52 protein-coding genes and 1 pseudogene (1 of these 53 cut by a window edge) are annotated in these 56,002 nt (G+C 73.2%); 27 read left to right on the top strand and 26 right to left on the bottom strand.

The features are described from left to right. Positions 1-334 precede the first annotated feature (334 nt). Complete coding sequence (locus tag ACZ4TR_RS43430) at positions 335-1,804, bottom strand: serine hydrolase (protein WP_465294206.1); 1,470 nt, start codon at positions 1,802-1,804, stop codon at positions 335-337. A 41-nt stretch (positions 1,805-1,845) separates the two neighbouring features. Next, complete coding sequence (locus ACZ4TR_RS43435; RefSeq protein WP_465294208.1) at positions 1,846-2,532, bottom strand: glycosyltransferase family protein; 687 nt, start codon at positions 2,530-2,532, stop codon at positions 1,846-1,848. A gap of 135 nt (positions 2,533-2,667) precedes the next feature. Here ACZ4TR_RS43435 and ACZ4TR_RS43440 point away from each other — a divergent pair, with 135 nt between their 5' ends. From ACZ4TR_RS43440 to ACZ4TR_RS43455, 4 genes are all read left to right on the top strand, one after another. Continuing rightward, positions 2,668-3,873 carry a glycosyltransferase gene (locus tag ACZ4TR_RS43440; RefSeq protein WP_465294210.1) on the top strand — a complete coding sequence of 402 codons (1,206 nt, stop codon included), beginning with the start codon at positions 2,668-2,670 and terminating at the stop codon, positions 3,871-3,873. A 106-nt stretch (positions 3,874-3,979) separates the two neighbouring features. Then, entirely contained in the window at positions 3,980-4,354 is a 375-nt protein-coding gene (locus ACZ4TR_RS43445) for a YciI family protein (protein ID WP_465294212.1), read from the top strand. Continuing rightward, on the top strand, positions 4,354-5,571 hold the full coding sequence (locus ACZ4TR_RS43450) for an RNA polymerase sigma factor (RefSeq protein ID WP_465294214.1): 1,218 nt from the start codon (positions 4,354-4,356) through the stop codon (positions 5,569-5,571). The genes ACZ4TR_RS43445 and ACZ4TR_RS43450 overlap by 1 nt, the downstream gene beginning before the upstream one ends. 151 nt (positions 5,572-5,722) lie before the next feature. Continuing rightward, a complete protein-coding gene (locus ACZ4TR_RS43455; protein WP_465294215.1) occupies positions 5,723-7,972 on the top strand; it encodes a hypothetical protein in 2,250 nt (749 codons plus the stop codon). A gap of 1 nt (position 7,973) precedes the next feature. Here ACZ4TR_RS43455 and ACZ4TR_RS43460 read toward each other — a convergent pair whose 3' ends face one another. The 4 genes and pseudogenes from ACZ4TR_RS43460 to ACZ4TR_RS43475 all read right to left on the bottom strand — a co-directional run. After that, complete coding sequence (locus ACZ4TR_RS43460; protein WP_465294217.1) at positions 7,974-9,038, bottom strand: hypothetical protein; 1,065 nt, start codon at positions 9,036-9,038, stop codon at positions 7,974-7,976. A 97-nt stretch (positions 9,039-9,135) separates the two neighbouring features. Then, a complete protein-coding gene (locus ACZ4TR_RS43465; protein ID WP_465294219.1) occupies positions 9,136-9,351 on the bottom strand; it encodes a hypothetical protein in 216 nt (71 codons plus the stop codon). A 71-nt stretch (positions 9,352-9,422) separates the two neighbouring features. Then, a complete protein-coding gene (locus ACZ4TR_RS43470) occupies positions 9,423-9,989 on the bottom strand; it encodes an FAS1-like dehydratase domain-containing protein (protein ID WP_465294220.1) in 567 nt (188 codons plus the stop codon). Next, positions 9,986-10,573 (bottom strand): annotated as a pseudogene (locus ACZ4TR_RS43475) (acyl-CoA dehydrogenase family protein); the annotation flags it as partial. The pseudogene ACZ4TR_RS43475 and the gene ACZ4TR_RS43470, both read right to left, overlap by 4 nt. Before the next feature lie 181 nt (positions 10,574-10,754). On the opposite strand from ACZ4TR_RS43475, the gene ACZ4TR_RS43480 reads away from it, so the two are divergent. From ACZ4TR_RS43480 to ACZ4TR_RS43490, 3 genes are read left to right on the top strand one after another with little or no spacing between them, the layout of a single operon-like run. Further along, positions 10,755-11,594, top strand: a complete 840-nt coding sequence (locus ACZ4TR_RS43480) for an ABC transporter ATP-binding protein (RefSeq protein ID WP_465294222.1) — start codon at positions 10,755-10,757, stop codon at positions 11,592-11,594. Between the two features lie 33 nt (positions 11,595-11,627). Beyond that, the gene (locus ACZ4TR_RS43485) at positions 11,628-12,605 is read left to right on the top strand and encodes an ABC transporter substrate-binding protein (protein ID WP_465294223.1); all 978 of its coding nucleotides are present in this window, start codon (positions 11,628-11,630) and stop codon (positions 12,603-12,605) included. A 7-nt stretch (positions 12,606-12,612) separates the two neighbouring features. Then, complete coding sequence (locus ACZ4TR_RS43490) at positions 12,613-14,736, top strand: iron ABC transporter permease (RefSeq protein WP_465294225.1); 2,124 nt, start codon at positions 12,613-12,615, stop codon at positions 14,734-14,736. Here ACZ4TR_RS43490 and ACZ4TR_RS43495 read toward each other — a convergent pair. Beyond that, entirely contained in the window at positions 14,696-15,469 is a 774-nt protein-coding gene (locus ACZ4TR_RS43495) for a maleylpyruvate isomerase family mycothiol-dependent enzyme (protein ID WP_465294227.1), read from the bottom strand. The genes ACZ4TR_RS43490 and ACZ4TR_RS43495 overlap by 41 nt on opposite strands. A gap of 88 nt (positions 15,470-15,557) precedes the next feature. On the opposite strand from ACZ4TR_RS43495, the gene ACZ4TR_RS43500 reads away from it, so the two are divergent. From ACZ4TR_RS43500 to ACZ4TR_RS43510, 3 genes are all read left to right on the top strand, one after another. Beyond that, positions 15,558-15,998 (top strand): hypothetical protein, encoded by a 441-nt coding sequence (locus ACZ4TR_RS43500; RefSeq protein WP_465294229.1) that lies wholly within the window; start codon positions 15,558-15,560, stop codon positions 15,996-15,998. Between the two features lie 93 nt (positions 15,999-16,091). Further along, positions 16,092-17,678, top strand: a complete 1,587-nt coding sequence (locus ACZ4TR_RS43505) for a long-chain-fatty-acid--CoA ligase (protein ID WP_465294230.1) — start codon at positions 16,092-16,094, stop codon at positions 17,676-17,678. Between the two features lie 120 nt (positions 17,679-17,798). Next, positions 17,799-19,130, top strand: a complete 1,332-nt coding sequence (locus tag ACZ4TR_RS43510; protein WP_465294564.1) for a glycoside hydrolase family 6 protein — start codon at positions 17,799-17,801, stop codon at positions 19,128-19,130. A gap of 234 nt (positions 19,131-19,364) precedes the next feature. On the opposite strand, the gene ACZ4TR_RS43515 is transcribed toward ACZ4TR_RS43510, so the two are convergent. Both ACZ4TR_RS43515 and ACZ4TR_RS43520 read right to left on the bottom strand, forming a co-directional pair. Beyond that, positions 19,365-20,198 carry a hypothetical protein gene (locus ACZ4TR_RS43515; protein ID WP_465294232.1) on the bottom strand — a complete coding sequence of 278 codons (834 nt, stop codon included), beginning with the start codon at positions 20,196-20,198 and terminating at the stop codon, positions 19,365-19,367. Between the two features lie 108 nt (positions 20,199-20,306). Continuing rightward, complete coding sequence (locus ACZ4TR_RS43520; protein WP_465294234.1) at positions 20,307-22,562, bottom strand: serine/threonine-protein kinase; 2,256 nt, start codon at positions 22,560-22,562, stop codon at positions 20,307-20,309. Positions 22,563-22,762: 200 nt separating this feature from the next. On the opposite strand from ACZ4TR_RS43520, the gene ACZ4TR_RS43525 reads away from it, so the two are divergent. Beyond that, positions 22,763-23,308: a hypothetical protein gene (locus ACZ4TR_RS43525; protein WP_465294236.1), complete on the top strand. Its 546-nt coding sequence runs from the start codon at positions 22,763-22,765 to the stop codon at positions 23,306-23,308. A 6-nt stretch (positions 23,309-23,314) separates the two neighbouring features. Here ACZ4TR_RS43525 and ACZ4TR_RS43530 read toward each other — a convergent pair whose 3' ends face one another. Beyond that, positions 23,315-26,707 (bottom strand): TM0106 family RecB-like putative nuclease, encoded by a 3,393-nt coding sequence (locus ACZ4TR_RS43530; protein ID WP_465294238.1) that lies wholly within the window; start codon positions 26,705-26,707, stop codon positions 23,315-23,317. A 436-nt stretch (positions 26,708-27,143) separates the two neighbouring features. Between ACZ4TR_RS43530 and ACZ4TR_RS43535 the strand changes: the two genes are divergently transcribed. Further along, positions 27,144-28,118 (top strand): helix-turn-helix domain-containing protein, encoded by a 975-nt coding sequence (locus ACZ4TR_RS43535; RefSeq protein WP_465294239.1) that lies wholly within the window; start codon positions 27,144-27,146, stop codon positions 28,116-28,118. A 145-nt stretch (positions 28,119-28,263) separates the two neighbouring features. Here ACZ4TR_RS43535 and ACZ4TR_RS43540 read toward each other — a convergent pair whose 3' ends face one another. The 8 genes from ACZ4TR_RS43540 to ACZ4TR_RS43575 form a co-directional block, all read right to left on the bottom strand. Further along, on the bottom strand, positions 28,264-28,992 hold the full coding sequence (locus tag ACZ4TR_RS43540; RefSeq protein ID WP_364524519.1) for a D-Ala-D-Ala carboxypeptidase family metallohydrolase: 729 nt from the start codon (positions 28,990-28,992) through the stop codon (positions 28,264-28,266). A gap of 35 nt (positions 28,993-29,027) precedes the next feature. Beyond that, positions 29,028-30,389: a GH25 family lysozyme gene (locus ACZ4TR_RS43545; protein WP_465294241.1), complete on the bottom strand. Its 1,362-nt coding sequence runs from the start codon at positions 30,387-30,389 to the stop codon at positions 29,028-29,030. A gap of 124 nt (positions 30,390-30,513) precedes the next feature. Beyond that, on the bottom strand, positions 30,514-31,362 hold the full coding sequence (locus tag ACZ4TR_RS43550) for an SCO6745 family protein (RefSeq protein WP_465294243.1): 849 nt from the start codon (positions 31,360-31,362) through the stop codon (positions 30,514-30,516). A gap of 250 nt (positions 31,363-31,612) precedes the next feature. Further along, the gene (locus ACZ4TR_RS43555) at positions 31,613-32,269 is read right to left on the bottom strand and encodes a phosphoribosyltransferase (protein WP_465294245.1); all 657 of its coding nucleotides are present in this window, start codon (positions 32,267-32,269) and stop codon (positions 31,613-31,615) included. Between the two features lie 233 nt (positions 32,270-32,502). Next, positions 32,503-33,234 (bottom strand): GAF and ANTAR domain-containing protein, encoded by a 732-nt coding sequence (locus tag ACZ4TR_RS43560; protein WP_465294247.1) that lies wholly within the window; start codon positions 33,232-33,234, stop codon positions 32,503-32,505. 30 nt (positions 33,235-33,264) lie between these two features. Further along, positions 33,265-34,002, bottom strand: coding sequence for a GAF domain-containing protein (locus ACZ4TR_RS43565; protein WP_465294248.1), 738 nt, complete (start codon positions 34,000-34,002; stop codon positions 33,265-33,267). Positions 34,003-34,222: 220 nt separating this feature from the next. Continuing rightward, a complete protein-coding gene (locus ACZ4TR_RS43570; protein WP_465294250.1) occupies positions 34,223-34,597 on the bottom strand; it encodes a sigma factor in 375 nt (124 codons plus the stop codon). Between the two features lie 63 nt (positions 34,598-34,660). Further along, positions 34,661-34,891 (bottom strand): hypothetical protein, encoded by a 231-nt coding sequence (locus ACZ4TR_RS43575; RefSeq protein ID WP_465294251.1) that lies wholly within the window; start codon positions 34,889-34,891, stop codon positions 34,661-34,663. A gap of 252 nt (positions 34,892-35,143) precedes the next feature. Here ACZ4TR_RS43575 and ACZ4TR_RS43580 point away from each other — a divergent pair, with 252 nt between their 5' ends. Then, complete coding sequence (locus ACZ4TR_RS43580; RefSeq protein ID WP_465294253.1) at positions 35,144-35,596, top strand: DUF6292 family protein; 453 nt, start codon at positions 35,144-35,146, stop codon at positions 35,594-35,596. Between the two features lie 8 nt (positions 35,597-35,604). Here the strand turns inward: ACZ4TR_RS43580 and ACZ4TR_RS43585 are convergent, their stop codons facing one another. Continuing rightward, positions 35,605-36,753: a N(5)-(carboxyethyl)ornithine synthase gene (locus tag ACZ4TR_RS43585; protein WP_465294255.1), complete on the bottom strand. Its 1,149-nt coding sequence runs from the start codon at positions 36,751-36,753 to the stop codon at positions 35,605-35,607. A gap of 89 nt (positions 36,754-36,842) precedes the next feature. On the opposite strand from ACZ4TR_RS43585, the gene ACZ4TR_RS43590 reads away from it, so the two are divergent. Beyond that, positions 36,843-37,376, top strand: a complete 534-nt coding sequence (locus ACZ4TR_RS43590; RefSeq protein ID WP_465294257.1) for a DUF5994 family protein — start codon at positions 36,843-36,845, stop codon at positions 37,374-37,376. Between the two features lie 305 nt (positions 37,377-37,681). On the opposite strand, the gene ACZ4TR_RS43595 is transcribed toward ACZ4TR_RS43590, so the two are convergent. Next, on the bottom strand, positions 37,682-38,431 hold the full coding sequence (locus ACZ4TR_RS43595) for an SDR family NAD(P)-dependent oxidoreductase (protein ID WP_465294259.1): 750 nt from the start codon (positions 38,429-38,431) through the stop codon (positions 37,682-37,684). Between the two features lie 94 nt (positions 38,432-38,525). On the opposite strand from ACZ4TR_RS43595, the gene ACZ4TR_RS43600 reads away from it, so the two are divergent. Next, a complete protein-coding gene (locus tag ACZ4TR_RS43600) occupies positions 38,526-39,134 on the top strand; it encodes a TetR/AcrR family transcriptional regulator (RefSeq protein ID WP_465294261.1) in 609 nt (202 codons plus the stop codon). Between the two features lie 179 nt (positions 39,135-39,313). On the opposite strand, the gene ACZ4TR_RS43605 is transcribed toward ACZ4TR_RS43600, so the two are convergent. Next, on the bottom strand, positions 39,314-39,955 hold the full coding sequence (locus ACZ4TR_RS43605; RefSeq protein ID WP_465294263.1) for a class I SAM-dependent methyltransferase: 642 nt from the start codon (positions 39,953-39,955) through the stop codon (positions 39,314-39,316). 134 nt (positions 39,956-40,089) lie between these two features. Here ACZ4TR_RS43605 and ACZ4TR_RS43610 point away from each other — a divergent pair, with 134 nt between their 5' ends. Both ACZ4TR_RS43610 and ACZ4TR_RS43615 read left to right on the top strand, forming a co-directional pair. Further along, on the top strand, positions 40,090-41,124 hold the full coding sequence (locus tag ACZ4TR_RS43610) for an alpha/beta fold hydrolase (protein WP_465294265.1): 1,035 nt from the start codon (positions 40,090-40,092) through the stop codon (positions 41,122-41,124). A 67-nt stretch (positions 41,125-41,191) separates the two neighbouring features. Beyond that, positions 41,192-41,587: an HPF/RaiA family ribosome-associated protein gene (locus ACZ4TR_RS43615; protein WP_465294267.1), complete on the top strand. Its 396-nt coding sequence runs from the start codon at positions 41,192-41,194 to the stop codon at positions 41,585-41,587. 77 nt (positions 41,588-41,664) lie between these two features. Here the strand turns inward: ACZ4TR_RS43615 and ACZ4TR_RS43620 are convergent, their stop codons facing one another. Further along, the gene (locus tag ACZ4TR_RS43620) at positions 41,665-42,096 is read right to left on the bottom strand and encodes a nitroreductase family deazaflavin-dependent oxidoreductase (RefSeq protein ID WP_364523590.1); all 432 of its coding nucleotides are present in this window, start codon (positions 42,094-42,096) and stop codon (positions 41,665-41,667) included. Between the two features lie 136 nt (positions 42,097-42,232). Between ACZ4TR_RS43620 and yczE the strand changes: the two genes are divergently transcribed. After that, positions 42,233-42,865, top strand: a complete 633-nt coding sequence (gene yczE, locus ACZ4TR_RS43625) for a membrane protein YczE (RefSeq protein ID WP_465294269.1) — start codon at positions 42,233-42,235, stop codon at positions 42,863-42,865. On the opposite strand, the gene ACZ4TR_RS43630 is transcribed toward yczE, so the two are convergent. From ACZ4TR_RS43630 to ACZ4TR_RS43645, 4 genes are read right to left on the bottom strand one after another with little or no spacing between them, the layout of a single operon-like run. After that, positions 42,862-43,605, bottom strand: coding sequence for a gamma-glutamyl-gamma-aminobutyrate hydrolase family protein (locus ACZ4TR_RS43630; protein ID WP_465294271.1), 744 nt, complete (start codon positions 43,603-43,605; stop codon positions 42,862-42,864). The genes yczE and ACZ4TR_RS43630 overlap by 4 nt on opposite strands. After that, complete coding sequence (locus ACZ4TR_RS43635) at positions 43,602-44,939, bottom strand: O-acetylhomoserine aminocarboxypropyltransferase/cysteine synthase family protein (RefSeq protein WP_465294273.1); 1,338 nt, start codon at positions 44,937-44,939, stop codon at positions 43,602-43,604. Before ACZ4TR_RS43635 ends, ACZ4TR_RS43630 begins: the two co-directional genes overlap by 4 nt. Then, positions 44,926-45,981 carry a fatty acid desaturase gene (locus tag ACZ4TR_RS43640; RefSeq protein ID WP_465294274.1) on the bottom strand — a complete coding sequence of 352 codons (1,056 nt, stop codon included), beginning with the start codon at positions 45,979-45,981 and terminating at the stop codon, positions 44,926-44,928. Before ACZ4TR_RS43640 ends, ACZ4TR_RS43635 begins: the two co-directional genes overlap by 14 nt. Positions 45,982-46,019: 38 nt before the next feature. Next, positions 46,020-47,021, bottom strand: a complete 1,002-nt coding sequence (locus tag ACZ4TR_RS43645) for an aldo/keto reductase family protein (RefSeq protein WP_465294276.1) — start codon at positions 47,019-47,021, stop codon at positions 46,020-46,022. 224 nt (positions 47,022-47,245) lie between these two features. Between ACZ4TR_RS43645 and ACZ4TR_RS43650 the strand changes: the two genes are divergently transcribed. The 9 genes in view from ACZ4TR_RS43650 to ACZ4TR_RS43690 are tightly spaced (at most 11 nt apart) and all read left to right on the top strand, a layout consistent with a single transcriptional unit that may run on beyond the window. Then, positions 47,246-48,511, top strand: coding sequence for a glutamate-5-semialdehyde dehydrogenase (locus ACZ4TR_RS43650; protein ID WP_465294278.1), 1,266 nt, complete (start codon positions 47,246-47,248; stop codon positions 48,509-48,511). After that, positions 48,511-49,251: an alpha/beta fold hydrolase gene (locus ACZ4TR_RS43655; RefSeq protein WP_465294280.1), complete on the top strand. Its 741-nt coding sequence runs from the start codon at positions 48,511-48,513 to the stop codon at positions 49,249-49,251. Before ACZ4TR_RS43650 ends, ACZ4TR_RS43655 begins: the two co-directional genes overlap by 1 nt. Next, entirely contained in the window at positions 49,248-49,532 is a 285-nt protein-coding gene (locus ACZ4TR_RS43660; protein ID WP_364523572.1) for an acyl carrier protein, read from the top strand. The genes ACZ4TR_RS43655 and ACZ4TR_RS43660 overlap by 4 nt, the downstream gene beginning before the upstream one ends. Beyond that, complete coding sequence (locus tag ACZ4TR_RS43665; protein ID WP_465294282.1) at positions 49,532-50,884, top strand: TrpB-like pyridoxal phosphate-dependent enzyme; 1,353 nt, start codon at positions 49,532-49,534, stop codon at positions 50,882-50,884. The genes ACZ4TR_RS43660 and ACZ4TR_RS43665 overlap by 1 nt, the downstream gene beginning before the upstream one ends. Then, a complete protein-coding gene (locus tag ACZ4TR_RS43670; RefSeq protein WP_465294284.1) occupies positions 50,874-51,980 on the top strand; it encodes an acyl carrier protein in 1,107 nt (368 codons plus the stop codon). The genes ACZ4TR_RS43665 and ACZ4TR_RS43670 overlap by 11 nt, the downstream gene beginning before the upstream one ends. Beyond that, on the top strand, positions 51,977-53,479 hold the full coding sequence (locus tag ACZ4TR_RS43675) for a class I adenylate-forming enzyme family protein (RefSeq protein ID WP_465294286.1): 1,503 nt from the start codon (positions 51,977-51,979) through the stop codon (positions 53,477-53,479). Before ACZ4TR_RS43670 ends, ACZ4TR_RS43675 begins: the two co-directional genes overlap by 4 nt. Continuing rightward, the gene (locus ACZ4TR_RS43680) at positions 53,463-54,746 is read left to right on the top strand and encodes a type III PLP-dependent enzyme domain-containing protein (protein ID WP_465294288.1); all 1,284 of its coding nucleotides are present in this window, start codon (positions 53,463-53,465) and stop codon (positions 54,744-54,746) included. Before ACZ4TR_RS43675 ends, ACZ4TR_RS43680 begins: the two co-directional genes overlap by 17 nt. 11 nt (positions 54,747-54,757) lie before the next feature. After that, positions 54,758-55,009 carry an acyl carrier protein gene (locus ACZ4TR_RS43685; protein WP_364523563.1) on the top strand — a complete coding sequence of 84 codons (252 nt, stop codon included), beginning with the start codon at positions 54,758-54,760 and terminating at the stop codon, positions 55,007-55,009. Next, a protein-coding gene (locus ACZ4TR_RS43690) for an acyl-CoA dehydrogenase family protein (RefSeq protein ID WP_465294290.1) crosses the window boundary here: on the top strand, positions 55,006-56,002 show its 5' portion. It continues 155 nt past the right edge of the window; 997 of the gene's 1,152 nt are visible here — the first part of the coding sequence; the start codon lies at positions 55,006-55,008; its stop codon lies off the right edge, out of view. Before ACZ4TR_RS43685 ends, ACZ4TR_RS43690 begins: the two co-directional genes overlap by 4 nt.

A 56,002-nucleotide genomic window follows, 5' to 3' on the forward strand; every position in this document is an offset into this window, starting at 1 on the left:
CTCCCCCCTTTGTTGTCTTGTTTCTTCTCCACCTCTTTGGGGTTTTTTTTTTTCCCCCTCCCCCCCCCCCCGCCACATTGGGGCGCTGGCGACCCGCCAACAGACCGGCGCAGAGATACGGCTCCGCCGAGCCAAAGCCCCGAGCGATCCGCCTGCGCCGAGCCACCGCGCCGGGCAATGGCGTCTCGAGCCGCTCTGGCCCCGAGCGCCCCAAGGTGGCCTTGGTTGCGTTCAACGCACCGAAGGCCGCCTTGGTTGCGTCTGACGCACCGAAGGCCACATTGGGGCGCTGGCGGCTCGCCAACAGCACGGAGCGGAGGGGCGAAACCTTCGCTTACCGCGGTGCGCGGGCGTAGAACCCGACCGGCATCGTCAAATCCGCGCTCGACGCGCCGCACTCCAGCATCCACAACGCCGCCGCCGGACCGAGTTCGCGGCCCAGCACCTCGAGCGCGGCCGGGTCCGGGGCGACCGCGCGGGCCTGCTCCACTCCGCGCGCGAATGCCTCCGGGTCCCAGCCGCCCGGGTCGGCGTCGCCGAGGGAACGCGCGCCTTCGGTCAGCGATGTGACCGGCAGGGGTTCGGCCACCGCGAGCAGGCCGTGGGTGCGTTCCCCCGTCAGCACTCCCATCCAGCGTGAGCTCTCCGGGGTGGGCCGGGGCCCGGTCCAGCGGGGCCGGCCGTCCATGTCCGGCAGCTTCGCCGGTGCGCCGGACGCCGCCCAGCGGCCGGCCCACTCGACGGCCAGGCCCGGCGCGCTGCGGGTGGCCGGGTTGTGGAAGCGGGCCATGTCCCAGCGGTTGCCCACCGCCACCGCGGCCAGGTCGCGGTGCGGCCAGACCCTTGCCTCCCACCAGAATCCCCACGGGAACGCCGCGGTGTGCCCCCACCACCAGTCCTCGCCCAGGTCCGGGTCGGCGAGCTCGAGCGTCAGGCCGGAAAACGAGCGGACGCCGTGCGGGCTCGGACGCGGCGCGCGCGGGGCCACCATCGCCGCGAGCGAGTCCGGTCCGATCAGGCCGCGGTCGCCCCGGGCGGTGCGCAGCAAGGATTGCAGCAGCCGCGCGAAGTCCGCGGCGCTCGTGTACATCCCGACCCCCGGGTACGCCGAGGTGCGCAGCGGCGGGCTCGGCAGGCACCAGTCGCCGAACGCCATGTACCCGGTCGCGCTCGAAGACCCGGGCGCCCGGGTGCCGTCGTCGATGCTCGTGTCGTTCATGCCGGTCGCGGCGAACACGTCCCGGTGGACGCGGGCGCCGTACGGCTCGCCGGTCAAGTGCTCGACCACCCCGCCCAGCACCCCGACGCCGAAGCTCGAGTAGGAATACGACCCCGGTGCCGTCGCGAGCGGCAGCACCCCGCCGTACTCCACCGCGCGGCCGGCCTCGTGCCGGCGCCGGACGTAGTCGAGGATCGGCTCGGCCGGCGCCGTGGACGCCGCGGCGGTGACGATGTCGCTGTAGTAGCCGCCCTGGTGCGCGGCCAGCATGGCCGTGGTGACGGGCGCCGGGTCCGCACCCCGCAGTCCCGCCGGCAGCACCTGGTCGACCGGCGTGTCCAGGCCGACCAAGCCCGCTTCGGTCAGCTGCATGAAGGCCAGCCCCGTGACGGGCTTGGTGAGCGAGCCCGCCGGCGCGGGCGTCTCGGCGGTCATCGGCGTGCGCGTGGCCAGGTTCGCGAACCCGGTCGCCGCTGTCCGCAGCTCGTCGCTCGTCGCCACCGCGACGGCGACCCCGGGGGTGCCGGTGACGGCGGCCAGCCGCGGCAGGACGGTGCCGAGCGCCGTCATCACATCGTCGAGCATGCTTCTCCTTCACCCGGATCGACGGTCCACAAAGGACCGAGTCAGCCCTCGGCGGTGTTGTAGTTGACGATCCGGTCCACCATGAGGGCAACCGCGCCGGCCAGCGGGCTGTCCGCGTCCCTCCTCGCCACGTCCGGCAACCGGTGGGCCTCCTCCTCGGCAACCGCCACCATGCCCCACAGCGCGTTGAAGCCCGCAGGATCCGCCGGCTTCTCCGCGGCCGCCGCCACGGTCACGACGCCGTCCTCGGCGGCCACCGTCAGCGCGCCCATCTGCCGCAGCGTGCCGGGATCCCGTTCTTCGGCGGCCACCACGCTCCAGCCCGCGACCTCGGTCTGCCGCACGGCGGCGAGCAGGCTCCCCACGCCGCTGACAACGATGTCAGGCAATACGAGGGCCACCGGTCCCCCCGTCATCGGCAAGGCACACCGGATCGCGCCGTCCAGCCCCGGTCCGGCCTCGTCGTCCTGGTAGACGAAGACCAGCTGGAAGATCCCCGCGTAGCGCGCCAGATACTTGACCGTGTCCAGCTTGTGCGTCCCGAACACCACGACCACGCGCACGGTGAGCCCGCTCTTCACCAGCTCGACGACGGCTTCCAGGCTGCGGTCGAGGATGGTGACCCCGGGTTCCAGGCAGTGCAGTTCCTTCGCGTACGGCGCTCCGAAGCGCGTTCCCAGTCCGGCACAGGGCAGGATGATCGAAACATCAGGGGACGAAGCAGGCATCGAGTGGCCCTCAAGTTCTGTTGACGGTCAGGAGCCCTTATGCGCCACAGTAGTCACCGGAGGCAGCTCCGCGCGAGAGCATGTCGATCACCGTAGACTGGCCGGAACGTACGAGAGAAAGCGAAGAGGACGCGCATGCGAGTGCTGCTCTCCACGTACGGGACACGCGGTGACGTCGAACCGCTGGTGGCACTCGCGGTGGAGCTGAGAAAGCTCGGCGCGGAGGTCCGGATGTGCGTCCCGCCGGACGAAGAGTTCGCGGAGCGGCTGGGCGGGCTCCGGATCGACGCGGTGCCGGTCGGGCCGCCGGTGCGGGCGTTGATGAGCGGGACGGCTCCCCCGTCGGCGGCGGAGCTGTCCCGGTACCGGACCGAACTGGTCGACACGCAGTTCGACGTCTTCCCGGCCGCGGCCGGCGGGTGCGACGCGCTGGTGGTCGCCGGCCTGGCCCAGGTCGGCGCGCGGTCCGTGGCCGAAGCCGCGGGCATCCGCTACGTGTACACGACTTACGCGGCGGTCAACCTGCCGTCGCCGCACCACGCGCCGCCACCGCGGCCGGGCTGGCCGGAGCCGGAAGGGGCCGACAACGCGACGCTGTGGGAGCTGGACGCAGAGAGGGTGAACGCGCAGTTCCGTGCGCCGCTCAACCGGCACCGGACCGCCCTCGGCCTGCCCCCGGTGGACGACGTGCGCGGCCACGTCTACTCGGAGCGGCCGTGGCTGGCGGCCGACCCGGCCCTGGGGCCGTGGCCGGCGACCCCGGGCCTCGAAGTGGTCCAGACCGGGGCGTGGACGCAGGCGGACGAGCGGCCGCTGCCGGCCGAGCTGGTGGCGTTCCTGAACGCGGGCGCGCCGCCGGTCTACGTGGGCTTCGGCAGCATCGGCCCGGCGCCGGACATCGCCCGCTGGGCCGTCGAGGTGAGCCGCGCCCGGGGTCACCGCGTCCTCGTTTCCCGCGGCTGGGCGGAGCTGGACCTGGTCGACGGCCAGGACGACTGCTTCGCCCTCGGCGAGGTCAACCACCAGCGCCTGTTCGGCGAGCTGGCCGCGGTGATCCACCACGGCGGCGCGGGCACGACGCAGACGGCCGCCCGCGCGGGCGTCCCGCAGGTGGTCGTCCCCCTCCCGGTGGCGGACAACCCGTACTGGGCCGGGCGGGTGGCGGCCCGGAAGGTCGGCGCGGCCCTCGACGGTCCGACGGCGACCTTCGAGTCCTTGAGCGCGGCCTTCGACACGGCGTTGGCGCCCGGGACCCGGGCGCGGGCGGCGGCTTTGGCCGCCGAGGTCCGCGCCGACGGAGCGGCGGTGGCCGCGCGCCTGCTGCTCGACGCTCTCCGGTGAGCCGGGCGCGCGAAGATATTTTCCGGGCCGTGTTGATCCGCGGGCCACTCGTTCGACAAGAGGGGGCGAGGGCCGAGAGGCGGCCCCGCCGGACGAGGAGCACACGATGCCGAAGTACATGCTGATCATGCGGGGCACCGACGAGTCGAACGCGGCCATGATGGCCGACATCGAGGCGTCGATGGCCTCGACCCGCCAGTACATCGAAGACATGCTCAAGGCCGGCGTCCTCCTCGCGGCCGAAGGGCTCGACGACCCGAGCCGCGGTGTCGTGGTCGACTTCGGCGCCGAGGCCCCGGTGGTCACCGACGGGCCGTACGGGGAGACCAAGGAACTCTTCGGGGGCTACTTCCTGCTCGACGTCGCCTCGAAGGAGGAAGCGGTCGAGTGGGCCAAGCGGATGCCGGCGACCCGCGGGACGAAGATCGAGGTTCGCCGGGTGGCCGGCGACGACGAGGTCCCGGCCGGGACCGAGAGCTGATGCACCCGGCCGACGTCGAGGCCGTCTGGCGGATCGAGTCGGCGCGGATCGTCGCCGCGCTGACCCGGTTCACCGGCGACTTCGGGCTCGCCGAGGACGCGGCCCAGGAGGCGGTGGCCGAGGCGCTGGTGTCGTGGCCGCTCGACCCGCCGGCCAACCCGGCCGGCTGGCTGCGGGCCACGGCCCGGCGGCGGGCGATCGACGCGATCCGCCGCCGGACCGCCCTCCAGGACCGGTACGCCCTGCTGGCCGCCGATGGAGAACCCGATTCCGTGGACGTCGACCCCGACCGGATCGACGACGACGTCCTGGCGCTGATGTTCGTCAGCTGCCACCCGGTGCTCTCCCCCGAGGCCCGGGTGGCGCTGACCCTGCGCGTGGTCGGCGGCCTGACCAGTGAGGAGATCGCCCGCGCGTTCCTCGTCCCGGTGCCCACCGTGCAGGCCCGCATCACCCGGGGCAAGAAGACGATCGCGGCGGCCGGCGTGCCGTTCGAGCTGCCGGCGGCCGGTGAACGGCGGGACCGGCTGGGCGGCGTGCTCAGCGTCCTCTACGTGATCTTCACCGAGGGGTCGACGGCCACGTCGGGAGACGCGCTGCTGCGCCCCGACGTCGCGTACGAGGCCATCCGGCTGGCCCGCACGCTGGCCGCGCTGCAGCCGGACGAGCCGGAGGTGCACGGCCTGCTCGCGTTGTGCGAGCTGACCGCCGCGCGCTTCCCGGCCCGGACCGGCCCGGACGGTGCGCCGATCCTGCTCGAGGACCAGGATCGGCGGCGGTGGGACTTCTCCGCGATCCACCGGGGGCTGGCCGCGCTGGCCAAGGCGTCGGCTCGCGGCCTCGGCCCGTACGGCCTGCAGGCGGCGATCGCGGCCACCCACGCGGCGGCGCCCTCGGTCGGCGAGACCGACTGGGACCGGATCGTGGTGCTCTACGAGGCATTGGGCCGGGTCGCGCCGTCGCCGGTGGTCGAGCTCAACCGGGCCGTCGCCGTGGGGATGGCGTCGGGGCCGGCGCACGGCCTGGCCATCGTGGACGAGCTGGTCGCCGCGGACCGGCTCCCCGGTTCGCACCTGGTCCCGACCGTGCGCGGCGAGCTGCTGGCCCGCCTCGGCCGGCGCCCGGAGGCCCGGGCCGAGCTGGAGCTGGCGGCCCGGCTGTGCGCCAACCAGCGCGAACGTTCGGTGCTGCTGCGCAAGGCGGCCGCACTGGCCTGAAACGTCCGAAGTGGACATTTCCGCCCGGCCCGGGCCGGGCGGCTGCGCCGATCGGGTGGCATCCGGGCCGGGCGTCAACCGGTCGGCGACGTCCGGAGTGGTCCGTGCGCACACCTACCGGAAGTTCCGCTCCACCTGGGGGAATCCGCTCATGCGCGCTCTTGCCCGGACTTCCGCCCTCGCGCTCACGACGGTGGCGTTGACCGCCGCGGTGACGGCTCCGGCGGAGGGCGTCGAGCCACCGTCGCCCGGGCAACCGCACGTGAGCCTGCCCGCGGGGCGTATTTTCTACACCAACCCCGGCACGGACCCCGCCGCACCGAACGCGGGTTTCCCCTCGCTGTTCAACGCGAGCGTGACGAACCCGGACGGCAGCCGCACTTCGCGGCTGTTCACCACCTACGGCGTCGGCACCGACTCGCCGGGCACGAACGCCACCGTGATGCGGACCTCCGCCGACGACGGCGCCACCTGGAGCCCGGTCGCCCTGCCGAGCCGGTGGGCCGGGATCACCAACGCCGTCCGGCTCGCCGACGCCGCCGGGACGGTGGTGGCGGTCGACTTCGAACCGATCACGCTGTCGCGTTCGGCCGCGGATCCGGACCCGTCCACGCCGTACAACGAGAACGACCGGGTCTTCGGCCGCTGGACCCTCACCGGGACCACGATGACGCCCGCCGGGACGGCGACCACGAGCTATCCGGGCTCGCCGCCGACCCTCTGGGCCCGTTTCCAGCGGGGGATCCTGCTGCTGCCGGACAGCCGGACGTTGCTGGCCACGGTGTACGGCGCGACCGCGAGCGGCCCGTTCACCGCGCTCATGCGCAGCACCGACCAGGGAGCGAACTGGGTCCAGGTCACCCGGCTGGCGGAGGGCGCGGGCTGGTCGGAGGCGAACGTCGCGCCGACCTCCGACGGCAAGCTGATGGCCTGGCTGCGGCGGGACACCACCGTCGCGGGGGAAGACCGGTTCCTGCCCGACCTCCACTACACGCAGTCGTCCACTGTGGACGGATCGGGCAACTGGACGGCACCGGTGAAGATGGCCTCGGACACCGGGAACTCGCCGGGGTCGGTGCTGCTGGGCAACGGCGCGGCGCTGCAGGCATCGGGCCGGCCCGGCAACGTGGTGCGGTACAAGTACTCCGGGACGTCGGGCTGGCAGGACTGGACCGGCCGCACGACGATCTACACCAACCAGCCCACCACCGGGACGGGCACGGGCGGGCGCTCGCTCGCGGCGTCCGGCTCCAGCAACACCCTCGCGGTGACGCCCCTCTCGGCGAACACCGCGCTCGCGGTCGGGGACAACTGCGCGAGCTGGGGCTGCCCGGCCACGGCGTCGGGCTACCCGCACGGCACCTCGCAGTCGCTGTGGAAATCGGTGCTCGAGGTGAACACCGCCCAGTGGGGGACGATCGACCTGCAGACCAAGTTCCGGCGCGGGGAGATCTCCTTCGTCGACCCGGCGTTCACCACCTATGGCGACGGCCGGACGTCGATCGGTGCGTACGCCTTCGACGGTGATGTGCGCGCCGATTCCTCCGTGGTGACGGCGAACCGCAGTGTCACGCTCCGGCTGGACCGCGCCTACGCGCTGACCGGCATCGGCGCGCACGCCCACCTCACCGGGCCCGCCGGCCTGGCCATCGAGACCTCGCTCGACGGCGTGACCTGGTCCACGCCCGCGCAAGGCACCCGGTCCGGCATCCTGTATCCCCTGGCCGCGCCGACGACCGCCCGGTACGTCCGGCTCAGCGATCCCCATCCTCCGACCGGCGACGGCTCGTCGTTCCTCGACGAACTCCAGCTCTACAGCACGCTGGACGGCTTCGAAGCGAACGTCCCGGGAGCGGCCCCCGCCGGAAACGGCCTGACCACGGCGACGGGCGCGGTGGTCGTCGCCGGGGCCCCGGCGGTCGAGCCGATCTCCTCGCGGTTCCTGCGGATCACCGACACCAGCGACACCGCCCTGTCCCGCATCGCCTGGAACCACGGCGCTTCGGCCGGCGCGGACTACGAGTTCAAGGTGCGGGCGAGCGGCACGAGCACGCACGGCCTGCTGTTCAGCGTCCTCGGCACGGACTCGGCGGGCGCCCCGGTGACCCCGTACCACTTCCTGCTGGACGCGGTCAGCGGCAAGTTCTACCGCTACGACTTCGCGAACGCGACCTGGGGCGCGCCGCTGGGCACCGTGGCCGTCGGGTCGTGGACCTGGAACTCGGTGCGGATCGCCGCCGGGCCTTCGTCGGCGACCTTGACCGTCAACGGCCAGGCGGTCGCCACCGTCGCGCCGTCCCAGCCGTTCAGCGGCTTGACGGGCAACCAGCTGTCCTCGACGGGCACCGCCGCGGTCGGCGACGACTGGTTCGTCGACGACGTCGGCTACACCCGGCCCTGACTCAGCGGCCCGGCGGCCAAGCGCACCCCTCGGCCGCCGGTGATCCGCCGCACGGGGTGCTGGCCGAGCTGCCCTCCGGGCCGGTCACCGTGACCCGGACGCTGAACGGGTCCACGACGACCTGCCAGGTCCGCGGCGACCCGGCGTCCGAGGTGCGTACGGCCTTCCCGACCAGGTCCGGGATCTGTTCGATGGGCACGGCGCGAAGGTCGAACCGCGGGACGGCCGCGGCGGTGGGCGCGAACACCACCGACAGCCGCCGCTCCTCGACGACCGCGGTGAGCACCTGGGACACGTCCGCGTTGCCCGCCAGGGAGCCGACGACCCGGCGCAGCTCCCCCGCGTCCAGCAGGGTCTGGCCGGGTCCCACCGTCACCGTGGCGGAACCCGCGGACGACGTGACCGACGTGGCCGGCGGCTCGATCGGCGGCTCGGGGCTTTCCGGACCGAACAGGTCGGCACGGAACAGCACCAGGACGGCGGCCGCCGCGAGCAGCAACCCCGTCAAGGTGACCGCCCCGTCCGCACAGCCCTCCGGCGGGGTGCGCACCAAAGCGGACTCGGGAGCGGATTCGACGGTCGCGCCCGCCCTCCGGCGCTCCCACGCCGGTGCCGGGCGCGGCACGATCCGGACCTGCCACGGCCGGTCCGGCGGGTACTCGACCACGACGACGTCACCCCGCCGGAAGCCCGGGAGGTCGACCAGGTTGACCTGGTGGGTCACCTCGGCCCGGTACGACGGCGCGTCGTCCGGCGCGACCGTGAGGACGAGGTCGACCGGCACGTCTCCGGTCTCGGTACCGCCGGCGCGCAGGCTCTCGACCTTCGCGAGCGCCACGCGGGGCACGACCGCCGCCTCCCGCGCACGCCGTGGCATGCCGGCGACGAAGACGAGCACGCCGTAGGCGAGCGGAAGCCCGAGCGCGGCGAGGATCAGGGGCACCCGCTCGAGGATGACGCCGACGACGAAGGCGCTCAGCGTCGCGCCGATGACGCCGCCGGTCAGGAACCCGCGGGCGAGGGCGACCAGACGGCGGTGGACCGGCGCGACGGGCACGGTGGACATGGCGGAGCTCCGGACTGTCGAAGGTCTCCCGCGGGCTCGTCCGCGGAAGTACCCCCAGGCTGGACCGGGCCGGGCGCTACCGAACCCAGGTTTCACGTCACTGCGCGAAAGTCACATGGCCGGTGATCGCCGTGGCTCCGCCTTCGGCCATGCCGGACAGCGCGAGCCCCGTGTCCTCCCGCCGGCCGTGGGTCAGGACGGTCGCGCCGGAGAAGACCGGACTGGACAGGCGGTACCCGAACGACGTCACCGGCCGGTCCGCGTGGCGGCGCGGGATCTCCAGCAGCAGCAACGCGAGCAGCGGCCCGTGCACGACCAGACCGGGACAGCCCTCGACATCGGTCGCGTACGGCCGGTCGTAGTGGATGCGGTGGGTGTTGTAGGTCAGCGCGCTGAACCGGAACAGCAGCCGCGGCCCGGTCGGCGTGGCGATCTTCCAGCCGTGGGGTGGCTCGCCGGCGGGGACCGGCGTGGCCGCCCGACGGCGTTCACCCGCGGGCTGGAGCGGTAGACGACGGCCTGGTGCTCGGTCAGCAGCAGCTCGTCACCGCGCCGGTATTCGTGCCGGACAGTCACGAACGCCAGCTGCCCGCTCCGCCCGTCCTTCACCACCACGTCGGCCAGTTCGCTACGGCGCTCGATCCGGTCACCGATGAAGATCGGCGCCCGCACCTCCACCCGGCCACCCGCGATCATCCGGCGGCGGTCCGGGACCGGCGGCAGGAACCGGCCGTCCGCCGGGTGGCCGTCTTCGCCGAGCGCGGCCTGCGGCACCGGCTCCGGGAAGTGGAACCAGTGCCACAGCACCGGAAGCGGTTCGCCGAGCCGGGCGGCCGGTGCGGGGAGGTCGAGCAGCCCGGAGAACGCCGCGGCCGGCCAGGGACCGATCACGTCGGACGTCTCGAGCGCCTCGGGCCGCCAACCGGCGATGGCATCGCGCAGGTCGGTCACCGCAGACCTCCCCGGGCGACGAGCTGATTGCCGATGACGTTCTGCTGGATCTCGTTGGTCCCCTCGCCGACGATCATCAGCGGCGCGTCGCGGAAGTACCGCTCGACGTCGAACTCGGTCGAGCAGCCGTAACCGCCGTGGGCGCGGATCGCGTCGAGCGCGACTTCCATCGCGGTCTCCGAACAGAACAGCTTCGCCATCCCCGCTTCCGGATCGGAGATGGGCTTACCGAACGATTTCCGTTCCTGGGCGTACTTCAGGGCGTCGTCGAAGGCGGCCCGCGCGACGCCGGTCGCGCGGGCGGCGACCTGGATGCGGCCGACTTCGAGGCCCCGCATCATCTGCGCGAACCCGTGCCCCTCGGTCTCCCCGAGCAGCGCGTCCGAAGGCACCCGGCAATCCGCGAAGGTGATCTCACAGCTTTCGACGCCCTTGTACCCCAGCTTCGGCAGGTCCTGGGAGACGGTGAACCCGGGCACCTTCTCGACCAGCAGGATGCTGATGCCCCGGTGCGGGGGCCGGGCGTCCGGGTCGGTCTTGCACAGCAGCGCGACCAGACCGGACCGGCGGGCGTTGCTGATCCAGTCCATGGTCCTCCTCGGGCGGTGGCGTTCCGGTCACCCCACCTTGTCACCGGGCGGCCGGCGGGCAAGGTCCGTGAATGTCGCATCGAGAGACTTGAAGTCCCTCAATGCGACATTCACGGCACTGTGCCGACCGCCACTGACCCTTGCCGTTAGGTTAGCCTGACCTTATTGTCCTCGCGTGTCCCTCATTCCCCACCGCGCCGGCACCGGCGTCCACGCACGTGCGGTCGACGTCGCCTACGGCAGCGACGTCGTCGTGCGCGCCGCGTCCCTCTCCCTGCACGCGGGCACGGTGACCGCGCTGATCGGCCCGAACGGCAGCGGGAAGTCGACGCTGCTGCGTGCGCTGGCGCGGCTGCACCCGCCGGTCGCCGGCTCGGTCACCTTCGCCGACGGCGCGGACCTGCGCGCACTGTCCGGAAAGGACATCGCCAAGCGGATCACGTTGCTGTCGCAGCAGCGGACCGCGCCGGGCGGCGTGAGCGTCCGGGAGCTGGTCGAGTTCGGCCGGCACCCGCACCGGTCCCGCTGGGGCGGCCGCGACCCCGAAGGTCCCGCGGCGGTCGAGCGCGCCCTGGAGCTGACCGGGCTGTCCGCCCTCGCCGACCGACCCGTGCAGGCCCTCTCCGGCGGGCAGGCGCAGCGGGTGTGGCTCGCCGGCTGCCTGGCGCAGGACACCGCGCTCCTGCTGCTCGACGAACCCACGACCTTCCTCGACCTGAGGTACCAGGTGGAGATCCTCGACGTCGTCCGCGACCTCGCCGACCGGCACGGCGTCGGGGTCGGCGTGGTGCTGCACGACCTCGACCAGGCCGCGGCCGTCGCCGACCGGGTGCTCCTGCTGGAGGACGGCGTGGTCACGGCGGAAGGCGCGCCCGCCGACGTGCTGACCGAAGCGAACCTCACCCGTGCGTACGGCATCCGCGTGGACGTCCGGCTCGACCCGGCCGACGGCCGGATCCACACCCGCGCCGTCGGCCGCTTCAACGACTCGAAAGCGCGCACCGCGTCGGTCTGACCGGTACGCCGTCATTCAGAAAACAGGAGAAACATGCGCAGCACCAGGACCTTCCTCGGCCTGGCCGCGGCCGCCACGTTCTTCGTGGCCGCCTGCGGCACCACCGAGGAAGCGGCGAGCACCACCGCCACCACCACGAGTTCCGGCCCGGTCACGGTCGTCGACTCGCGCGGCAAGGAGGTGAAGCTGCCCGGCCCGGCCAAGCGCGTCGCCGCGACCGAATGGAACGGCGTCGAGCACCTCGTGTCGCTCGGCGTCATGCCGGTCGGCGTGTCCGACATCAAGGGCTACGGCCAATGGGTGAGCGCCGCGCCGCTCGACACGACCCCGAAGGACATCGGCACCCGCGGCGAGCCGAGCCTCGACACGCTCGGCTCGCTGGGGCTGGACCTGGTGATCGTCACCGACAGCGTGACCGAAGGCGCGCTCCAGCAGATCGAGGCGAAGGTGCCGGTGATCGTCCTCAACGGCGGCAACGCCCAGGACCCGATCGCCGGGATGTACGCCAACCTGGACACCGTCGCGAAGGCCACCGGCACCGAGGCCAAGGCCGCGCAGCTGAAGTCCGAGTTCGAGCAGAAGCTCACCGCCGGCAAGGCCGAGGCGGCGAAGCTCGGTGCCGCGGGCCAGAAGGTCGCGTTCTCCGACGCCTACGTCACGTCCGGCTCGGTCAGCATCCGCCCCTACACCAAGGGCGCACTGGTGTCCGCGGTGTTCGGCCGGCTCGGCCTCGAGACCGCCTGGCCGATGACGGGCGACGCGTCCTACGGGCTCGCCCAGGCCGACGTCGAGGGCCTGACCCAGCTGCCCGACGTGCGGTTCTGGTACATCGCCAACAACGCCGACGGCGACCCGTACCAGCAGGAGCTGGCCGGCAACGCGATCTGGAAGAACCTGCCGTTCGTCAAGAGCGGCAGGGTGCACCGCTTCCCGGACGCGCTGTGGATGTTCGGCGGCCCGAAGTCCATGGAGCAGTTCGTCGACGCCGCCCTCGTCGCGCTCAAGGGATAGCGCCCGAGTGAAGACCCTGACCGAGCCGCCGCCGGCCGCGCCCACCGTCCGGCGGCGCGGCCGGCTGACCCTGCTGGGCATCGGGCTCGCCGCCCTGATCGCGGCGGGTTCGGCGGTGCACCTGACGCAGGGCACCGCGAACGTGGACGCGCTGGACGTGCTGCGGCTGGTGTTCGGCGGCGGGACCGGCGACACGGCCGCGGTGGTCGTCGAGTCGCGGTTGCCGCGGCTGCTCGCGGCACTCGTCGTCGGCGGCGCGCTCGGCGTGGCCGGCGCGGTGCTGCAGTCGGTGTCCCGCAACGCCCTGGCGTCGCCGGACACCCTGGCCGTCAACGCGGGTGCGCACCTGGCCGTCGTCGCGGTCGCGGCGTTCGGCGTCTCGCTGCCGCTGCTCGGCGCGACCGGTGTCGCGTTCGCGGGCGGGCTCGCCGCGGCGGTGTTCGTGCTCGCGCTGTCGGGCACCGGCGGCACCGGGATCGTGCGGCTGGTGCTGGCGGGCACCGCCATCGCGCTGGCCCTGATCTCGGTGACCCAGGTCCTGCTGCTGCTCTACGCCCAGGAGACCCGCGGCCTGTTCGCGTGGGGCGAGGGATCGCTGGAGCAGAACGGGCTCGGCGGCATCCGGACGCTCGGCCCGCTCGCCGGCGTGGCGCTGGCCGCGTTGCTCGGGATGTCCCGGCGGCTCGACCTGATCCACGTCGGCGACGACCACGCCCGGACGCTGGGCATCCACGTCGGACGCGTCCGCTTCGCCGCGATCACGCTGGCCGTGCTGCTGGCCGCGGCGGCGGTGACCCTGGCCGGTCCCATCGGTTTCGTCGGCCTCGCCGCGCCGGCCCTGGCCCGGCTGCTCGCGTCCGTGGTGCCGGGGCTGCACCGGCACGCCGCCCTGCTCCCGTTCTCCGCGGCGCTGGGCGCGGCTCTCCTGCTGGGCGCCGACGTGCTGCTTCGCACCATCATCAGCCCGCAGCGCGCCCTGGAGGTGCCGACGGGCGTCGTGACGACGATCCTCGGCGCGCTCTTCCTCGTGGTGCTGGCCCGCACGGCCCGGCTCACCTCCGCGCCGGCCGATCCCCCCACGGCGGGCGCGCGGGGCGGGGTGAGCACGGCCCGGTACTCGGTGGTGCTGGGCGTGCTGGCGCTCGTGACGGTCGGTGCCGCCGTCGGCGCGGTCCTGCTGGGAGACGCGAAACTGCTGCTGGGCGACGTCTTCAACTGGGTGACCGGCCAGGCCGGCCCGATCGTCACCGGCGTACTGGACACCCGCGTACCCCGCGTGGTGGCCGCGCTGCTGGCGGGCGCGGCGCTGGCGCTGGGCGGAGCCCTCACCCAGGCGGTCGCCCGCAACCCGCTGGCCGAACCGGGCATGATCGGCGTCGTCGGCGGGGCGGGCCTCGGCGCGGTCGCCGTGATCACCCTCGTGTCCGGGGTGGGGTTCTGGACCCTGACCGGGTCCGCGGGCCTGGGTGCCGCCCTGGCGATGGCCGTGGTCTTCGCCGTGGCGGCCCGGGGTGGCTTCAGCAGCGAACGCCTGGTGCTGATCGGTTTCGGCGTGTACGCGGCGTCGCAGGCATTGGTGACGCTGCTGATCACCCTGTCCGACCCGTGGAACGAGACCAAGGCGCTGACCTGGCTGGGCGGCTCGACCTACGGCCGGACCTTCACGCACCTCGTGCCGATGGCACTGGCGCTGCTGCTGGTGGCGCCCGTGCTGATCCGCATGCGCCGCGAGCTCGATCTGCTCTCGCTGGACGACGAGACGCCCCGGGTGCTGGGCGTGCCCGTCGCCCTCTCGCGCCTGCTCCTGCTTTCGTGCGCCGTCCTGCTGACCGGCGCGGCGGTCGCCGGGATCGGCGTGCTCACGTTCGTCGGCCTGGTCGCCCCGCACGCGGCCCGCGCGATCGTGGGCAGCAGGCACTCCCGCCTGCTGCCCACCGCCGCGCTGCTCGGGGCGACCCTGGTCTGCGCCGCCGACACCGTCGGCCGCACGGTGATCGCCCCGGGTCAGCTGCCCGCCGGCTTGATGACCGCGATCATCGGCGCGCCCTACTTCGTGTGGCTCCTGTACCGGCACCGCACGAAGACATCGGTCAGAAGCCGGGGAACACGCGGCGCAGGTCGTCGAGCGTGACGCTGCCCTCGACCGTGACGCCCTGGTCGTACGGCGCCTTCAGCCGGCCGCTGACCAGCCGGACGAACGCTTCGGGCGATCCGGTGAACGTCGCGGACGGCGCTTCGAGGTGGTCCGCCACGGTGACCGCGTCGTCGATCACGAGACCACCGCCGGGCACCGCGACGGAAACCGGGGCCGCCAGCTCCGCCGGCTTCGCCAGGAAGCCCAGCATGAAGCCCAGCGGCCCGGTCAGGAGGTCGACGAGCACCTCGGCCGACCCGGCGTCGACGCCGGCGTCCGGGTCGAAGGCCACCCGCACGTCCCACGAGTGGTTGGCCACCTCGCTGAGCCGCATGCCCAGGGCGGTCACCAGCGGGACCGGCTCCGGCAGGAAGCCGAGGTCGACGGTCAGCGACGAGCGCTGCTCCGGCGTGAGCGCCTCGACCAGCTCGAGCCAGCGGCCGTTGTGCTCCAGGAAGCCTTCGGCCTGCGCTCGCGGCGCCGACGCGTCCCAGCGGGCCCAGATCGTCGGGTTGTCTTCGGCCTCCACCGTCTCTCCGGCGGCCCGGGCGATCGGTGCGCGGCCGATCTCGGCACCACTGCCGAGGTGGGAAAGGGCCTGGGCGACCGTCCAGTCCGCGGCGCCGCTGGTGGTGGCCAGCTGGTCGTCGGTGAGGGTGCGGACGAGGCCGGCGAGCACGTCGTGCTCGGCGCGGAGGGCGGCGATCGTGCGGTCCACGAGTTGGTTCATGCCCCCCTCAACTCCCGGCGGGCCGCGGGTGTTCCGCCGATCACCGTGCGGTGCGCGGCCCCGCGGCCGGGCAGGCTAGTTTGCTCGGATGAGCCTCCTCGATGACGTCGCCGAGCGCGACGGCTGGCGGTGCTGGGTGTGCGACGAACCGGTCGACCCCGGCATGTCGGTGAACGACCCGCGAGGGCCCAGCGTCGACAGCCGCACCGCCGACCGGAAGGCCAAGGTCGCCGAGCGGCTCGCCCACCGCGGGTGCAACACCCGCAAGGGCGCGGTCAAGGTGGTCATCGCCTGGCCGGACCGCCTGCACGTCGCCGACCCCGCGCCGCTGATCACCGTGGCCGGCCGGCTGGAGCGCAAAGGTGGCCGTGAGCTGGTGGCCCGGTGCCCGACCGAGCAGGACGCACAAGAGGCAGCCGACTGGCTGGTGGACCGGTTCTCCCGGCTCGTCCCGGGGTTGCCGGTGACCGCCGGCGTCGAGCCGGGCGGCGGCCAGTTCCTCGTCATCCTGGCCACCGGCCGCCGCTGACCGGAGCGCCGCCACGCGGTGGACCCGGCGGCGGGCACCGTGGTAGAAGTAGAACGTGTTCCACTTCTGACCGCCGGTGTTTGGGGTGCACGGATGAGCGTTCCGACCGTGACCGAGCTGCTGCTGGCCCGCGCCGGGGACGAGCGCCCGGGTCTGCTCTTCGAGGACGAGACGTATTCGTGGGCCGAGCACGTCCGGGCGTCCGCACGCCGAGCGGCCGACCTCCGGGCGACGCTGGACCGGGACAAGCCGCCGCACGTAGGCATTCTCGCCGACAACGTACCGGCTTTCTCCGTCCTGCTGGGTGCCTGCGCGTTCGCCGGGGCGGTGCTGGTCGGGCTCAACCCCACCCGGCGCGGAGCAGCCCTGGCACGGGACATCCGGCTCGCCGACTGCCAGTTCGTGCTCGCCGAGGAGAAGTACCAGCCGCTCCTGGACGGGCTGGACCTCGGCGGGATTCCCGTGCGGGACCTGGAATCGTGGCCGTCGGCGAACACGCCACTCGATCCCGTCCCCGCGTCGGCGGACGACCTGCTCATGCTGATCTTCACCTCCGGCACCAGCGGCGACCCGAAGGCGGTGCGCTGCACCCACGGCAAGATCGCGTTTCCCGGCGCGATGCTCGCCCAGCGCTTCGCACTGTCCACAGCGGACAGGGTCTACGTCACGATGCCGATGTTCCACTCCAACGCCATCATGGCGGGCTGGGCGGTCGGGCTCGCGGCCGGCGCGGGCATCGCCCTGCGCCGCCGGTTCTCCGCGTCCGGTTTCCTGCCCGACGTGCGGAAGTTCGGCGCGACCTACGCCAACTACGTCGGCAAACCACTGTCCTATGTGGTCGCCACTCCCCCGCGTCCCGACGACGCGGACAACCCCCTGCGCCTCGTCTACGGAAACGAAGGAGCGAGTGCCGACCTGGCCGCGTTCGGGGAACGCTTCGGCTGCAAGGTCGTCGACGCGTTCGGCTCCACCGAGGGCGGCGTGGGATTCGCCCGCACCGACGACACCCCGCCCGGCTCGCTCGGCAGGCCCACCGAGGACGTGACCATCCTGCACCCGCACACCGGCCGCCCGTGTCCCCCGGCCGAGTTCGCTGCCGACGGCCGGCTGGTCAACGCCGGGGAAGCCGTCGGCGAACTGGTCAACACCACCGGCGCCGGCTGGTTCGCCGGCTACTACCGCGACCCCGAAGCCGACGCGGCGCGGCTGCGCGACGGCCGGTTCCACACCGGCGACCTCGCCTACGCCGACGCCGCCGGGTTCTGCTACTTCGCCGGGCGGCTCGGCGACTGGCTCCGCGTCGACGGCGAGAACCTCGGCACCGCGCCGATCGAGCGCATCCTGCTGCGGCACCCCGCGATCACCGACACCGCCGTCTACGCGGTGCCCGACCCGGTGACCGGGGACCAGGTGATGGCGGCCGTCGTCACCGACGGCACGCCCCTGGACCCCGCGGAGTTCGGCCGCTTCCTCGCCGGCCAGCCGGACCTCGGGCCCAAGCAGGTGCCGGAGTACGTGCGCACGGTCCGCGAGCTGCCGCGGACGTCGACGTTCAAGGTCGTCAAGCGCCGGCTCGCCGCCGAAGGCCCGAACTGCCCCGACGTACTCCGGCGGCGTTCGGGGCAGGAGATCGCCTACACCGAGTACTCCTCGTCTTCTTCGGACGGCACGTTCGCCTGAGGGCTTTTCCGATGACCCCGCACCGGCTACAGTCACTCACTGGGAGCGCTCCCAGGCAGGCGGGCGGACAGGTAGTCCGCCCCGTCGTCCAAGGGAGAGAAGTGCATGCGAAACAGGACACTGGCGGCCGGCCTGATCGCCGCCTGCGCCGCGACCGGCGTCGTCGTCACCACCTGGACCAGCGCGCAGGCCGCCGTCTCGGCGTACTACGTCGACCCGGGCACCAACGCGGCCAAGTGGGTCGCGGCGAACCCCGGTGACTCGCGGACCGCAGTCATCCGCGACCGCGTCGCCGCGGTACCGCAGGCCAGGTGGTTCACCACCACGAACACCAGCACGGTCCGCGGCGAGGTGGACGCCTACGTCGGGGCCGCGGCCGCCGCGGGGAAGATCCCGATCATGGTGGTCTACGACATCCCCAACCGGGACTGCGGCGGCGCGAGCAGCGGCGGCGCGCCGTCCCACGACGCGTACCGGGCGTGGGTCGACCAGGTCGCGGCCGGCCTGGCGGGACGCCCCGCGGCCATCGTGCTCGAACCCGACGTGCTCGCGCTCATGACGAGCTGCCAGAGCGGTGACCAGCAGAGCCAGACGACCGCGTCGATCGCGTACGCGGGCAAACGGCTCAAGGCCGGGTCGGCCCAGGCGAAGGTCTACTTCGACATCGGGCACTCCGCCTGGCTTTCCCCCGGGGACGCCGCGAACCGCCTGCGGGCCGCCGACATCGCGAACAGCGCCGACGGCATCGCCACCAACGTGTCGAACTACCGCGCGACCGCCGACGAGGTGTCGTACGACAAGTCCGTGCTCGGCCAGCTCGGCGACTCGCGGCTGAAAGCGGTCATCGACACGAGCCGCAACGGCAACGGCCCGCAGGGCAGCGAATGGTGCGACCCCTCCGGGCGCGCGATCGGCACCCCGAGCACCGACCAGACCGGCGATGGCCAGATCGCGGCGTACCTGTGGGTCAAGCCGCCGGGCGAGGCGGACGGCTGCATCGCCACGGCCGGCCAGTTCGTGCCTCAGCGGGCTTATGACCTCGCGATCGCGGCCGGGCCGACGACCGAGCCCACGACGCCCACCACCCCGGTCACCACTACCCCGACCACTACGACCCCGACCACCACGACTCCGCAGCCGTCGGACGGCTGCAAGGTCACGCACCGGGTGGTCAGCTCCTGGCCGACCGGGTACACCGGCGAGATCGTCATCGAGAACCGCGGAGCGGCCCTCGACCACTGGACGCTCAGCTTCACCGCCCCCGGGGTCACCGTCAGCCAGGGCTGGAACGGGACCTGGGCCGACACCGGGGACGTGGTCACGGCCGCGAGCACCTCGTGGAACGGCGGTCTCGCCACCGGCGCGACGGTCACCATCGGGTACAACGCGAACTACGGCGGGGGCACGCCGCCCTTCCTGTCGCCGACGCTCAACGGCAGGTCGTGCGCCTGATCATGGCCGGCGGGGGGGGGGGGGGGGGGGGGGCCCGCGACCGGGGGTAGGGGGGGGTTGTTTGGGGGGGGGGCGAGGGGGGTGGGGGGTTGAGCGGCCCCGCGGAAGGCGGGAAACAAACCCCACCACTCAATACTGCCCCCCTCCCCTCCCCGCCCAACACCCCTGGGGCTGTGCTCAGTCTCGTTGTGTCTGTGCTCTCCCCCTCCCCCCCCCCCCCCCCCGCGACCGGGCTCAGGCGGTGGTCGTCCGGTGGGCGGCCGCGTAGTGCGCGGTGCCGATCGCCCCGGCGACGGCCAGGACGAACCCGGCGGCGGCCGCGGCGGTGAAGCCGTCCCGGACGCGGTCGTCCAGCACCGCCACGCCGATGAGCGAGGACACCGCCGTGTTCGTGGTGAACATGATGGCGGTGACCGCGGTCGCCCGGCCGCGTTGCAGGGCCATCGCGAACGCGACCGCCGCGACGAGCCCGTTGGCGATCATCGCCCAGAGCGCCGGCTCCAGCGCGAGGCGCCAGAGCGGCCCGGACGCGTCGAGCGTCCGCGCCGAGATCCCGACGGCGCTGAACCCCAGCCCGCCGCAGAACCCGAGCACGATCGGCGACCAGCGGCCCTTGTTGCGCTGGGCGGTGAAGGCGATCACCGCGATCACCACCGCCACGCCCGCCAGCAGCAGCTTCCACCCGGTCGCCAGCGCGCGGGCGGGACCCGGATCCGCGGACAGGCCCAGCAGGACGAGGCCCGTCGCACCGACCCCCAGCGCGGCCCAGCCGGCGCCGACCAACCGGACGCCGAGGACCGCGGAGATCGTCGCGGTCACGCCGACGCTGAAGGCGAGCACCGACTGGACCAGGAACAGCGGCAGCCGGTGCAGCGCCGCGGCGGCGAAGACGAACCCGAGCAGGTCCACCCCCACCCCGAGGAAGTAGAGCGGCTGCCGGCGCAGCGCGACGAGGTCCTGAGGCGAGCCGCCGAAGGCACCGGCCCGCCGTACCCCGGCGGACTCCAGGATGGAGCCACTACCCGAGGCGACGGCGGCCAGCACGGCGAGGACGTATCCGAGGATCACGGCCTGAGTCTCTCAGCCTGCCTGACACCGGCGACCGGGCCGGTGCCCCGGGACCACGGCTCGACGGGCATGACCACTGACCCGCGCCCCGGTCCCCAGCCGGGAGCGTCAGTGCGGCCGAGACAGATCACCAGGGTCGAAGGCCTTCACCGTGTCGGTGACGGTCTTGTCGAGCTCCCTCTTGTACTCGGCCGGGTAGACCCAGCGCAGCCCGGCCGCCGAACCGGCTCCGAGGGACTCGTGCTCGTAGAAGATCTTGCCGTCGCCCTGGTAGCCGGACACCGTGTAGCCGTCGCCCTCGGCGGAGTGGAAGGTCACCCGGCCGCCGTTCCCTTCCACCGAGGCGACCACCTCGGCGAGCCGGTCCGCGGGCCGGCGGCCCCCCGAGTTGGTTCCCCACACCGTCAGCGTCGCGCCGAAGCGGGCGTCGGTGAACCGCATCCCTTCGCCGTTCTCCGGCACCCACGGTGACGCCGCGTAGTCCGGGGGCACCTGTGTGCTGAAGCCGAAGCGGGAGTTCGTGTAGGTGGTCCTGGCGCCCGGCGGCCCCGGCGTCGGCGGCGTCGAAGAAGCGGCCGGCACCGTCCGGCCCAGCATCGTCAGGAACTTCGGCTGCAGCAGGTCGTCGAGTTCGGCGTACGGCAGCACCACCGTCTCGTCGCCGGCCGCCGAGTCGCAGCCGAGGTCGTACCACCGGATCTCGAACTCGGCCCCGGCCTCGGTGAACCCGAACGTCGCGGCCGGCACGTGGTCACCGCCGCCGGGCCGGTCCGCGGCGTCCATGGTGACCTGCTGCTCCGCGTACCCGGTGACCGAGGGCACGGTGCAGAAACCGTCCTTCGTGTGCGGTGTCAGCCGCCGGGTCAGCGTCCGCATGCCGGCGGCGGTCAGGATCTCGGGCCGGAACACCTCACGCGGACCCACCACCTGCCCGGTGGCGAGGTCGACGGAGAGCGCTTCGGGGAACCGCCACGTGGCGTGCCCCAGCACGTCCGAGTCGAGATCGTGGTCGTACCGCACGGACAGCAGGCTCGGCGTCCGCAGCAGGACCCGCGCGGACGAGCGCAGCCCGGCCGTTCCGCCGCCCTGCCGGATCTGCTCGAGCGTGCTCGGGTCCGCGACCGCGTCCCGCACCGACTTCAGCCGCTTGTCGATCGGTGCCCGCAACGCGTCGTTGGCCCGTTGCCGGACGGCGGCGTCGGCCCCGCCGGACACCTGCGGGTACTGGAGCTCGTAGCTGACCGGCAGCGCCGGGTCCCGCCCGGACAGGGTCTGCACGGCCACCGACAGCGCCGCCGGCGGCGGGGGCGGGTCCTCCCCGCTCCGGAGGATCACCAGCCCGCCGGCGACGAGCCCGCCCGCGATCGCGACCGCGGCGGCGATCTTGCCCACCATCGCCGCGGTCACCCCCGTCCCGGTGCCCGCGGCCGTCACGCCGGCCCCGGCGCCGGCCGCCGCGACCGGTGCGGCGGCCGTGCCGGCGGCCGTCAGGAGCGCCAACGGCGTCAGCGCCGTCAACGCCGCGGCCGAGGTGGCCAGCCGCTTCCAGCCGCGCTTCTCCCAGTTCTTCCCGTAGGCCTTGCGGGCGACGGCTTCCAGCTCGGTCACGAAGGCGTCCGCCGTCGCCGGCCGCCACGCCGGGTCCTTCGCCATGCCCCGCGCGATCAGCGGGCGCAGCGGCTCGGGCATCGCTTCCAGCGGCACCGGCGCGTTCCCGTGCAGTGCGCGCAGCTGCTCGCTCGTGTCCGCCTCGAACGGCCGCTGCCCGGTGACGCACTGGTAGAACACGCACGTCGCCGCGTACACGTCGGTGGCGGGCCGGCCGGGCTGACCGGCCCACTGTTCCGGCGCCATGTAGGACGGCGAACCGGCGGTCAGTCCGTTGTGGCCGTCCAAAGTGGCCAGTCCGAAGTCGACCAGCTTCGACTCGCCCTCCCGCGACACCAGCACGTTCCCCGGCTTGTAGTCCCGGTGGACCACGCCGGCCGCGTGCGCGTCGGCGAGGCCGAGCAGCGAGCCCTTCAGGATCGCCAGCGCCGCCTCGGGGGCCAGGACGTTCTCCGCCACCAGCAGCGCGCGCAGCGACACGCCGGGCACCGCCTCCATGACCAGCGCGGCGCCCCGCGGCGTCTCGACGAAGTCGAAGAGCCGGACCACGTGCGGGCTCCGCACGCCGGACAGCAGCCACGCCTCCCGCCGGAACCCGTCCACGATCCGCGCGTCGGCCAGGAAATCGGCGCGCAGGTACTTGATCGCCGCCATCTTCCCCGTGGCCTCGTGCTTGGCCAGCACGACCCGCCCGAACCCGCCGGTGCCGAGCACGTCCACTTCGGCGTACCCGGGCACGCTCCAGGTGTCGTTCATCCCCGCCGCTTTCCCCTCACCCTGTCTCTTCCCGCGGAGGACATCCGACCACGATCGACCGGGCTCCACCACCCGGAAGTGGCACCCGGTCCGGGACAGTGGCCGGTTCCGGCCACTTCGGGGCCGACGTCCCGGGATCACCCCACAGTGGCGGTCGCCGCCGCTTATGCTGCCCCCGTTCCCGACTCGAAGGGTGTTCCGTGTCCGCTCGCGCACTACCGTTCCTGACCACGGGCCTCGTCGCCCTGGTGCTCGCCGGATGTTCGGGCGGGGGTAACGACTCCGCGGCCCCGGCGCCGTCGGGCACCGCCACGCCGCCGGTCACCGTCACGGCGTCCCCGACCCCCACGACGACCCCCACGACGACGCCGCAGCCGACGACCACGCCACGGTCCACCCCGGCGAAGCCGGCCGGCGCGGTCGAGCGGTACGAGGCCTACCTGCACGCGGTGGGCGACGAAGACGTCACGACGGCCTGCGAGATCGCCGCGCCCGCCGCCAAGAAGGCGGAAGACGAAGGCTGGGGGCCGTGCGAGAAGACGCTCCCGATCTCGTTCCAGATGTTCTCCGTCGGACAGCGGAAGGCGCTGCGGACCGCCACCGTGGACCGGGGCCGCGTCACCGAGGGCCCGAAGAAGGTCGAGATCCCGGCCAAGGCGGTCCAGGCCGGCGTCAAGTTCACCAGCGGCGACCTCGGCGACGCCGTCCTCGAGCTCCGCGGCGGCAAGTGGTACATCACCGACTGACGGTCCTCATCGGACGGCCACTGTGGACCACGGCCGCGCCTCGGTCATCAGGCCGATCATGCCCGCGACGAGCCGCATCTCCTCCACCGTCCGGATGTCGGCCTCGACGAGCCGGGGCGAGCACACCAGGATCGCCAGGGCCTGCGCCCGCGACAGGGCCACGTTGAGCCGGTTGCGGGACAGCAGGAAGTCGAGCCCGCGGGGCAGGTCGATCGCCGACGACGACGTCATCGTCGTGATCACCACCGGCGCTTCCTGCCCCTGGAACCGGTCGACCGTGCCGACCCGGACGCCGGGGAACCCGGCTTCTTCCAGTGCCCGGGTCACCGTCCGCGCCTGCAGGTTGTAGGGCGCCACGACGACGATGTCGGCGTCCCCGAGGGGCCGGGTCGTGCCGTGGTCGGTCCACGGGCGGCCGTGCAGGCCGGCCACGATCGCGGTGACGGCGGCGGCTTCCTCCGCCGAGCGGGTCGTGTTGCCGTGATGGTCGACCTCGGCCAGGTAGAGCCCCGCGGCGACGCCGTCCAGGCCGCGGCCGGCGGCCGAGGGGTGGGCGTGCAGCCGGCCGGCGTAGGACAGGTTCGACACGGGTTCGCACACGGCCGGGTGCATGCGCCGAGTCTCGTCGAGGAAGTAGCCCAGCGACGCCGGCATGATGTCGGCCCCGCCGATCACGTGCCCCAGCGCCGACGCCTCCGCGCCCGCCGGGTGCGTGCCCTGCACGACCTGGGGCAGCTGCTGCGGATCGCCCAGCAGCAGGACGTTCTTCGCGCACATCGACACCGCCAGCGCGTCGGCGAGGGCGAACTGCCCCGCCTCGTCGATGATCAGCAGGTCGAAGGGCTCCTCCCGGATCGCGGCGTTGGCGAACGTCCACGCCGTCCCGCCGACCAGGTGCCCGTCGGTGTGCTCTTCGCGCCACTTCACCAGCGCCGGGTTGCTCTTCGGCTGCTCCCACGGCGCGGCCGGGTCCGGGGTCTTCTTCGCCCGCTTGGCGCACGGCAGGTCCGGCGCGCTCTTCTTCGCCGCGCTCAGCACGTTCTCGACGGCCTTGTGACTCGTCGAAGTGACCGCGACGGTCCGCCCGGCGCGCACGAGCCGGGCGATCAGCTTGCCCGCGAGGTACGTCTTGCCCGCCCCCGGCGGTCCCTGCACCGCGAGCGCGGAGCCGTCGAGCTCCTCGACCGCGGCGATCACCGCGGCGACCAGGTCCTCCCCCGGTTCCGGCAGCGCGGCGCCCATGCGCAGCCGCGGCGGGGTCCGGCGGAGCAGGTCGACGCCGGGGTGCCGCGGCAGCTCCGGGAGCGCGTCGACGACCAGGCGGGCGAGGTCGGCGACCGCCTCGTCCTTCGGCGAGGGCCGCACCGGGCTGCCGGGCAGCACCGCGACCGGCCGGTCGGCGGTGGTGGCGTCCGGCGGGCAGCTCTCCTCCAGCGTCAGCTCGACGGCCGACGCGGCGACGACCTTGGCGTCCCGTGCGTCGGCGCCGTAGCGCAGCCGCACTTCGTCGCCCGGGGTGAACGGGTGCGGCCGGTCCGGGTCGCACGTCACGAGCAACGTCCGTTTCGCGGTGCGGGCCCGCCCGGCGGGCGGCACCCAGTCCCCCGCTTCGAGCGACACCGGCACCGCGCACGCGGTGTCGATCTCGAGGTCGCCGAGCGGGGCGGCGAGCCGGCGGAAGTACTCCCACCACGCGGGGTTCGTCTCGCGGCGGTGGTAGCCGACCGACGCCGCGAGCAGCGCGCGGGCCCGTTCGTCGGCGGTGAACTCGCCCGGATCGTCCGGCAGCCCCTCGAGCAGCGGGTCGACCAGCGCGGCCAGCTGGGCGGCGCGTTCGGCGCGGCGCTCGGCGGCGACGTCCTCCTCGGCCGCGCGCAGCAGTGCGTCCTCCGCGGATTCCTCCTCCGGCACCGGCACGTCGATCCCGGCTTCGGCACGGACCTGGTGGAGGAACTCGAACAGCCGCAGGGCCGAAACGCAGTCGTACTCGGTGTTTTCGCCGATACCCCGCAGGACCTCGCCCGCCCGTTCCGGCTCCCCCGAGCGCGCGAACGCCAGGTATTCCTCGTACGCCTCCACGTCCGACATCGCGGCCTTCGTGCCGCCGTCCCGGGCGCCGGGCTGGAAGAGCGGCTCGAGGTGCCGGATCGAGTACGACCGCTGCGACACGCGCATCGCCTTGCGCACCACCGCGTGCAGGTCCACGACCGCCCCGCTGCGCAGCAGGTGGTCGACGGTCTCCTCCCGGGTGCCGTGCACCGCCGCGAGCCGCTTGATCGCGGTGACCTCGTACGGCGCGTAGTGGTAGATGTGCGAGCCGGGGTGTTCGGCGACCCGCGCCGCGGCGAAGTCGACGAACTCCTCGAACGCGCGTTTCTCTTCGGCGCGGCTGTGCGCCCAGAACGGGGTGAACCGCCGGTCGTCCTCCACGGTCACCGCGCCGAAGAGGTACTCGAGCCCTTCGCCCGACAACGCGTGCGGATCGCCCGCCAGGTCGAGGAACACGTCCCCCGGCGCGGGGACCGGCAGCCCGGCCAGCGCGCCGGGATCGACGACCTCGTAGGCGACCTCGCCGGTGGCGTCCTGCCGGACCTGCAGCGCGGCCTGGGCGCGGAGGGTCTCGAACGCGGTGACGGACAGGTCGCGCGGCCGGTCGCCCGGCGTGGCCGCGGCCAGCGCGTCGAGCGAGCCCAGCCCGGCGGCCACCAGCTTGCGGCGCTGGTCGCCGCGCAGGCCGGCCACGAGCGACAGATCGCGGTCGGCTTCGCGGGCCGACGAGCAGTGCTGAGCGAAGCGGCAGCCGGCGCAGGCCGGGCGTTCGTCGGCCCACAGCCGGGCCGGCAGCTCCGGTGCCCGGCCGCGCAGCCGGGTCCGCAGGCGGTCCACCAGGGGCAGGAAGTCCTCGATCCGCAACGTCCGGGTGCTGCCGTCGCCGAGGACCAGGTGCAGGTGGGGCCCGGACGGCCAGCCGGCCCGCCGCACCGCGTCGGCGCACGCGGTCAGCTCCACCACCGCGGCGGGCTTCGCCTGCCGAGCCGGCTTCGCGCCATAGACCTCGTAGCGGCCTTCGCCGTCCCGGACCAGGAAGTCGGCGCGTCCCGAGAACTCGCTGTCGCCGACGACGGCCCGGTGGATCACCGGCGCCCCCGCCCGCACCGCCGCCTCGGTCGCCTTCGCGGCCGCCACCGGGTCCCGGACGTCGATCTCGACCACGTCGCGGCCCTCGCCGCGGAACCGGGCGAGCAGCGCCGCCACCGCCGCGCGGCCCCGCCGCACCTCCGGCTGGTCGGGCCCGGGGCCGGGCCGCGGCGGCCCCGGCAGGCCCGCGGCCAGTGCCTGGTTCAGCACGCTGCGGTGCTCGCATTCGAGCAGGTCGGCGAGATCGGCTGGGGTGTCCATCGGAGCGGAGTCTGACACGGGCGGAGACCCCGGCCGGGGCACCGTCCGCCCGACACGCCGACCGCCGGAGGGCGCGGGCCGGCCGGCTCGCGGCGGCGAGCGCGCAGACCGGCTGGGCGCGTGTGCTTTCCCGCAACGGCCGCGGCGACCCCGGCCCCGGTGCCGGACCCCGGTTGGCCGCCAAGCCCCGCTTCGCCGCCGGACGCCGATTGGCCGCCGGGCGCCGGTTCGCCACCGGTCCCGGTTCGCCACCGGTCCCGCTTCGCCGCAAGCCCCGCTTCGCGCGGAACGCGGGAACCGTTGGTGTGACCGCGCGTCGCCACCACCCGGCCGGGTGGGCACCGCCGGGTGGCGCAATCCGTCGGTTTCCGCCCGGTATCCGGCCGGACGGTGTTAGTTTCCGTCCGGCCGGATGCTGCCCGAGCGAGGTGTGACAGTGACCGTGACAGTGCACGCGGACAAGTTCGCCGCCTACCTGCGCATGTTGAAGGACCGCAGCGGGCAGGGCTACGAACGGCTCGGCCGGCAGGCCGGGGCCAGCGGCTCGAGCCTGCACCGGTACTGCTCGGGCAAGAGCGTGCCCGCCGACTACCGCGTGGTCCACTCGTTCGCCAAGGTCTGCGGCGCGTCCGCGGAGGAGCTGCGCGAGCTGCACCAGCTGTGGGCGCTGGCGGACGCCGCCCGGGTCGAGGACGTGCCTCCGGAGCAAGCCGAGACCGCGACCGACGAGGACGTCACGCGGTCGTCAGGCCGACGCGGGTACCTCGCGGTGGCCATCGCGATCGTGGTCCTGCTGGCGGGCGGCCTGGTCTGGGTCACCGCCGACGGGTCCGTGCCGGCCGCCGGCCGGTACGCCGACCGGATGCTGTTCTCCGCCGCCTGCCAGCCGCCGGTGAGCATGGGCCAGCACGACGAGTGCGTCACCGAGGTGCAGAACCTGCTGGTCGCGGCCCAGGGGCGGCTCTCGGTCGACGGCTCGTTCGGGCCGGAGACCCTGCGCCGGGTCACCGCGTTCCAGGTGCTGGCCGGCCTGCCGCCGCGCGGCGTGGTCGACGAGGCCACCAAGACCGCGCTCTACGACCACCGGACCAGCCTGGCGGGCTGGTCGGGCGCCATGGTGGAGCAGCGGATCCGGGCCGTGTTCACCGAGGCGCCGGACACCGCGGTCGCGATCGCCCGCTGCGCCTCGTTCCTCGATCCGCTGTGGGTGCTGCCGAACACGAACGGCAGCCGCAACTGGGGGATCTTCCAGATCTCCGACGCCCGCCTGCTGGACCTGGGCGGCACGCCGCGGCAGGCGTTCGACCCGGTCTGGAACATCGACGCGGCGCACCGCCTGTGGAGCGCGCACCACGACTTCCACGACTGGCCGTCCTGCTCGGCGGCCCTCGAGAACCCGCAGGCGCACTGAGCGGACAGGGCGAAGCCCGCGCCCTCCGCGAGGGGCGGCCCGGGAGCGGACCAGGAGGGTGCGGGCTTCGCGGCACGGTGCGGGAATCGCTGACGCCGGAAACCCCCGAGGGCGGGGTTTCCGGCGTCAGACCCCCAGTCGCCGGTCAGACTGTCCCGTTCTCCCACCACCACGCGCGGCCGAGGTCGGCCCGGCTGTCCACGTGCTGGTGGTCGGTGTTGTAGGTCTCCAGGCCGGAGAACCCGCTGGTCTCGGCCTTCTGGTAGACGGTCTTGTTGGCCACGCCCGGCACGTCGAGATCCGCCGCGGTGCCGTACATGTGCATGCTGTCGCTGGCGCCGCCGATCTCTTCGTTGTGCGCGATGCTGCGGAACCCGGAGTTCACCGTGATCGCCTTGTTCCCGAGCTTCTTGCGCAGCGCCTCCAGCTTGTACATGCAGCGGCGGGCGTTCTCCTTGGCGGTGGCCGCGCTGACCTTGCCGCCGTTGAAGGTGCCGCTCACCCGGTCGGTGAACTCGCTGAAGTTGAAGTGCGCGGTCGACCCGTCGCTCTGCTCCAGCGCGTTGAGCGCGGCCTGGGTGGCCGAGCCGACCTGGCCGTCCACACCCAGGCCGTAGGCCGCCTGGAACCTGCGGACCGCCGCCGCGGTGCCGGGACCGAATTCGCCGTCGATCGAGACCCGGCTGTGGCTGGGCGAGTCGGCCGCCCAGCCGGCGACGCGGATCTGGAGTTCGGTGACGTCGGCGCCCGTGCTGCCCTGCGCGAGGGTGCGGGACCACGGGTACGCCTGGGCGGTGCCCGTCAGCAGCAGCGGGCTGACCGCAGCGGCCGCGCCGACCACCACCGCGCCGCGCAGCATCGTGCGGCGGCTCATGGGGAGACTCATTCTCGTCCTTTCCTAGCGGGGATTCAGCGGTTGGCGAGCTGGTCGAGATCGGCCTGGGTGCCGTTGAAGACGTCCCCGGTCGCCGGGGCGGGAATGCCGTCGGCGATGGCCGCGTCGGTGTACTGCCACATCAGCCAGGTCGTCGACCCGGCGGGCAGCGCCGGCTGCGTGACGGACTGGCGGTAGTCGGCGAGCTGCATCGGATAGGCGGAGAGCGCCGTGGTGCCGCCCAGGCAGGCGTCGAGGAACGACTTCTGCGTGTAGATGATCGGGGTCCGGCCGAACGCCGCCTGCACCTTGTTCAGCCACGCCTTGGCGTCGGCGACGGTGACGTAGGGCGGGCAGCCGCCGGAGCCGTCGTCCTTCCACTCCAGGTCGAACACGGGCGGCAGGTCACCGGCGCGCTTGCCGGTGTACCCGGTGGCCTTCACGGCGGTGATGAACCGGTCCGCCTGCGTTCCGCCGGTGTTGGCCGCGGTGCCGGTGTAGAAGTGGTACGGCCCGACGGCCAGGCCGGCGTTGCGCGCGGCGGGCAGGTCGGTGGCCAGGTAGTCGTCGGTGGTGTTCAGGCCGCGGGTCGCTTTGACGGTCGCGAACTCGACGCCGGACGCCTTCACGGCGCCCCAGTTGATCGGCGCGCCACCGGGGTGCTGGTACTTCGCCGTGTCCACGCCGTCGATCGGATGGCCGGCGGGTTTCGGCGGCGTGCAGTAGGTGTTGCGGCTGGACCAGTCGGCGACCTTCGCCCACGTGGTGGGCCCGGCGACGCCGTCGGCACTGGCGTTGACGCAGTGCTGGAACTGGATCACCCGGGTGCGGGTGCCGTCCCCGAAGTTGCCGTCGATGGTCAGCGGCGGGTAGTGGCCGGGCTCCATGGCGAGGTTCAGCCGGCACTGGAGTTCCTTGACGTCGGTGCCGGTGGACCCGCTCTGCAGGGTCGGGCGCGCCGTGGAGTGGCCGCAGACGACGCTCTGCGCGGCGTCGGACGTGCCCTGGGTCGCGCACTTCTTCGGCCGCGCGGCCCACGCGTTCAGCGCGGCCCACGTGTTCGGCCCGATCTGCCCGTCCACGCTCAGCGCGGCGCAGCGCTGGAACACGCGGACCCGGGCGTCGGTCGCCGCGCCGAAGGAACCGTCCGCGCCGAGGGGCGTGTACCGGCTCGCCTTGGTCGCCAGGTTCAGTTCGCACTGGGCCTCGGCGACCTCGGCGCCGGTCGCCCCTTGTTTCAGGGTGGGCTGGGCGCTGGTGTGCCCGCACACCGCGACGGCGGCGGCCGCGACGGGTTCGGCCGCGACGGTGGCTGCGGTCGCGGCGGTGGCTGCGGTCGCGGCGGTGGCTGCGGGGAACACCAGCAGCACGGCGACGGCCAGAGCGAGTCTTTGCATGGCGAGCAGGCTGGCAGTGCCCGGCCCCCGGGTCGCCGGTATTCCGCCGACTCGGGACGCCGGGACAGTCCCACCGCACCGGACCAGCGGAAACGCCACCCCGGTGGGACGCGGCTGGGACGCGCTACTGCCTCGCCAGCGCCCAAGGCATGAGCTTCTCCGCCAGCGCGCGACTGAACGGCCGCACCAAAGCCTGCAACTCCGCGCACGCGGACTCGCCGAGGTGAGCGTAGGGAGTCACGCTGTTCTCGTCGGTCACCTTCTCGATCTCCGCACGGCGGGCCGCACCGGCCGGGGTGAACGTCGGGGCGGTGTCGCCCGTGAGCCAGTCGCGCTCGCGGAGGCCGGTGACGGCCTGGTTCCAGTCCTCCTCGGACCACGCCCGGGAGGTGCGCAGGGTCTCGGCGGGGACCGCGCCGGAGGCGGCGTGGGTGACGAGGGCTTCGATGCCGCGCAGGCCCGCCGTCAGCAGGGCGGCGATGTGGGCGTCGCCGCGGTACTCGCGGAGCAGGGTCTGCGCGTGCCACAGCACCAGGTGGGGCTCGGTGGGCCACGGGAGGGCGGCGTGGGCGGCGAAGAGCGGGCGGCCCGTGACGTCGCCGGTGACCGTCTCGGCGGCCTCACGCAGGAGGGTGGCGGCCCGGCGCATCTCGGGCGCGGTGATCGCGTCGCCCAGGATGCCGCGCAAAGCCCGGTCGGCCGCGGCGTGCCGCGCGGCGAGCACGGCGGCCGGGTCGGTGGTGGACCAGGCGGCGGCGATCGACGCCTCGACGAGGGCCGGGTTGAAGTTGTAGAAGGTCGCGACCACGACCGGCGCCGGGACCGCACCGAGCGCCGCCGACCTCGACGCGAAATAGCCGGCGCGGCCGGTGAGACCGAGTTCCTCGTAGGCGGCCGCCGCTTCCGGGGCGAAGTAGATCATTCCGTGGTAGGGCTCGAGAAATCGCCAGGTCCGGCGCGCCGCTTCGATCACGCGGCGAACATACCATCCAGTCGGTATGGCGCGGGTCCACGCCGGTACGCGCCTGACCGTGGCACCGGGCCTTCGGTGAGTCCGGAGAGCGCGCGGCAGGGCATCCGACCGCCGCGCCGCCGGGTGCATCGCAGAGTCGGTGATCGCGTTCCGCGGGCGTGCTGTCCTCCGCTGCCCAGGCCACGCCCGCCCTGTCGGTTCGCGGGCCAGGAGCGAACCGGGTGGCCGTCGCCATGATCCATTGTGGACTTCAGCGGGCGACCTCGGTCGGCCGGCGGGGCTCGCGGTGCAGCAGCTCGATCGCCTCGGTGGCGGCGACCGCGGGGAACCTCCGGTAGCTGTTGCGGACCGCGTGCAGCCAGGGCAGCGGGCGCAGGCAGAGGAACTCGTCGGCCTCGCGGGCGAGCCGGTCGAGGACGGGTGCCTGGGCCACCGGGACGGCCAGCACGATCCGCCCGGCCTGGCGGGCCCGCAGGACGCGGATCGCCGTGTGCGCGGTCGTGCCCGTGGCCGCGCCGTCGTCGGCGAGCACGACGGTCCGGCCCGCGATCGCCGCCGGCGCGACGTCACGCCGGTAGACCGCCACCCGCCGGGCGAGCCCGGCCCGCGCCTGGCCGGCCAGCCGCGTGAGCTCCTCCGCCGCGACGTCGAACCGGCGGATGGCGCTGTGATCCCAGACGAGCAAGCCGCCTTCGCCGACGCCGTCGAGCAGCACCGGCGGCGGTCCGGCGAATTCGATCCGCTGGGTGAGCAGGACGTCCAGCGGCGCGCCGAGGACGTCGGCGATCTCGGCGGCCACCACCAGCCCGCCCTCGGACAGGCCGAGCACGACGGCCCGGCCACCGCGGAGCGGACGCAGGCGGAGCGCCAGCCGTTCACCGGCTTCCCGGCGATCACGGAACCGCATGGGAACTCCCGGGGTCGGAGACCGGTAAACCGTCTCCGGCACCACGGTACGCGCACCCCGGGCCAAGCTCGCCGGACAGCGCCCTCCGAAGCGCCCCAATGTGGCCTTCGGTGCGTCAGACGCACCGAAGGCCGCCTTGGGTGCGTCTGACGCAACCAAGGCCACATTGGGGCGCTGGGAAAAACGGGGGTCCGGCCGGCGTTCGGTGTCTACAATGGACAGCCGGATGCCGCTCAGGTGGCCGGCCGCAGCACGACCGTGGGCGCGAGCCGGCGGTCGGCCAGCGCGCGGGCCACGTCGCTGAGGCGGACGTTGTTCCGCCGGGCGTACCCGCGCAACTCCCGGAAGGCCGTTTCCATGCTCAGCTGCCCGCTGACCGCGAGGACCCCCTTGGCCTGCTCGATGATCACCCGGCTGTTCAACGCGGTCTGCAGCTGCTCGGACAGGACCGCGCCCTCGCGGACCGCCCGCTCGTGCAGGATGCCGATGGTCGCGGTGTCGGCCAGGCCCTGCGCGAGCGCGACGTCGTCGGCCGACAGCTCTCCCGGACCGTGCCCGAAGAGGTTCAGCGCCCCGATCGTCTGCTTGCGCAGGCGCAAGGGCACCGCGTGGACCGAGGCGAACCCTTCCTTGGCCGCCTCGGCCGCGAACCGCGGCCACCGCTCCGCCTGGGCGACGATGTCGGGCACCAGGACCGGCGTGCTGCTGGTGAAGCACTCGACGCACGGGCCCTCGTCGATGTCGAGCTGGAACAGCTCGAGCAGGCGCGCCTGCTCGGTGGAGGAGGCCAGTACCTGCAGGCCGCCCCGCTCGTCGACCAGGGTCAGCCCCGCCGCCGCGACGTCGAGCAGCTCGACGCACTGCCGCACCAGTGTGTGCAGCAGGTCCGCGACGTCGTAGTCGTCGACCAGCGTGTCCGCCAGCGCGACGAGCGCCCGGGTCACCTGTCGTTCACGGTCGGCCATGCCCACCATCTCCTGGTTCGTCGGCTACGTTCATGGTGACTCCCACCGGAACTCCTCGTCCAATCCCAGCCGCCCGGCCACGATGTCTCCGGCGACCTCGAGCAAGGGGCGTCCGCGCCCGAACGCGTACGCCCGCAGCCGGGCCAACGCGGCGGGAGCGGGCAGGTCCAGGTGCGCGATCAGCATCCCGGTGGCCTGGTGCACCTCCCGGTACCGCATGCCCGCGCCCTCCATCCACCGGCCGTCCCCGTCGAGCCAGCGGCCTCCGCCGCCCGACAGCCCCGACATGGCGAGCGCCGCGATGTCGGCCACCTGCAGTGCCGTCGCCAGCTCGCCGGCGCTCAGCGAACCCGGCGTCGCCCGGTAGGTGTCGAGGGTCGCCACCCGCACCGCCCCGATCTGCACGGGGAACGTGAACAACGCGGCCACCGGGTGGGTCGCGGCCTCGGCGGCGAACACCGGCCACGCCGGCGGCGGCCCGCCGACCAGATCGGGCACCAGGACCGGCCCGCCGACGACGTACGCCTCGAAACACGGTCCTTCACCGAGCGAAAACTGCAGCTCCGCCAGCGCGGCGCTCACCGTGTCGCTCGCGTACACGATTTCGCGGTGCCCGGCCTCGACCATCACCGAGACCGCGGCGCCGTCCACCGGCAGCAGGCGCACGCACGCCCGGCACACCCGGCCCACGACGTCGACCCCGCTGCCGGCACCGACCTCGCTCAACGCGGCGAGCACGCTCGCGCGCAGGACTTCGACGTCAGCCACCCCGAGCCCACGACCGGCGAACCCCGCGGTCCCGCATCCGGTCCCCTTCGAGTCGATGTTCGTGGTCGCCCCACCGACTCGGGCCCGACCGGGTCCGGATCAGCGCCGCCGTGGCGGCCGCACCCGGGATCGTACCCGGACCACCGTGGCGGACCACGGCATCACCGCACCTCCGATGTGGTGAGGTGCCGGCGCAGCGTGGACAGCGCCCGGTGCCGGCTCACGCGCACCGCGCCCGAGCTGGCGACGCCGAGCTCACCCGCCGGCGCAGCTCGAGGTCCTCGACGTGGCGGTGCGGCTCCGGCAGGTCGGAGGGCGCCGGGGCGAGCTCCGGGACCGGGGCGCTGACGTCGTCTCCGCGGTGGCGGTACGCGTCGACGACCTTGTGCGCGGCGACGGCGTGGACGAAGTTCGGGAACCGGGCGGCGCCGTACCGGTACTCCGGCAGCGCGCCCAGCACGCCGAGCAGCACCTCCTGCGCGCAGTCGTCGGCGTCGCCGTCGCGGTAGCGCCGGTCCCCCCAGCCGCGCGCGGCAGTACCGCAGCACCTCCGGGCGCAGCTGCCGCAGCAGCGTGTCCGTCGCGCAGCGATCACCCGACACCGCCGACGCGAGAAGCGCGCCGTCGACCCTCGCCATGCCCCGCCCTTTCCGCTCGGTCAGCTCCCGTGGGTCAGGTAGGGAGCGGGATCGCTGCCGGCCTTCGCGCCGCTGTCGAGCCAGCGGAGGAACCCGCGGCGGTCCCGTCGTTCGATCTCGTCGAGGAAGTCCTGCCGGCGCTGGACGACGAGCCGGCGGGTCCGCTCGTCGACCGCGAGGTGCAGGAGGAAGTAGCTGCGACGACGACGAGCAGCGCGCCGAGCAGGAGCCAGCCGATGAGGGCGTCCCACGGCAGGACCAGGGCGCCGATCGCGGCGAGGACGCAGCCGGGACCGATGAGCCCGCCCACCACCACGCGTCTCGTCATCGCGTGCGCCTCGCCGTCCGTACGGGTGCCGAGCCGAACGGCGGGCACCGGGGTCCAGGAGCGCCGAGGTCTGGGGCGTTGCAGGCAGTCCAGACCCGTAGCGACGCGGTCGCCGCGCGTGCTCGTCCCGCAAACCGCCCGGCACGGCGTCCGAAAGCCCTCTAGCGTGGCGGACATGGAGCAGCACCTCGAACCCGACACCCGAACCCTCGAGCGCAGCCTGCGCGGATACGTGCAGGCGGTCGCCGCCGCCACGGGCGTCCCGGAAGAGAGCACCACGGTGGAGATCAGCGACACGGCCACCGCCTACCTCGGGCTCCCCCGGCGCTGGCCCGACCGGCCCGACCACGACGTCATGCTGGTGTGGAGCGAACGGCGCGGGTGGTCGCTCGCGGTGGAAACCGATCCCGCCGACGAGCCGGTCCTCATCGCGCGCCAGGGCGGCGACGACCTGGTGCCGGCGCCGGGCGCGGTCGCGCGGTTCGTCGCCGACGCCGCCGCCGGGCGGCACCCCGGTCCGGAGCGGACCGGCCCGGCGCACGCCCCGGCCCGGGGTTCCCTGGCCGAACGGCTGCGGCCGTACCTGCACGACGCCCGCGAACCGGGGGTGCGCCCTTCGGCGGGCTGACGACGCCGTCAGCGGAGGTGGGGGTACTCCGCGGCGCGGTGCTGGAAGGACAGGATCGCCGGGTTCCGGATCGTGCCGTCCTGGATTTCGACCGCCCGTCGCACGGTCTCGTCACCGTCCCATGTGGACTGTCCGGAGAGGACGGTCCGCAGGTGGGGCAGGAGGGCCTCGCTGATCTCCCAGCTCGCCGAGTTCCAGAGGTAGGACGGGCTGTGGTCGACGGCGTAGTAGGTGAGGCCGTCGCCGACCGGGAACGTCGGCCGCTCGAACGTCGTGGGCTTCGCCCAGCTGAAGCCCATGCCTTCGTCGCAGGAGACGTCGACGACCAGGCTGCCCGGCGCGAACGCGGCGAGGTCCTCTTCGACGAGGAACGTCAGCGGCGCCGCGGTGTCCTGCAGCACGCAGTTGACGACGATGTCGTGCTCGGCGAGGAACCCCGCCAGCGGGACCCGGCCGTGATCGGTGTGCGCGTGACTGCGCCGCGGGTCGCCCGGGTCGTTCACGTCGTGGTCGAAGTGCACCATGTTCGCCGAGTGGATCGGCGAGCCGACCGCGCTCAAGCCCCGGGCGGTGAGGACGTCGACGTCGTGGATCCCGTGGGCGTTCAGCGCGGTCACCGAACCGCGCGCGGTCGCGCCGAACCCGATCACCACCGCCCGTAGCCGGCGGCCGTAGTCGCCGGTCGACCCGGCCAGCTGCAGGGCGTGCAGTACCGAGCAGTAGCCGGCCAGCTCGTTGTTCTTGTGGAAGACGTGCAGGCCGAACGAACCGTCGCCGCGCCAGTGGTTCATGGCCTCGAAGGCGATCACGGTCAGCCGCCGGTCGATGGCCAGCTGCGTCAGCTCGATGTCCTGCACGCAGTGCGGCCAGCCCCAGAGCACCTGGCCGGGACGGAGTTCGGCGACGTCCTCCCGCAGGGGTTTGGCCAGCAGGACGACATCGCATTCGGCGATGAGCTGCTCGCGCGAACGCAGCCCGCCGACGCTGCGGGCCAGCCGATCGTCGGGCACGTCGAAGGGTTCGCCGTAGCCGTGTTCGAGGAAGATGGACTTCCGGAGGTCGGCGTCGATCCGGTCGAGGTGGTCCGGGTGGATCGGCAGCCGCCGTTCGTTCTCTTTGCGTGAACGCGCGATGACGCCGAGACTGAGCTGGTGCACCAGAGGCCCCTTTGCTAGGTGCCAGTCTTAACACACCGGCCGCGGGCGTCGGCTACACTGGGTGGTGACCGGGAGCATTTCGTGCGCAAGTGATCGAACCTGCGCCGTCCTCGGTCCTGGTCCGGCCGATGTCCTCGGCCGGAGACGGGAGCACCGACATGCCGTCGGGCCCGAACACCCTTTCACCGGACACCGGAACTCGGTTGCGGATGAAATCGGCCACGCCCGCCCCCGGACCCGTCGACGGCGGGTGGTGGCCCCGGACGCGTGACCTCGCCGACGAGCTGCCCACGCTGCTCGAGGCGATGACCGCCCGGCTGGGGCGGATCGACCGGGTCACCTACCACCTCGCGGACTGGCCGGTCCCCGACCGCCGGCTGCCCTACGACGACGGCGTCGTCCGGCTCGAAGGGTTCCGGTCCCAGCCGTCCGGCAGCCTGACGGTGATCGGCTGGAACCGGCACCGGCTGACCCTGCGGGTCGTGCCCCCGGAAACCGCCCCCGCCGAGGCGCGCAAGGCACTCACCGACGTCGCGGACGAGGCCACGCCGGCCCCCGCACCCACCACGCCGCCGACCGGCCGCGTGCACGAGAGGAGCTCTTCATCAGTACTTCCGCACTAGACAGCCCGCTGTTCAGCCACCCCGTCGCCGAGGAAATCCGGCCCGGAGCGCTCACCGCACCCCAGGACGACCGGTACGGCAGCCTGTTCCTGCAGCCGACGTACGCCCCGCCGGCCCGCCCCGCCCCCGACGCCGGCCACGGTCCCCGGCGCGGCGGCCCCGGCTCGGCGAGCAGCCGGGCCCACGACCCCTCCGGGCGCCGCGCGCACCGGTGACCGCCGGCCTGGCCGAGGGCTGCTTCGCCGTCCGGCCAGGCGGCCCTGCCTTTGCCGTGGCGTGACGAGCCACGCCACAGCCGTCCGGCCTCAGATCTGGTTCTCGCCACCGTCGACGTACAAGTTGCTGCCGAGCATGAAGCTGCTGTCCGGCGAGGCGAGGAACGCCACCGCGGCGGCCGCCTCGTCCGGGTGACCCATCCGGCCGATCGCGATGTCGCCGGCCAGTTTCGCCTTGAAGTCGTCCGCGTTCTCTTCGCCGACGAGCTCGGTGATCCCGTTGGTGTCGATCGGTCCCGGTGAGACCGCGTTGACGCGGATGCCGCGACCCGTGAGTTCGTGGGCCCAGGTCCGCGCGAACGACCGGACGGCGGCCTTGGACGCCGCGTACACACCGAAGGCCGGGGTGCCGTTGTCGGCGGCCGTGGAGGCGTTCAAAATCACCGAAGCGCCGTCGTTGAGCAGGGGCAGCGCCTTCTGCACGGTGAGCAGCGTGCCCTTGACGTTGACGTCGAAGATGCGGTCGTACTCGTCGGTGGTGACCTGCTCGAGCGTCGCGAACGCGGCGGTGGCCGCGTTCGCGAACAGCACGTCGAGGCCCTGACCGCGATCACGGACCGCGTCGTACAGCCGGTCCAGGTCGGCCGGGTCCGTGATGTCGCCCGGCACCGCGGTGACCCCCGAGCCGATGACTTCCACGGCCTCGTCCAGCTCGGTCTTGCGCCGGCCGGTGATGAACACGTGCGCTCCTTCGGCGACCAGCCGCGCGGCCGTGGCCCGCCCGATCCCCCGCGTGCCGCCGCCGGTGACGACGGCCGTCTTGCCTGCCAGCTTTCCCATGATCCGAACCTCCGCAGATTTCAGAACCGATCGGTACAGATCTCGACCGTAGCACTTCCAGACCGATCGGTACCGAAGGGGTAGGATCAGGGGCATGGACGTCGCCGGGAAGACACCGATCGGCCGGCCGCGGGGGTTCGACGCCGACGCGGCCCTCGAGCGCGCGATGATCGTCTTCTGGGAGCAGGGCTACGAAGGCGCCAGCCTGGCCGACCTGACCAGCGCCATGGGCATCACGAAGACGAGCATGTACGCCGCCTTCGGCAACAAGGAGGACCTGTTCCGCAAAGCCTTGGAGCGCTACGAGGAAGGCCCTGCGGCGTACGTGGAACGGGCGTTGCGGCAGCCGACCGCCCGGGGGGTGGCCACGGCGTTCCTCGCCGGCTCGGTCGGGGCGAGCACCCGCCCCGGCTGCCCCGCCGGCTGCCTGGGCGTCCAGGGCTCACTGGCCGCCGGTGAGGCCGGGCGGCCCGCCCGCGACACCCTCGCCGCCTGGCGGGACAAGGGCCGCCTGCACCTGCGGGACCGCTTCCGGCAAGCCGTCGACGAAGGCGACCTCCCCCCGGAGGCCGATCCGGGACTGCTCGCCCGGTACCTCATGACGGTGGCGAACGGCATCGCCGTCCAGGCCGCGGGCGGCGCCGATCGCGACGAACTCGAGCAGGTGGCCGAGGTCGCCCTGCGGAACTGGCCGCCCACCTGACCACCGCCGTCACAACGGCGCTGGTCTCACGCGCCTGAGGGTGGGTCGTGATGCCAGGAATGAGTCATTCACGGCGTCGGGCGAGGTGAATGGGTCACTCACCGCATCGGCGGCCGGGAGTCTTGCCGGGCGCGTCCGTTCCGGCGGCCCCCACGTCGGACAACCTCCGACGGGCGGCGCTAGCGGGCCGGCGTCGCCGTTCCGATGATCAGCGGGCGGACCACCGAAGGCATCCCGCGCCAGCGCGCCGTGGTCATGTCCTCGATGGCGAACCGCTGCTTGACGAACGCGACCGTGTCGCGGTCGCACCGGCAGCCCTGCGCGAACGCCGCCCACGGACCCGCCAGACGCTTCTGCCTTCGCGCCAGCTTCGGGTCTTCGGCACGCACGTGCTCGCAGAACAGCAGCCGCCCGCCGGGACGCAGCACCCGCACGAGTTCGGCCAGCACGCGGTCGACGTCGGGCACCGTGCAGAGGACCAGCGTCGACACGACCGTGTCGACGCTGGCGTCCGCCATCGGCAGCGCGTCGGCGGTGGCTCGCACCGGCCGCATCCCGGCGCGGCCTCGCACCCGCTTCTCGAGCCGCCGGTACATCGCCGGGACGGGCTCGGTCAGCACGATCTGCGCCGTCGGCGGGTAGTGCCGGACGTTGAGCCCGGTCCCCGACCCGATCTCGACCACCTGTCCCCACGCGCGCCGCAGCAGCTCCGCGCGCCGGCCGGCCAGGCCCAGCCGCTCTCCCCTGCGCAGGAAGGGGTCGTAGAGGGCCGCCCCGAAGCGATCCCCGAGCCCGTTCCGTGCGCTGTCTTCTCCGGCCATCGTTCCTCCCTAGAACCGCCCGATGGAACGCAGTCCACCAGCGACCCGCCGGCCGCCGCATCACCCGCTCGTGCCATTCCGGGTGCTGGCCGGAACGGGCCACGCGCTCTCGCGAAACGGCCTACGCTCGGGGAATGCCAGGTCAGGACCAAGCCGTGCGGTTCACCGCGGCGGGCGGCCGCACGGTCGCCTGGGCCGCCGTGGGCGCGGGCCCGCCCCTCGTCGTCGGTGGCTGGTGGTGCGGGCACCTCGAGCTGGACTGGCGGGACCCTTTGTTCCGGCGGTTCACCGGGCTGCTCGGCGACCGGTGCACGCTCATCCGCTACGACCGGCCCGGCGCCGGCCTGTCCGACCCCGCCGGGCCGCTGGTCACCTCGCTCGCCGACGAAGTGGCCGCGCTGAGCGCCGTCGTCGACGCGGCCGGGGAGAAGGTGAGCCTGTTCGGTGGGTCGTCCGGGAGCTGCGCCGCGATGGCGTACGCGGCGGCCCACCCGGACCGCGTGGAGCGGCTCGTCCTGTACGGCAGCTACGCCCGCGGCACCGAGATCGCCACGGCGGAAGCGCGGGATTCCCTGCTGGCGCTCGTCGGACGGCATTGGGGCGTGGGCTCCCGGGTCCTCGCCGACCTGTTCCTGCCGACCGCGACCCCGGCGGACCGCGACGAGTTCGTCCGGTTCCAGCGCGGCAGCCTGACCGCGGAGAAGGCGGTGCGCTCGCTCGCGGCGGTGTACGCGTTCGACGTCCGGGACCGGCTGGCCACGATCGAGGTCCCCACCCTCGTCCTGCACCGCCGCGACGACCGCGCGATTCCGTTCGCCCTGGGCCAGGACGTCGCCACCCGCATCCCGGGCGCGACCTTCGTCCCGCTCGACGGAACCGACCACCTGCCCTGGCGCGGCGACGCGGACTCGCTCACCCGCGCCGTGCGGGAGTTCCTCGGCGCCGGCCGGCGAGTGCGCCGGGCCGGCTCGTCGCGCGGGGAGCTTTCCGACCGCGAACTCGACGTGCTGCGCCTGGTCGCGCAGGGGTTGAGCGATCAGGAGATCGCGCGCCGGCTCGGGATCAGCGCCCATACGGCGCACCGCCACGTGTCGAACATCCGCGGCAAGCTGGGCGTGTCGTCGCGGGCGGCGGCCGCCGCGCACGCCGCCGGCGCGGGGCTGCTGTGACGGTGCCCGGTTTGAGCTTGCCGTCCCCGTGGGTACTGACGGGGATCATCGTCGTCCGCTTTGGAGGGTGCTCGTGCAGATCCAGGTCAACACCGGCCACAACGTCCACGGTGGCGAAGGACTCGTCACCTACGTGAGCACCGACCTGGAGACCAGCCTCTCCCGGTTCGGCGGATGGCTGACCCGGGTGGAGGTACACCTCAGCGAGGACGGCGGCGGCAAGCCGGAAGACATGAAGTGCGTGATCGAGGCGCGGCCCGGGGGCAAGCAACCGGTCGCGGTCACCCACCACGCGGCCACCGTGGACGACGCCTACGCCGGGGCGGCGCACAAACTGGGACGGGTGCTGGATTCCCGGTACGCCAAGGCCCACGACCACAAGGGCAGCGACAGCATCCGGCACATGGCCGGGCCGGAGGATCCGGAGCAGGTCGGCGCGCTCGAGGACGAGCCGCGGGCCTGATCGACGCCGGGCGAAGAGGGGTGCGGCCACCAGGCCGCACCCCTCTTCCGGCTCTGTTCGAAGCGTGGTGACCGGCGTTACTTCGGGTCGAGCACGAACACCGGGATCTGCCGGTCGGTCTTCTGCTGGTACTCGGCGTAGGACGGGTACGCCGCCACCGCGCGTTCCCACCACTCGGCCCGCTCGGCTCCCTCGACCTCGCGCGCGACGTAGGTCTTGGTCACGGTCCCGTCCTGCAGCGGGAACTCCGGGTGCGCCTTGATGTTGTGGTACCAGACCGGGTGCTCCGGAGCGCCGCCCTTGGACGCCACCACGGCATAGCTCCCGGCGTGCTCCACCCGCATCACCGGGGTGTAGCGCAGCTTGCCGGTCTTCGCGCCGCGCAGCGTCAGCAGCACGACCGGCGACCCGAGTACCTCGATCCCCTCGGTCGTCCCGGTCTCCAGGATCTTCTTGGTCTGGTCCTGCACCCAATCCGTGGGGCTGAATTCTGCGGTTTTCTCGGACATGCCCTAGATCAACACCGCGGATCCGCATTTCATTCCCCGCCTGACGAACGCCACACCCAGGCTGCGAGGACGCCGGTCTCCCGTAAAATCACCGGGGCCCAGTGCTGCGGACCCGGCGGAAGGACTGACCCGGACGGTGGTGTCTCTGCTGCAGTCGCCGCTGGTGCCACCGGGCCGGCCGGTGCGCCGAGGGATCCAGCTGCTCACCGGGCTGGTGCTATACGGGATCAGCGACGCGATGGTCGTGGCGGCCGGGCTCGGCGTGGAGCCGTGGGACGCGCTCGCGCAGGGGCTGACCCGCACCGCCGGGCTCAGCATCGGCCTCTGGACCAACCTGATCGGCGCCGCCGTGCTGCTGCTGTGGATCCCGCTGCGGCAGAAGCCGGGGCTGGGCACGCTGTGCAACGTCCTGCTCGTCGGCACCTCGATGGATCTCACGCTCGCGCTGCTGCCGTCGTTCGGGCACCTGTGGCTGCGCTGGGTCGTGCTGGTCGCGGGCATCGTGCTCAACGGGTTCGCCACCGGCTGCTACCTCGGTGCCCAGGCCGGGCCGGGGCCGCGGGACGGGCTGATGACCGGGCTCGCCGAGCGCGGGCACCCGATCTGGGCGGTGCGCTGGGGCATCGAGCTCGCGGTGCTGGTGATCGGGTTCCTGCTCGGCGCCACCTTGGGCATCGGGACCGTTTTGTACGCCTGCGCGATCGGGCCGCTGGCCCACCTGTTCATGCCGCTGCTGGACATGGGGCGGGGCAAGGAAAAGCCGGGCTAGCCGGCCTCGGCGAGGGGCGCCCGGCGGCCGGCGGCGAGCCGGGCCGCGGTGCCGAACTCGCGGAAGAGCGCGGTGGAGACGGGGTCGACGCCCGCGTACCACTCCGGGTGCCATTGCACGGCGAGGCAGAACCCCGCCGGAGCCCGCGCCGAGACGGCCTCGACCACGCCGTCGGCGGACACCGCTTCCACCCGCAGGTCCGGCGCGACGCGGTCGATCGCCTGGTGGTGCAACGAGTTCACGGCCACGGCCGAGGTGCCCAGCAGCCGCCGCAGCACCCCGCCTTCGCGGAGGCGGATCTCGTGGGCGGGCAGGTACTGCCGGTCCCTGGGCTGCGAGAGGTCCTCGCGGTGGTCGTCGCCGGGCAGGTCGCGCAGGGTGCCGCCCAGGGCGACGTTCAGCTCCTGCACCCCGCGGCAGATCCCCAGCACCGGCAGCTTCGCCCGCAACGCGGCGGGCAGCACCCGCAACGCGAACTCGTCGCGGTCCGGGTCCGCCGGGGCGAGCCGGGGCGGACCGCCGTAGCGGGCGGGCTGCACGTCGGTCTGGTGCCCGCCGAACACGACGCCGTCGAACCGGTCCAGCAGCTCCGCCAGGTACGGCGCGGGACCGCCGACGACGGCGACCGCACAGCCGGAAACCCGTTCGAGGGCGCGGACGTAGACGTCGCGCACCGCGACGTGCGCCACGTCGTCGACCACTTCGGCCGACGCCGCGAGCGCGACCAGCGGCCGGCTCACCGGGCACACTCCAACGCCCGAGCCAAGTCTTCGAGCAAGTCATCAGGATGCTCCAACCCCAGCGACAACCGCACCGAACCCGGCGTCACCCCCGCCGCGAGCTGATCGGCCACCGGCAGCTGGGCGTGGGTCGTCGATGCCGGATGCGTGGCCAGCGACCGGACGTCGCCGATGTTGGTCACGTGCGCGAACAGGCGGAGGGCTTCGATGAACCGGCTGCCCGCCTCCTGCCCGCCGAGGAGCTCGAACTGCACCAGCGGGCCGCCGTTGCCGCCGAGGTAGCGCCGCAGCAGCTCTTCCTGCTCGCCGCCGGCGAGGCTCGGGTGGCGGACCGAAGCGACCGAAGTGTGCGCGGCGAGGAAGCGCGCCACCGCGGCCGCGTTCTCGCCGTGCGCCCGCATCCGCAGCGGCAGCGTCTCGATGCCCTGGATGAGCAGGAAGGCGTTGAACGGGCTCAGGCACGATCCGAGGTCGCGCACCATCGTCTCCCGCGCCTTGAGCAGGTAGGGGCTGCGTCCCAGCGCGCTGTCGAGCCCGGCGCCCTCTTCGGTCCACACCGCGCCGCCGTGCGCGGCGTCGGGTTCGGTGAGCAGCGGGTGCCGCTCGGCGTGGCGGGTCCAGTCGAAGGTGCCCCCGTCCACGATGAGCCCGCCGAGCGCGCTGCCGTGCCCGCCGATGTACTTCGTCGCCGAGTACACCAGGATGTTCGCGCCGAACTCCAGCGGGTTGCAGACCATCGGGAGCAGCGTGTTGTCCAGCACCAGGGGAATCCCCGCCTGCTCCGCGAGCCCGGCGACGTCTTCGATGGGGAAGATGCGCAGCTTGGGGTTGGGCAGGGTTTCGCCGAAGTAGCAGCGGGTGCGGTCGTCGGTGGCGGCGGCGAAGTTCTTCGGGTCCTCGGGGCTGACGAACCGGGTCTCGACGCCGAACCGGGCGAAGGTGTTGGCCAGCAGGTTCCACGTGCCGCCGTAGAGCTCGTCGGAGCTGACGATGTTGTCGCCGGCCTGGCACAGGTTGAGCAGCGCGACGGTGGTCGCGGCCTGGCCGGAGGCGACGGCCAGCGCCGCCGGGGCGCCGTCGACCCCCGCGATCCGCGCTTCGAGCACGTCGCAGGTGGGGTTGTTGAGGCGGCTGTAGGCGTGACCGTCCTCGCTGAGGTCGAAGATGCCCGCGGCGGCGCCGGTGCCGGGCAGTTCGTAGGCGGCGGTCTGGAAGATGGGCGTGATCACCGGGGCGGTCGGGCCGGTGCGCAGCTCGGCGCCCGCGTGCAGCACCGCGGACTCGCGCCGCCGGTAGTCCTTCGGCGCGCTGGCGGTTCTTTCAGTGACCGGCATGGGCGTACTCCCTCGGTGCGGACATGGACGTGACGATCGCGGTGACGGCGCTGGGCTGGCCCTGCGGCCCCCGCGTGAACAGCCCACCCAGCACGGCGTCGACCGCGGCGTAGTCCGGGTCGGCCAGCCGCACCCGGCGCGCCTTGCCGAGGTTCCAGAACGGCGTGCGCGGGTCGAGGTGGTGTTCCAGGTGGTAGTTGTCGTTGTGGATGCCGGTGAGGAACTTCTCCCAGCCGCGGCTCTTGCGGTTGCGGGTCATGTACAGGTCGGTCCGGGAGTCCCGCACGAGCGGGGTGTGCTCGGACAGCTCGATGTACCAGCCCAGGATCTGGAAGCTCGTCAGGTACGGCACGAACCAGAACAGCAGCAGCTCCGCCGTCCAGCCCCGCGACCAGCAGACGCCGGCCACGACGGCCCAGAAAGTCCAGAACCCGAGGCGGTCGAGCAGCCGCTTGCGGGGCTGAACCGGAGACGCTTCCCGGGCGCGGCCCGCGCGCAGCACCCGGTACCGGTTGCGCACCAGGTACCGCAGGTAGGCCCAGGTCTGCGTGCCGAACAGCGGCATCAGCACCACCCGGCGCACGTACGCCCGCGGCGAGGCGGCCCGGTAGGCGCCCTGCTCGATGAAGAACCGCAGGTCCGGGTCGCGGTCCGGGTCGCCCAGCCGCGGGTGGTGGGTGAACACGTGCGAGATCTTGTACGCGTAGTGCTGCTGGAAGATCGGGTACGCGGTGAGCACGGTGCCGAGCAGCATCCGCACCCGGTGATCGGCCGCGCCGACGCCGTGGGCGCAGTCGTGCAGGATCGTGGACAGCCCCCGCTGGCGGGCACCGATGACCAGCGCCGCCAACGGGTAGCACCACCACGACACCGCGACGCACAGCCACACGCACGCCGCGATCCAGCAGGCGTCCTCGAGCCAGGCCAGCCCGGCGTGCCAGTTGTCGCTGCGGTTGAGGGGTTTCATCCGGGCCCGGACTCCGGCGGGGAAGCGGTGCATCCGATAGCGCTTCCCGTCGAACGCCCACGTGGTGTCCGGCACGCGTCCTCCCTGGGTCGGGTGCTGTGGTGGCGGACCGGTCACACGAGGGCGGTGAGCGGCACGCCGATGAGGGTGGGGTCGAAGCGGCTGACGCCGTCGAGCAGCTCGTCGATCTTGGCCATGACGGCGTCCTCGAGCACGACGTCGACGGCCTTCAGGTTGTCCGTGAGCTGCTCCGGGCGCGAGGCACCGGTGATCGCGGTGGTGACGTTGGGGTTCTGCAGCACCCAGGCGAGGGCCAGCTGCGCCATGGTCAGGCCGAGCTGCTCGGCGATCGGACGCAGCTCCTGCACCTTGCGGAGCACGTCGTCCTGCAACCAGCGGACCATGTAGCCGCTGCCTTCGCCGTCGGTGGCGCGGGACCCTTCGGGCGGCCGCTTGCCGGGCAGGTACTTGCCGGTCAGCACCCCCTGGGCCATCGGCGACCAGACGAGCTGGCCCATGCCCTCGCGCTCGCAGGCCGGGACGACCTGGGCCTCGATGACCCGCCACAGCATCGAGTACTGCGTCTGGCTGCCGGCCAGCGGGACCCGCAGCTCGCGGGCCAGCGCGGCGGCGCGGGTGATCTGCTCGGCGGTCCACTCCGAGACGCCGATGTAGAGGACCTTGCCCTGGCGCACCAGGTCGGCGAAGGCCAGCATGGTCTCCTCCAGCTCGACCGTGGGGTCGAACTGGTGGGCCTGGTAGAGATCGAGGTAGTCGGTCCCGAGCCGGCGCAGGGAGCCGTGCGCGGACTCCATGATGTGCTTGCGGCTCAGGCCCTGGTCGTTGGGGCCGCCGGGGCCGGTCGGCCAGTACACCTTGGTGCAGATCTCCAGGCTCTCCCGGCGCCGGCCCGACAGCGCGCGCCCCAGCACCTCTTCGGCGCGGGTGTTCGCGTACATGTCGGCGGTGTCGAAGGTGGTGATCCCGGCGTCCCACGCCGCTTCCACGCATTTCTTCGCTTGTTCTTCGGCCACCTGCGATCCGTGGGTGATCCAGTTGCCGTACGAAATCCTGCTGAGTGAGAGGCCGCTGCGGCCCAGTCGACGATGTTCCATGCCTCACGACACTCCAAGGATTTTTCTGCGTAGTCAACGTTTAAAGCCGCGAAAAAGGGTGCTGTCGATGGGGTCATAGAAAGTGGTGATGAGACGATCAACAGGTCCATGATCACAATTGCCACGGCTATTTTCCGATGGCAGCGTGAAGCATCTGCCGGGGAAATCACCGGAATCGCCGCGGAGTCGCCGCGGCTGGAATCCGGTTCGAGATCGGGAGAACAATGGTTGACAAGATCGTCGGCGCCGCACGTGCGGCGACCGTGGCGGCACCGCCGCTGGGCAACGAGGCGTACGGGCGTTTCTGCACCGGACTGGCCGGGCGGCTGACCGCGGCCTGGCCGCGGATCCGCGACGCGAACGACGCCGATGTGGTCCAGGCACGGGAAAAAGGCATGCCCGACGTCCTCGTCGACCGGCTGCGGCTGACCGACGAGCACCTCGCCGGGCTGGTGGCCCTGACCTCGACCGTCGCCGAGGAGCTGCGCGAGCTGACCCACCGGCCACCGGGCACCCCGATCGGCGACTGGGGCGTGCGGCACCGCGTGCCGCGGCCCCTGGGCGTGGTGCTGATGATCTTCGAGGCCCGCCCGACCGTCACCGTCGAGGGCGCGCTGCTCAACGTCGCGGCCGGCAACGCGGTGATCCTGCGTGGTGGCAAGGAGATCGCGCGGACGAACGCCGCGCTCGGCGCCGCCGTCGCGGCCGCCCTGGAAGACGCGGAGCTGCCCGCGGGCCTGGTCACCGTGCTGGACGACCCCAGCCGCGCGCTGCTGCGGGAACTGCTGCGCCGGCCCGGCGAGATCGACGTGCTCATCCCCCGGGGAAGCGCTTCCCTGGTCGACTACTGCGACCGCGCGAGCACCATCCCGGTGCTGGCCAGCGGCGGCGGGGTCAACCACCTCTACGTGCACCGCAGCGCCGATCTGCCCCAGGCGGTCGCGATCGCGCTGGACAGCAAGCTGCCCGCCCCGGCCGGGTGCACCTCCCTGGAGATCGCGCTGGTCGACCGGCCGGTGGCCGACGAGTTCGTGGCAGCCCTGCTCGACGGTGCCCGCCGCGACGGCCGGCCGCTGACCGTGCGGGTCGGCGAAGGGCTCCGGCGACCGGAGACCACCGGGCAGTGGCGGGTGGAAGAACTGGGTGAGCACGACCTGGGCCGGGAGTTCCTCGACAGCACGATCGGCGTGGTGGCGGTGGATTCCCCGGGCGAGGCGGTGGAGTTCGTCCAGCGGTACGGCTCCGGGCACAGCGAGGCGATCGCCGCCACCGACCCGGTGGCCACTGCCGAGTTCACCGACCGGGTGGACGCGGCCACCATCGTCGTCAACGGTTCCCTGCGGCTCAACGACGGGCCGACGCTGGAGCTGGGCTCGGAGATCGCGATCAGCACCAGCAGGCTGCACGCCCGCGGGCCCATCACCTTGGCCGCGCTGGTGAACTACTGCTGGGTGGTCGAGGCCAACGGCCGGCTGCGCGAGGCGAGCTGATGTCCACCCCCGCACGGCCGCCGCTGCTGCTCCCGCTCAGCCGGCGTCCCCACGCACCGCAGGCGGTGCTCGTGCACCCCGGCGGGGGCGGCCTGGGCCCGTACACGCCGCTGGCCCTGCGGCTGGCCCGGCGCCGCGGGGTGAGCGGGATCCGGGCCAGCGGCCTGTTCGCCGGCGAGCGGCCCGACTCCGACGTCGACGCGATGACGCGGCGGTACCTGCCCCTGCTGGACACCCTGCCCCGACGGCCCGAACTGCTGGTGGGCTGGTCCATGGGCGGAGTCCTCGCCTGGGAGCTGGGCGCGCGGCTCGCCGCGACCGGCCCGGCCCCGGCGGTCGTGATGATCGACAGTTTCACCTGCCGGGACGAGTTCCGCACCGCGGAACAGCGGCACGCGGTCGTCGAGCGGATCATGCGCTCGGTGCACGCCCGGGTCGCGCCCCGCGACCAGCCCTGGGCCGAAACCACTGCCCACGCCCACGTCACCGCGTCGGGCCGGCACCGGGTGACCAGCACCCACCCCGGCCCCGCGCTGCTGATGGCGTGCGCGAGCCCGCACCGCCGCACCCAGGTCGAGAACTGGGCCCGGCTGTCCGGGCGGCTGCGCGTCCGCGAACTGGACTGCGGCCACTTCGACGTGTTCGGCCGGAAAGCGCTCCCCGACGTGCTCACCCACCTCGACGAGTTTCCGGCCGGAGAACGGACCCCATCCCCGATGAGCCTTGGAGGGCAACGATGACAGCCGAACCCGATCACGCGACGGTCGCCGACTCGGTCAAGCGCGTGGTGATCGCCGAATCCCGGCTTTCCCTGGAGCCGCACCAGATCCAGGACGACGAGCCGCTCAGCGGCGACCTGCTGCGCGTCAACTCGATGGGTTTCGTCGGCATGCTCGTGCGCCTGGAGGACGAGCTCGACGTGACCCTGCCCGACGACCTGTTCGTCGGCCGCACGTTCAAGACGGTCGACGACCTCGTCGAAGTCGTCGCCGAAGGAACCCGCGAAACGGAGGAGCTGTGATGAGCACGGTCCGCATGCCCACCAGCTGGCGCAGCGTGCTGCCGCACCTGGACGAGCCGCTGCCGCCCGACCGCAGCCCGGAGGCGGCCGCGGGCGGCTCGGACACGGGGGTGTCGGTGAACCTGCCGTTCGCCCTGGTGCGCCAGTCGTCCCCCGGCCGGGAGTTCTGGGACATCCCCGCCGAGGTGCTCGACGCCTACCGCAGCTTCCGGCCGACGCCGCTGTGGCGGGCCCGCCGGTTCGAGGAGGCCGTCGGCGCGCGGGTGCCGATCTACGTCAAGTACGAAGGCGGCAACATCTCCGGCAGCCACAAGCTGAACACCGCTCTCGCGCAGGCCTACTACTACGCCAAGGCCGGCGTGCGGGAGCTGGTCACCGGCACCGGGGCCGGGCAGTGGGGCACCGCGCTCGCCGCCGCCTGCGCGATGTTCGGGCTGCGCTGCCGGGTGTTCATGGTGGGGACGAGCCTGCAGCGCAAGCCCTACCGGGGCACGCTGATGCGGACCCTCGGCGCCACCGTGCACGCCAGCCCGAGCGAGCTGACCGAGGTGGCCGCCCGCACCGGCGGCGGGGTGAACAGCCTCGCCCTCGCCATCGGCGAAGCCGTCGAATACGCCGGGCGCACCGAAGGGGCCGCGTTCTGCATCGGCAGCGGCGAAACCTACAGCATCCTGCACCAGTCCGTCATCGGGCTGGAGGCCATCGAGCAGCTCGCCGAGCTGGAGGCCGAAGTGGACAGCGTCGTCGGCTGCGTCGGTGCCGGCTCGAACTTCGGCGGGATCGCCCTGCCCTTCTTCGCCGAGGCCGCCGTGACCGGGGCGGAGTGCCCGCGGCTGGTGGCCGCGGAGTCCAGCACCACCCCGAAGCTCACCCGCGGCGTCTACGCCTACGACAAGACCGACGCCACCGGGGTCAGCCCGATGGAGGCGATGTACACGATCGGCAGCAGCTACCCGATCCCGGACTCGCACTCGGCCGGCCTGCGCTTCCACGGCGCCGCGAAGGTCATCTCCGCCATGCGGCACCAGGACCAGGTCACCGCCCAGGCCGTCGGGCAGGTCGAAGCGCTGGAGGCCGGGCAGGCCTTCACCCGCTCGGAGATGGTGCTCCCCGCTCCGGAGTCCGGGCACGCGCTGGCCGTCGCCGCGCGCCTGGCCGCGGGCGGCGGGTCCTCCCGCGGCGTTGTCGCCTGCGTGAGCGGACACGGGTACCTCGACCTCTCCGCGTACCAGCAGCTGGCCGACGGCGAGCTCAGCAGCGAGCCACCGGAGGAGCAGGCGCTGGTGACGGCGATGGACCGGCTGCAGCCGGTCCCGGGGCTCGCGACCGCCGGGAGTGGTCATGCCGTCTGAGCCGATGGACCACCGCCTCTTCGACTGCGTCCAGGTGAACCTGGCCGAGCTCGCCGACCGCGTGCACGGCGAAGGCACGCACCTCGCGCTGGGCCGGGTCCTGCGCTTCTGGCCCCGGCCGGGCGCGGACGGGCTGCCCACCGTCGAGCCGCGGGTCGACGCGCACGTGTCCGAATCCGCCGACCTGCTGGGACTGCGCATCACCCGGCGCGAGCAGATCACCGCCGCGGACGATCTCGAGCCCGGCCCCGGCTGCTACGTCGTCGCGGACGCCTACCACCTCCCCTGGGTCCCCTACCACCGCAACCAGCACCTCGAGCACAGCTTCCTGGTCGAGCCCGCCGGCGACGGCGTCACCGTCGTCGACGGCTACCACAACGACACCCAGTGGGGCGCCGCCCGGCCGGGCCGGTGGACGCTCGGCCACGCAGAACTCGCCGAAGCGCTTCCCGAGGGGGCGTTGACGTTCACCCTCGTCGCCGGCGACCTCCCGGCCGAGCGCACGCCGCTGGTGGAACTGGCCGAAGCCGGCACGTTCGTGGCGACCTACGCCGACCACCCCGATCGCGTGCGGGCGCTGCGGGGACTGACGTTGCAGACCTGGCTGCTGACCCGCAGCCGCCGCCTGCACGCCGCGGCCATGGGGCTGGACACCGACGCGGTCCGGGCCCACCTGGACGAGTGGGACGCGCTCGCGAAGCAGGTCTACCTGGCGAGCCGCCGGGTCTCCGCGGGCCGGGCCGAGCCGCGGGCGCTGTTCCCCCGCCTCGCCGAGTGCCTCGCCGCGGACCACACGGCGTTCGGCGGCCCCGCCGAACCCGCCAAGAAGTCCACAGTGGACACCGTCGAGGTGCCGCCGGAGCTGCGTGAGTCCGTCGCCGCGGTGATCGGGACCGTGCTGGGCACCGGGCCGGCCGAAGGCGACCACGCGCTCGGCGACATCCCCGGCTTCAGCTCCTTCCGCATGATGGAGATCGTCGAGCGGATCGAAAGCGACCTCGGCGTCGAGTTCGCCGCCGAGGACCTCGTCCCGGAGAAGCTCACCCACGTCGACGGCCTCTGCCGCGCCGTCCTGGACGCAGGAGGAACCCGATGACCTACTCGCCCGGCGTGCTCCACGAACTGCTCGCCCACGCCGCCCGGCAGTGGCCGAACCGGACCGCGCTGACCTGCCGGGGAACGTCGGCGACCTACGCCGAGCTCGCCGCCGCCGCGGAGCGGGTCGCCGCCTCGCTCGCCGCCCGGGGCACCCGCCGCGGCGACCGGCTGCTGATCAACGCCCCGGCGAGCACGCTGCTGCCCGCCGTGCTCTTCGGCGCCGCCCGCGCCGGGGTCGCGTTTTCCCTGCTGCACGAACAGGTTCGCGGCGGCAGCCTCGACCACGTGCTCGCGGACTCCGAGCCGGTGCTGATGGTGACCGGCGACGAGGACGTGCGGCGGTCGGCCGAAGCGGCCGGGGTCCCCGCGGTCTCGGTGGAGGACCTCGCCGCCGGCCCCGGCCGGGACGTCACGCTGCCCGCTCCCCCGCTGCCGGTGGACCCGGTGTGCCTGATCTACACCTCGGGCACCACCTCGCTGCCGAAGGCCGTGGTCAGCACCCACCAGCAGATGCTGTTCGCCGTCCGGGCGATCGCGTCGGTGCTGGAGTACCGCAGTGACGACGTCGTCTACAGCCCGCTGCCGCTGTCCTTCGACTACGGGCTGTACCAGGTCTTCCTGTCCGCCACGGCGGGGTCGAACCTGGTCATGGGCGCCCCCACCGAGGTGGGGCCGTCGCTGGTCGGCAACCTGGTGCGCGCGAACGCGACCGTGCTGCCCGCCGTCCCGGCCGTCGCCGAGGCGCTCAGCGCGCTGCTGCGGCGCCGCCCGAAGCCCGCGCCCGCGCTGCGGCTGCTCACCAACACCGGTGCCGCGATGCCCACCGGCACGCTGGAATCCCTGCGCGAGGCCATTCCCGGCCTGCGCGTGCAGCTGATGTTCGGGCTGACCGAGTGCAAGCGCGCCACCATCATGCCGGTGGACGGCGATCTGGACCGGCCCGGTTCGAGCGGGCGGGCCCTGCCCGGCACGGAGGTCTTCGTCATCGGCGAGTCCGGCGAGCGGCTGCCCGCCGGGGAGGTCGGCGAGATCGTGGTGCGCGGCCCGAACGTCATGGCCGGGTACTGGCGCCGTCCGGAGCTCACCGAAGAGAAGTTCCCGCGCGTCGACGGGCTGTTCCCGGAACTGCGGACCGGGGACTACGGCCGGCTCGACGAAGAGGGCTACCTGTACTTCGACGGCCGCCGCGACGACATCTACAAGGAGCGCGGGTTCCGCGTCAGCGCGACCGAGGTCGAGACCGCCGCCCGCGGCGTGCCGGGGGTCCGCGAAGCCGCCGTGCTGGTCCCGAAGGACACCCGCCCGGCCTGGCTGTTCGTCACCGGGGACCTGGCCGCCGAGGGCGTGCTCGACGCGATGCGCACCCGGATCGAGGAGTTCAAGATCCCGGCGAGCTGCCTACGGGTGGGCGCGCTTCCCTTGACCGGCAACGGAAAGGTCGACCGCAAGGCGCTGGCCTCGATGGTGGAGGGGGTGCCCGGTGGAGCTGCTCGATGAGCGGCCGTCGCCGCTCGCGGACCTGCCCGGCGACCTCGCCGCAATGCCCACGCCCGCCTACGTCTACGACCTGGCCGAGGTCCGCCGCAACCACCGGCGCCTCGACGCGGCTCTGCCCGACGGTACCGGGCTGCTGTACTCGCTCAAGGCCAATCCGCACCCGGACGTGCTGAGCGCACTGCGCGAGGCCGGAGCCCGCCCGGAAGTCTGCTCCTCCGGTGAGCTGCGGGCCGCGCTCGACGCCGGCTGGACCGGCGCGCAGGTGCTCTACACCGGCCCCGGGAAGCGGGACGCCGAGATCGCGGCCGCGCTGCGGGCCGGGGTGCGGGAGTTCTCCGTGGACTCCCCGCACGCCATCACCCAGCTCGACTGGCTCGCCGGCGAGGCCGGGGTCCGCGCCCGCTACCTGCTGCGCGTCAACGACGACCAGCCGGTGCCGGGCCAGGGTCTGGCGATGACCGGGGTGTCTTCGCAGTTCGGCGCCGACACCGGCTGGATCCTCGCCGAGCCCGCCCGCTTCGCCGGGGGCGAGCACGCCGAGGCGGCGGGGCTGCACCTGTACATGGGCACCAACCTCACCGAGGCGGCCGCCCTGATCGGGCAGTTCGGCCGCGCGCTGGACACCGCCGCGAAGCTGCGGGAAGCCCTGGCGCCGCACGGGGTCCGCTTCCGGACCCTCGACCTCGGCGGCGGTTTCGGCGCCCCGTTCGCGAAGGACGGCACCGCGGGCGAACTGCCCGGCCTGCGTGAAGGGCTCGAAGCGCTGCTCGGCGAGAAGCTGCCGGGCTGGCGCGAGCGAGGCCCCGAAGTCGTGTTCGAGTCCGGCCGTTATCTGGTCGGCACGGCGGGCACTCTCGTCACGGCGGTGCTGGACGTCAAGCGTTCGCAGGGCAAGGACATCGTCGTGCTCGAGTCCGGCATCAACCACCTCGGCGGCATGTCCGGGATGCGGCGGCTGCCCCCGCTCTCGCCGCACCTGCTCGGCCCGGCCGGCCCGCCCGTGCTGGACGCGCTCGTCGCCGGTCCACTGTGTACCCCGTTGGACACCTGGACGCGCAACGGAAAACTGCCCGAGCTGAGCCCCGGCGACCTGGTGGCGGTGCCGAACGTCGGCGCCTACGGGCTCTACGCCAGCCTCGTCGCCTTCCTGGGCCACCCCCTGCCGGCGGAGGTCGTCGTCGACGGCGACCGCCCCGGCGCCCCCGCGCGGACCTCGCGCGTGGAACTGGTCAGGACCACTGACCCCGCTTCGGCGGACCGAGTATGAGGAGTGAACCGATGGATCCCCGCATGGCCGAACTGCTCACCCCGTTCCTCAAGTTCCTCAACGGCCGCGAGCTCGGCCCGGACGACTCGCTGCGCGAGCGCGGGCTCGACTCGATGCAGTCGATCAACGTGCTGTTCGAGATCGAGGACGTCTTCGGCGTCTCCCTGCCGGACGAGGACATCACCGACGCCACCTTCGCCACCCCGGCCACCCTGTGGACCGCGGTGAGCGCCCAGCTGGAGCGCCAGGGGGTGTCGTCGTGACCGCCGCCCCGCTGGCCGAACTCGTCGGACGCGTGACCAAGGTCGCCGAGGAGCACGTCCGCGAGGCCGACGACGCCGCCGCGTTCCCGGTGCAGGCGCTCGACGAGCTGCGCGCCACCGGCCTGCTGGGCCTGCTCGTGCCCGCCGAAGACGGCGGGCTCGGCGGATCGCTGGCCGACGTGCTCGAGGCCAGCACCGAGCTGGGCCGGGTCGACATGTCGGTGGCGATGATCTTCGCGATGCACTGCCAGCAGGTCGCCGCCGTGCTCGCGCACGCCGAAGGCCGGCTGCGCGCGGAACTGCTGCCCGAGATCGCCACGGGCCGGCTCTACCTCGGCTCGGTCACCACCGAGGCGGGCAAGGGCGGGCACCTGCTGACCGCCGAATCCGCCGCGGCCTGGCGCGACGGCGAACTGCTCGTCGACCGCTTCGCGCCGGTCGTCACCGGGGGCAACCACGCCGACGGGTTCCTGATCACCCTGCGCGCCCCGGACGCGGAAGCGGACAACCAGGTGTCGCTCGTCTACGCCGCCCGCCACCAGCTGGAGATCGAGCGGGCGGGTGGCTGGCAGCCGCTGGGCATGCGCGCCAGCGACAGCGGTGCCCTGCGGCTGCGCGGGCGGCTCCCCGCCCACCAGGTCGTCGGGCGCCACGGCGATTTCCACACGATCGTCACCACCGTGTTCGGCCCGCTGGCGCACCTCGGCTGGGCGTCCTGCTGGCTGGGCACGGCGGCCGGGGCGCTGTCCCGGGTGATCGCGTCGCTGCGCGGCAGCCGGGGGAAGACCGACCTGAGCTCGGAACTGCTGATGACGCGGCTGTCGCGGGCGCGCCAGCGGCTGGACACCGTGCACGCGCTGATCGGCCATGCCCGCCACGTCGTCGAGACGACCGCGGATCTCAGCGTGCCGAAGGTGCAGCTGCTGATCAACGCCGTGAAGATCACCGCCGCCGAGGAGTGCTACCGCGCCGTCGACGAACTGGTCGACGCCG

The organism is Amycolatopsis sp. NPDC028719, assembly GCF_055565395.1.

Excerpts from the sequence above, each read along its gene's own strand:
- ACZ4TR_RS43675 (WP_465294286.1), top strand. The coding sequence starts at position 51,977 with ATGACCTACTCGCCCGGCGTGCTCCACGAACTGCTCGCCCACGCCGCC.
- ACZ4TR_RS43670 (WP_465294284.1), top strand. The coding sequence starts at position 50,874 with ATGCCGTCTGAGCCGATGGACCACCGCCTCTTCGACTGCGTCCAGGTG.
- ACZ4TR_RS43430 (WP_465294206.1), bottom strand. The coding sequence starts at position 1,804 with ATGCTCGACGATGTGATGACGGCGCTCGGCACCGTCCTGCCGCGGCTG.
- ACZ4TR_RS43530 (WP_465294238.1), bottom strand. The coding sequence starts at position 26,707 with ATGGACACCCCAGCCGATCTCGCCGACCTGCTCGAATGCGAGCACCGC.
- ACZ4TR_RS43620 (WP_364523590.1), bottom strand. The coding sequence starts at position 42,096 with ATGTCCGAGAAAACCGCAGAATTCAGCCCCACGGATTGGGTGCAGGAC.
- ACZ4TR_RS43685 (WP_364523563.1), top strand. The coding sequence starts at position 54,758 with ATGGATCCCCGCATGGCCGAACTGCTCACCCCGTTCCTCAAGTTCCTC.
- ACZ4TR_RS43555 (WP_465294245.1), bottom strand. The coding sequence starts at position 32,269 with ATGCGGTTCCGTGATCGCCGGGAAGCCGGTGAACGGCTGGCGCTCCGC.
- ACZ4TR_RS43560 (WP_465294247.1), bottom strand. The coding sequence starts at position 33,234 with ATGGCCGACCGTGAACGACAGGTGACCCGGGCGCTCGTCGCGCTGGCG.
- ACZ4TR_RS43635 (WP_465294273.1), bottom strand. The coding sequence starts at position 44,939 with ATGCCGGTCACTGAAAGAACCGCCAGCGCGCCGAAGGACTACCGGCGG.
- ACZ4TR_RS43440 (WP_465294210.1), top strand. The coding sequence starts at position 2,668 with ATGCGAGTGCTGCTCTCCACGTACGGGACACGCGGTGACGTCGAACCG.
- ACZ4TR_RS43500 (WP_465294229.1), top strand. The coding sequence starts at position 15,558 with ATGAGCCTCCTCGATGACGTCGCCGAGCGCGACGGCTGGCGGTGCTGG.
- ACZ4TR_RS43605 (WP_465294263.1), bottom strand. The coding sequence starts at position 39,955 with ATGGCCGGAGAAGACAGCGCACGGAACGGGCTCGGGGATCGCTTCGGG.
- ACZ4TR_RS43600 (WP_465294261.1), top strand. The coding sequence starts at position 38,526 with ATGGACGTCGCCGGGAAGACACCGATCGGCCGGCCGCGGGGGTTCGAC.
- ACZ4TR_RS43610 (WP_465294265.1), top strand. The coding sequence starts at position 40,090 with ATGCCAGGTCAGGACCAAGCCGTGCGGTTCACCGCGGCGGGCGGCCGC.
- ACZ4TR_RS43660 (WP_364523572.1), top strand. The coding sequence starts at position 49,248 with ATGACAGCCGAACCCGATCACGCGACGGTCGCCGACTCGGTCAAGCGC.
- ACZ4TR_RS43505 (WP_465294230.1), top strand. The coding sequence starts at position 16,092 with ATGAGCGTTCCGACCGTGACCGAGCTGCTGCTGGCCCGCGCCGGGGAC.
- ACZ4TR_RS43655 (WP_465294280.1), top strand. The coding sequence starts at position 48,511 with ATGTCCACCCCCGCACGGCCGCCGCTGCTGCTCCCGCTCAGCCGGCGT.
- ACZ4TR_RS43645 (WP_465294276.1), bottom strand. The coding sequence starts at position 47,021 with ATGGAACATCGTCGACTGGGCCGCAGCGGCCTCTCACTCAGCAGGATT.
- ACZ4TR_RS43485 (WP_465294223.1), top strand. The coding sequence starts at position 11,628 with ATGCGCAGCACCAGGACCTTCCTCGGCCTGGCCGCGGCCGCCACGTTC.
- ACZ4TR_RS43595 (WP_465294259.1), bottom strand. The coding sequence starts at position 38,431 with ATGGGAAAGCTGGCAGGCAAGACGGCCGTCGTCACCGGCGGCGGCACG.
- ACZ4TR_RS43520 (WP_465294234.1), bottom strand. The coding sequence starts at position 22,562 with ATGAACGACACCTGGAGCGTGCCCGGGTACGCCGAAGTGGACGTGCTC.
- ACZ4TR_RS43445 (WP_465294212.1), top strand. The coding sequence starts at position 3,980 with ATGCCGAAGTACATGCTGATCATGCGGGGCACCGACGAGTCGAACGCG.
- ACZ4TR_RS43435 (WP_465294208.1), bottom strand. The coding sequence starts at position 2,532 with ATGCCTGCTTCGTCCCCTGATGTTTCGATCATCCTGCCCTGTGCCGGA.
- ACZ4TR_RS43450 (WP_465294214.1), top strand. The coding sequence starts at position 4,354 with ATGCACCCGGCCGACGTCGAGGCCGTCTGGCGGATCGAGTCGGCGCGG.
- ACZ4TR_RS43455 (WP_465294215.1), top strand. The coding sequence starts at position 5,723 with ATGCGCGCTCTTGCCCGGACTTCCGCCCTCGCGCTCACGACGGTGGCG.
- ACZ4TR_RS43540 (WP_364524519.1), bottom strand. The coding sequence starts at position 28,992 with ATGAGCCGCCGCACGATGCTGCGCGGCGCGGTGGTGGTCGGCGCGGCC.
- ACZ4TR_RS43495 (WP_465294227.1), bottom strand. The coding sequence starts at position 15,469 with ATGAACCAACTCGTGGACCGCACGATCGCCGCCCTCCGCGCCGAGCAC.
- ACZ4TR_RS43460 (WP_465294217.1), bottom strand. The coding sequence starts at position 9,038 with ATGTCCACCGTGCCCGTCGCGCCGGTCCACCGCCGTCTGGTCGCCCTC.
- ACZ4TR_RS43650 (WP_465294278.1), top strand. The coding sequence starts at position 47,246 with ATGGTTGACAAGATCGTCGGCGCCGCACGTGCGGCGACCGTGGCGGCA.
- ACZ4TR_RS43545 (WP_465294241.1), bottom strand. The coding sequence starts at position 30,389 with ATGCAAAGACTCGCTCTGGCCGTCGCCGTGCTGCTGGTGTTCCCCGCA.
- ACZ4TR_RS43580 (WP_465294253.1), top strand. The coding sequence starts at position 35,144 with ATGGAGCAGCACCTCGAACCCGACACCCGAACCCTCGAGCGCAGCCTG.
- ACZ4TR_RS43665 (WP_465294282.1), top strand. The coding sequence starts at position 49,532 with ATGAGCACGGTCCGCATGCCCACCAGCTGGCGCAGCGTGCTGCCGCAC.